This window comes from Roseburia sp. 1XD42-34, assembly GCF_009917385.1.
In the GTDB taxonomy this organism is placed as follows: Bacteria; Bacillota; Bacilli; order Bacillales; family Amphibacillaceae; genus Virgibacillus.
Map to the genome: position 1 here is coordinate 1 of NZ_QWLJ01000026.1, position 57,671 is coordinate 57,671.

General features: G+C 37.8%; 56 protein-coding genes and 1 pseudogene (1 of these 57 running past the window's edge). 55 read left to right on the top strand and 2 right to left on the bottom strand.

The genetic code is table 11. The features are described from left to right. Nucleotides 1-981: 981 nt before the first annotated feature. The 12 genes from D1839_RS13270 to D1839_RS13325 all read left to right on the top strand — a co-directional run bounded on the left by D1839_RS13270 (nt 982) and on the right by D1839_RS13325 (nt 13,892). The gene (locus D1839_RS13270) at nt 982-1,848 is read left to right on the top strand and encodes a superoxide dismutase (protein ID WP_183030241.1); all 867 of its coding nucleotides are present in this window, start codon (nt 982-984) and stop codon (nt 1,846-1,848) included. Nucleotides 1,849-2,103: 255 nt separating this feature from the next. Beyond that, a complete protein-coding gene (locus D1839_RS13275; RefSeq protein WP_120380451.1) occupies nt 2,104-3,213 on the top strand; it encodes a D-alanyl-D-alanine carboxypeptidase family protein in 1,110 nt (369 codons plus the stop codon). Then, nucleotides 3,207-3,794 (top strand): nucleoside recognition domain-containing protein, encoded by a 588-nt coding sequence (locus D1839_RS13280; RefSeq protein ID WP_120380452.1) that lies wholly within the window; start codon nt 3,207-3,209, stop codon nt 3,792-3,794. The genes D1839_RS13275 and D1839_RS13280 overlap by 7 nt, the downstream gene beginning before the upstream one ends. Beyond that, entirely contained in the window at nt 3,795-4,322 is a 528-nt protein-coding gene (locus D1839_RS13285; protein ID WP_120380453.1) for a spore maturation protein, read from the top strand. Nucleotides 4,323-5,088: 766 nt separating this feature from the next. Further along, the gene (locus D1839_RS13290; protein WP_120380454.1) at nt 5,089-5,826 is read left to right on the top strand and encodes a pseudouridine synthase; all 738 of its coding nucleotides are present in this window, start codon (nt 5,089-5,091) and stop codon (nt 5,824-5,826) included. Nucleotides 5,827-5,883: 57 nt separating this feature from the next. Continuing rightward, a complete protein-coding gene (gene resA / locus D1839_RS13295) occupies nt 5,884-6,456 on the top strand; it encodes a thiol-disulfide oxidoreductase ResA (RefSeq protein ID WP_199690163.1) in 573 nt (190 codons plus the stop codon). Nucleotides 6,457-6,489: 33 nt separating this feature from the next. After that, nucleotides 6,490-8,133: a cytochrome c biogenesis protein ResB gene (locus tag D1839_RS13300; protein WP_120380455.1), complete on the top strand. Its 1,644-nt coding sequence runs from the start codon at nt 6,490-6,492 to the stop codon at nt 8,131-8,133. Nucleotides 8,134-8,366: 233 nt separating this feature from the next. Next, nucleotides 8,367-9,557, top strand: a complete 1,191-nt coding sequence (ccsB, locus tag D1839_RS13305; protein WP_120380456.1) for a c-type cytochrome biogenesis protein CcsB — start codon at nt 8,367-8,369, stop codon at nt 9,555-9,557. Between the two features lie 390 nt (nt 9,558-9,947). Then, the gene (locus D1839_RS13310) at nt 9,948-10,664 is read left to right on the top strand and encodes a response regulator transcription factor (protein WP_120380457.1); all 717 of its coding nucleotides are present in this window, start codon (nt 9,948-9,950) and stop codon (nt 10,662-10,664) included. Next, nucleotides 10,664-12,445, top strand: a complete 1,782-nt coding sequence (locus tag D1839_RS13315; protein ID WP_120380458.1) for an ATP-binding protein — start codon at nt 10,664-10,666, stop codon at nt 12,443-12,445. Before D1839_RS13310 ends, D1839_RS13315 begins: the two co-directional genes overlap by 1 nt. Nucleotides 12,446-12,933: 488 nt before the next feature. Continuing rightward, nucleotides 12,934-13,368 (top strand): DUF4430 domain-containing protein, encoded by a 435-nt coding sequence (locus D1839_RS13320; RefSeq protein ID WP_120380459.1) that lies wholly within the window; start codon nt 12,934-12,936, stop codon nt 13,366-13,368. 8 nt (nt 13,369-13,376) lie between these two features. After that, on the top strand, nt 13,377-13,892 hold the full coding sequence (locus D1839_RS13325; RefSeq protein WP_120380460.1) for an ECF transporter S component: 516 nt from the start codon (nt 13,377-13,379) through the stop codon (nt 13,890-13,892). 568 nt (nt 13,893-14,460) lie between these two features. On the opposite strand, the gene D1839_RS13330 is transcribed toward D1839_RS13325, so the two are convergent. Next, nucleotides 14,461-14,706: a ferredoxin gene (locus tag D1839_RS13330; protein ID WP_120380461.1), complete on the bottom strand. Its 246-nt coding sequence runs from the start codon at nt 14,704-14,706 to the stop codon at nt 14,461-14,463. 316 nt (nt 14,707-15,022) lie between these two features. On the opposite strand from D1839_RS13330, the gene D1839_RS13335 reads away from it, so the two are divergent. From D1839_RS13335 to rpsA, 15 genes are all read left to right on the top strand, one after another. Further along, a complete protein-coding gene (locus tag D1839_RS13335; RefSeq protein ID WP_120380462.1) occupies nt 15,023-16,087 on the top strand; it encodes a helix-turn-helix domain-containing protein in 1,065 nt (354 codons plus the stop codon). A 1-nt stretch (nt 16,088) separates the two neighbouring features. Further along, on the top strand, nt 16,089-17,639 hold the full coding sequence (locus D1839_RS13340; RefSeq protein ID WP_120380463.1) for a RecQ family ATP-dependent DNA helicase: 1,551 nt from the start codon (nt 16,089-16,091) through the stop codon (nt 17,637-17,639). Next, nucleotides 17,626-18,210, top strand: a complete 585-nt coding sequence (locus D1839_RS13345; protein ID WP_120380464.1) for a CPBP family intramembrane glutamic endopeptidase — start codon at nt 17,626-17,628, stop codon at nt 18,208-18,210. The genes D1839_RS13340 and D1839_RS13345 overlap by 14 nt, the downstream gene beginning before the upstream one ends. Next, nucleotides 18,207-18,509, top strand: coding sequence for a hypothetical protein (locus D1839_RS13350; protein ID WP_120380465.1), 303 nt, complete (start codon nt 18,207-18,209; stop codon nt 18,507-18,509). The genes D1839_RS13345 and D1839_RS13350 overlap by 4 nt, the downstream gene beginning before the upstream one ends. A gap of 573 nt (nt 18,510-19,082) precedes the next feature. After that, the gene (locus D1839_RS13355) at nt 19,083-19,664 is read left to right on the top strand and encodes a genetic competence negative regulator (protein WP_120380466.1); all 582 of its coding nucleotides are present in this window, start codon (nt 19,083-19,085) and stop codon (nt 19,662-19,664) included. Between the two features lie 438 nt (nt 19,665-20,102). Further along, the gene (locus tag D1839_RS13360; protein ID WP_120380467.1) at nt 20,103-21,383 is read left to right on the top strand and encodes a Glu/Leu/Phe/Val family dehydrogenase; all 1,281 of its coding nucleotides are present in this window, start codon (nt 20,103-20,105) and stop codon (nt 21,381-21,383) included. 309 nt (nt 21,384-21,692) lie between these two features. Then, on the top strand, nt 21,693-22,658 hold the full coding sequence (locus D1839_RS13365) for a YpdA family putative bacillithiol disulfide reductase (RefSeq protein WP_120380468.1): 966 nt from the start codon (nt 21,693-21,695) through the stop codon (nt 22,656-22,658). A gap of 146 nt (nt 22,659-22,804) precedes the next feature. After that, entirely contained in the window at nt 22,805-23,782 is a 978-nt protein-coding gene (locus tag D1839_RS13370) for an asparaginase (protein ID WP_120380469.1), read from the top strand. Nucleotides 23,783-23,981: 199 nt separating this feature from the next. Beyond that, complete coding sequence (gene prsW / locus D1839_RS13375) at nt 23,982-24,683, top strand: glutamic-type intramembrane protease PrsW (protein WP_120380470.1); 702 nt, start codon at nt 23,982-23,984, stop codon at nt 24,681-24,683. Between the two features lie 589 nt (nt 24,684-25,272). Further along, nucleotides 25,273-26,094 (top strand): spore cortex-lytic enzyme, encoded by an 822-nt coding sequence (gene sleB, locus D1839_RS13380; RefSeq protein ID WP_120380471.1) that lies wholly within the window; start codon nt 25,273-25,275, stop codon nt 26,092-26,094. Between the two features lie 15 nt (nt 26,095-26,109). Further along, on the top strand, nt 26,110-27,453 hold the full coding sequence (gene ypeB, locus D1839_RS13385; protein ID WP_120380472.1) for a germination protein YpeB: 1,344 nt from the start codon (nt 26,110-26,112) through the stop codon (nt 27,451-27,453). Between the two features lie 76 nt (nt 27,454-27,529). Then, nucleotides 27,530-28,198 carry a flagellar brake protein gene (locus D1839_RS13390; RefSeq protein ID WP_120380473.1) on the top strand — a complete coding sequence of 223 codons (669 nt, stop codon included), beginning with the start codon at nt 27,530-27,532 and terminating at the stop codon, nt 28,196-28,198. A 299-nt stretch (nt 28,199-28,497) separates the two neighbouring features. Further along, nucleotides 28,498-29,169, top strand: a complete 672-nt coding sequence (gene cmk / locus D1839_RS13395; RefSeq protein ID WP_120380474.1) for a (d)CMP kinase — start codon at nt 28,498-28,500, stop codon at nt 29,167-29,169. Nucleotides 29,170-29,181: 12 nt separating this feature from the next. Continuing rightward, nucleotides 29,182-29,763, top strand: a complete 582-nt coding sequence (locus D1839_RS13400) for a lysophospholipid acyltransferase family protein (RefSeq protein ID WP_120380475.1) — start codon at nt 29,182-29,184, stop codon at nt 29,761-29,763. 161 nt (nt 29,764-29,924) lie between these two features. Next, entirely contained in the window at nt 29,925-31,061 is a 1,137-nt protein-coding gene (gene rpsA / locus D1839_RS13405; protein WP_120380476.1) for a 30S ribosomal protein S1, read from the top strand. A gap of 108 nt (nt 31,062-31,169) precedes the next feature. On the opposite strand, the pseudogene D1839_RS21345 reads toward rpsA, so the two are convergent. After that, nucleotides 31,170-31,235: pseudogene (locus D1839_RS21345) on the bottom strand (zinc finger domain-containing protein); the annotation flags it as partial. Between the two features lie 507 nt (nt 31,236-31,742). Between D1839_RS21345 and D1839_RS13410 the strand changes: the two are divergent. The 28 genes from D1839_RS13410 to D1839_RS13545 form a co-directional block, all read left to right on the top strand. Next, on the top strand, nt 31,743-32,636 hold the full coding sequence (locus tag D1839_RS13410) for a YIEGIA family protein (RefSeq protein WP_120380477.1): 894 nt from the start codon (nt 31,743-31,745) through the stop codon (nt 32,634-32,636). Continuing rightward, complete coding sequence (locus D1839_RS13415) at nt 32,636-32,821, top strand: capping complex subunit for YIEGIA (protein WP_077299658.1); 186 nt, start codon at nt 32,636-32,638, stop codon at nt 32,819-32,821. Before D1839_RS13410 ends, D1839_RS13415 begins: the two co-directional genes overlap by 1 nt. 525 nt (nt 32,822-33,346) lie before the next feature. Next, nucleotides 33,347-34,657, top strand: coding sequence for a ribosome biogenesis GTPase Der (gene der, locus D1839_RS13420; RefSeq protein WP_120380478.1), 1,311 nt, complete (start codon nt 33,347-33,349; stop codon nt 34,655-34,657). A gap of 12 nt (nt 34,658-34,669) precedes the next feature. Beyond that, nucleotides 34,670-35,707 (top strand): NAD(P)H-dependent glycerol-3-phosphate dehydrogenase, encoded by a 1,038-nt coding sequence (locus tag D1839_RS13425; RefSeq protein ID WP_120380479.1) that lies wholly within the window; start codon nt 34,670-34,672, stop codon nt 35,705-35,707. 59 nt (nt 35,708-35,766) lie between these two features. Continuing rightward, a complete protein-coding gene (locus tag D1839_RS13430) occupies nt 35,767-36,027 on the top strand; it encodes a stage VI sporulation protein F (RefSeq protein WP_120380480.1) in 261 nt (86 codons plus the stop codon). A gap of 231 nt (nt 36,028-36,258) precedes the next feature. Continuing rightward, nucleotides 36,259-36,456 carry a DUF2768 domain-containing protein gene (locus D1839_RS13435; protein WP_120380481.1) on the top strand — a complete coding sequence of 66 codons (198 nt, stop codon included), beginning with the start codon at nt 36,259-36,261 and terminating at the stop codon, nt 36,454-36,456. A 17-nt stretch (nt 36,457-36,473) separates the two neighbouring features. Beyond that, nucleotides 36,474-37,205: a hypothetical protein gene (locus D1839_RS13440; protein WP_120380482.1), complete on the top strand. Its 732-nt coding sequence runs from the start codon at nt 36,474-36,476 to the stop codon at nt 37,203-37,205. Nucleotides 37,206-37,908: 703 nt separating this feature from the next. Beyond that, a complete protein-coding gene (gene spoIVA / locus D1839_RS13445; RefSeq protein ID WP_330585519.1) occupies nt 37,909-39,378 on the top strand; it encodes a stage IV sporulation protein A in 1,470 nt (489 codons plus the stop codon). Between the two features lie 964 nt (nt 39,379-40,342). After that, a complete protein-coding gene (locus D1839_RS13450) occupies nt 40,343-40,615 on the top strand; it encodes an HU family DNA-binding protein (protein ID WP_120380484.1) in 273 nt (90 codons plus the stop codon). A 453-nt stretch (nt 40,616-41,068) separates the two neighbouring features. Further along, nucleotides 41,069-41,293 carry a trp RNA-binding attenuation protein MtrB gene (mtrB, locus tag D1839_RS13455; RefSeq protein WP_120380485.1) on the top strand — a complete coding sequence of 75 codons (225 nt, stop codon included), beginning with the start codon at nt 41,069-41,071 and terminating at the stop codon, nt 41,291-41,293. 191 nt (nt 41,294-41,484) lie between these two features. Continuing rightward, nucleotides 41,485-42,261, top strand: a complete 777-nt coding sequence (locus D1839_RS13460) for a heptaprenyl diphosphate synthase component 1 (RefSeq protein ID WP_120380486.1) — start codon at nt 41,485-41,487, stop codon at nt 42,259-42,261. 3 nt (nt 42,262-42,264) lie between these two features. Then, nucleotides 42,265-42,996 carry a demethylmenaquinone methyltransferase gene (locus D1839_RS13465; RefSeq protein ID WP_120380487.1) on the top strand — a complete coding sequence of 244 codons (732 nt, stop codon included), beginning with the start codon at nt 42,265-42,267 and terminating at the stop codon, nt 42,994-42,996. 11 nt (nt 42,997-43,007) lie between these two features. Next, on the top strand, nt 43,008-43,979 hold the full coding sequence (gene hepT / locus D1839_RS13470) for a heptaprenyl diphosphate synthase component II (protein ID WP_120380488.1): 972 nt from the start codon (nt 43,008-43,010) through the stop codon (nt 43,977-43,979). Nucleotides 43,980-44,051: 72 nt separating this feature from the next. Further along, complete coding sequence (gene ndk / locus D1839_RS13475) at nt 44,052-44,498, top strand: nucleoside-diphosphate kinase (RefSeq protein WP_120380489.1); 447 nt, start codon at nt 44,052-44,054, stop codon at nt 44,496-44,498. Between the two features lie 88 nt (nt 44,499-44,586). After that, entirely contained in the window at nt 44,587-45,357 is a 771-nt protein-coding gene (locus D1839_RS13480) for a CheR family methyltransferase (protein ID WP_120380490.1), read from the top strand. 682 nt (nt 45,358-46,039) lie between these two features. Beyond that, entirely contained in the window at nt 46,040-47,209 is a 1,170-nt protein-coding gene (gene aroC, locus D1839_RS13485) for a chorismate synthase (protein WP_120380491.1), read from the top strand. A 1-nt stretch (nt 47,210) separates the two neighbouring features. After that, nucleotides 47,211-48,290 carry a 3-dehydroquinate synthase gene (gene aroB / locus D1839_RS13490; RefSeq protein ID WP_120380492.1) on the top strand — a complete coding sequence of 360 codons (1,080 nt, stop codon included), beginning with the start codon at nt 47,211-47,213 and terminating at the stop codon, nt 48,288-48,290. After that, the gene (gene aroH / locus D1839_RS13495; protein ID WP_120380493.1) at nt 48,287-48,667 is read left to right on the top strand and encodes a chorismate mutase; all 381 of its coding nucleotides are present in this window, start codon (nt 48,287-48,289) and stop codon (nt 48,665-48,667) included. Before aroB ends, aroH begins: the two co-directional genes overlap by 4 nt. Then, a complete protein-coding gene (gene hisC, locus D1839_RS13500; RefSeq protein ID WP_120380494.1) occupies nt 48,664-49,755 on the top strand; it encodes a histidinol-phosphate transaminase in 1,092 nt (363 codons plus the stop codon). The genes aroH and hisC overlap by 4 nt, the downstream gene beginning before the upstream one ends. 12 nt (nt 49,756-49,767) lie before the next feature. Then, complete coding sequence (locus D1839_RS13505; protein ID WP_120380495.1) at nt 49,768-50,868, top strand: prephenate dehydrogenase; 1,101 nt, start codon at nt 49,768-49,770, stop codon at nt 50,866-50,868. Between the two features lie 24 nt (nt 50,869-50,892). Then, a complete protein-coding gene (gene aroA, locus D1839_RS13510; RefSeq protein WP_120380496.1) occupies nt 50,893-52,182 on the top strand; it encodes a 3-phosphoshikimate 1-carboxyvinyltransferase in 1,290 nt (429 codons plus the stop codon). 99 nt (nt 52,183-52,281) lie between these two features. Beyond that, complete coding sequence (locus D1839_RS13515; RefSeq protein WP_199690164.1) at nt 52,282-53,646, top strand: tetratricopeptide repeat protein; 1,365 nt, start codon at nt 52,282-52,284, stop codon at nt 53,644-53,646. 108 nt (nt 53,647-53,754) lie between these two features. Further along, on the top strand, nt 53,755-54,333 hold the full coding sequence (locus D1839_RS13520) for a ReoY family proteolytic degradation factor (RefSeq protein ID WP_199690166.1): 579 nt from the start codon (nt 53,755-53,757) through the stop codon (nt 54,331-54,333). Nucleotides 54,334-54,419: 86 nt separating this feature from the next. Further along, nucleotides 54,420-54,878 (top strand): DUF2487 family protein, encoded by a 459-nt coding sequence (locus D1839_RS13525; protein WP_120380497.1) that lies wholly within the window; start codon nt 54,420-54,422, stop codon nt 54,876-54,878. Between the two features lie 340 nt (nt 54,879-55,218). Then, nucleotides 55,219-55,731, top strand: a complete 513-nt coding sequence (locus tag D1839_RS13530) for a QcrA and Rieske domain-containing protein (protein ID WP_050352935.1) — start codon at nt 55,219-55,221, stop codon at nt 55,729-55,731. A 6-nt stretch (nt 55,732-55,737) separates the two neighbouring features. Beyond that, on the top strand, nt 55,738-56,412 hold the full coding sequence (gene qcrB / locus D1839_RS13535; protein ID WP_050352934.1) for a menaquinol-cytochrome c reductase cytochrome b subunit: 675 nt from the start codon (nt 55,738-55,740) through the stop codon (nt 56,410-56,412). Nucleotides 56,413-56,427: 15 nt separating this feature from the next. Next, nucleotides 56,428-57,210, top strand: a complete 783-nt coding sequence (locus D1839_RS13540; RefSeq protein ID WP_120380498.1) for a menaquinol-cytochrome c reductase cytochrome b/c subunit — start codon at nt 56,428-56,430, stop codon at nt 57,208-57,210. Nucleotides 57,211-57,626: 416 nt separating this feature from the next. Then, nucleotides 57,627-57,671: the 5' portion of a DUF1405 domain-containing protein gene (locus D1839_RS13545; protein ID WP_120380499.1), read on the top strand. Its footprint extends 531 nt past the window's final position; only the first 45 of its 576 coding nucleotides appear in the window; the start codon lies at nt 57,627-57,629; its stop codon lies beyond the right edge, outside the window.

The window sequence follows — 57,671 nt, forward strand, 5'->3', positions numbered from 1 at the left end:
ATTGTCCATGATAACTCCTTATAATTTGGGATTTGGACAGGACTACCATTCCCTTATTATAAGGTTTTTTTATGGATATTTGTAGTGAAAACTCCCATTATTCCTAATTTTGGAACAATATATTTTCGCTTGACTTTGAAATATAAAGTTTATGCAACGCTAGTGAGGAAATTATAAAATTTTGCAGCTGTGGATAAACTTACGAAGTTATTTAGCCACGTCCGGCTCCAGCACCCAGCAACTAGGCGACTTCACGAATCGCCCTACGATAAGTCATCATTGGTTCGAGGTTAAGAGGAAGGCCGACTAAAAACGGGCTTGCCGCTCAGGCGTCGGCATACTCCTGTTGCAGGAGCATGATTCCTAAAACTTTAGTTGCTTCGATCCAGTCGCTACGTTGCTAAACGGGCGCTCTGCGCCTTTGTTCTGGTATAGGACACTATAAAATAGGTGATTAAGGATAACGAAAAAACCGAATAGTCACGTCCGGCACATGAGACCAGCGACGATGCGACTTTACGAAATCTCCTACGATAAGGCCTCATCGGTTCGCCTGTAAGAGGAAAGCCGACTAAAAACGAGCTTGCCGCCCAGACGTCGTCATACCCTTGTTTTTAGTGGCATGATTGCTTTATTTCGTAAAAAGGCATTACAGACTCTCATGGTCTAAGAATGAGATGTGAGCGGAACAAGTCCAAGTGGGAGCTAACAGCACCTAAATCCCCGATTCGTTCAAAGGCCTTTAGGTCATACCTTTGTAATACTAACCATCAGCGGGGATGAAGAAAACCCCGCTGATGGGAAGTGTTCCCTTTATCTTTCGTTGATTCGTTCCATTCGCTACGGTGTTAATCGGGCGCCCCCGACCCTTTGTTCTTGTCTTCAAATTCATGGAATGAAATGTGGCCATATAAGTAGCGCAGTAAATTTATCTCAATCACATACTGGGTACGTGGGCATATGCTACAAAGAGGTGATAACATGAGTCATTATGAAAATGGATATGTCCAACAATTAATCCACTGGGGAGATGAGGTTAGAAATAAGCTGGTGGAAGAGAGAGGAGTAAACCAAGAACAAGTAATCGAGCAACTGGAAAATTGGCAGCATAGGTTGAGAAATATACTTCATTCTAATCAACCTATTGCATATGAACAGCTGATGGAACTGCGAAATCAAGGCGAACAGTTCTTAGATGAATGGAGTCAAAATCGTAGCTCAAAGCAACCAATCGCTTACGGTAAGCGAAAGCTACCGCCCTTACCTTATGCGTATAATGCTTTAGAGCCTTATATAAGTGAAGAAATTATGCGTTTACATCATAACAAGCACCATCAATCATACGTAGATGGATTAAACAAAGCGGAGAAAGCATTATACGGTAAGAATACAGATGATAAATATGTAAAGTATTGGTTACGTGAACAAGCTTTCCATGGATCGGGTCATCAGTTACACACTATTTTTTGGTTTAATATGACACCCCGTTCAAGTAAACAGCCTCACGGAGAATTACGAACTAAAATGGAGCATGACTTTGGATCGTGGCAACGCTTTAAGACATTATTTACCAATACCGCTAATTCAGTTGAAGGGGATGGTTGGGCTGTCCTCTATTGGAATCCAAGAAGCGGTATGTTGGGTGTTCAGTCTTTTGAAAAACACCAGCTATTTCAAATAGCAGATATTACCCCATTACTTGTACTGGACGTGTGGGAGCACGCTTATTATTTGCAGTATAAAACAGATAAAAAAGCCTATATCGATAATTGGTGGAATGTAGTTAATTGGAAAGATATAAATGATCGCTACAAGCGTGCATCTCAGCTGCGATGGGACGGATATTAACGAACATGAAAACAGAAGGATTTCTCTAGGGGAAGGACAGCTGCAACGATTCTGTCCTATTTTCCTATGCCTTTCTAAATTGAATTCAGATGAAGAAATAAACCGAAAAAACGGGAACCAACTTCGTTTTTTGATAGCACGTAGGTAAGGCTATGCCTCATAAGCGTTCATGTTATGTGTGCAAATTGTTTTTAGCATAACTTTTTAGGACATGCATAGATTGTAAAGAGACCACGATTGGGAGGAACCAGGGTTATGCGATCTGTATTAGTTGCCATTTGTACAACAATCCTGTTAATGATTTTTTTTCCGATTAAAGGACAAGCCGCTCCTCAAGTATCTGCTAATAATGCAGTTCTCATTGAACAAACAACAGGACGTGTGCTATTTGAAAAGCAGGCTTATTCGAAAGCTAACATTGCCAGTATTACTAAAATAATGACTGCTATTATTGCGATTGAATCCGGCAAAATGGCGGAAAAAGCCAAGGCGAGTCGCAAAGCAATCTATACAGAGGGATCATCCATTTATTTAGAAGAAGGGGAGAAAATGAAGTTAGAAGATCTAGTATATGGTTTAATGTTGCGATCAGGAAATGATGCAGCTGTAGCAATAAGTGAACATGTGGGAGGAAGTGAATCAGGATTTGTTTACTTGATGAATGAAAAGGCAAGGTGGCTCGGGATGAACGATACGCACTTTGCTAATCCACACGGACTTGATGAAGCGGATCATTATTCAACCGCATATGACATGGCTCTCCTCATGCGTTACGCTATGGATAATCCTACTTTTCGAGAAATAACTGGTGCTACATCTTATTTAGCAGAGAATCGTACATATTCATGGCAAAATAAAAACAAGCTGTTAACTAAATATTATAACCATAGTACTGGAGGAAAGACGGGCTACACTAAAAAAACAGGGAGGACGTTAGTCTCCACAGCCGCAAAAGATAATCTGGAATTAATCGCGGTTACGTTAGATGCTCCTGATGATTGGAGAGATCATATTGCCATGTTTGAATGGGGTTTTGAGCAGTATGAATTAGAAACATTGACGAAGCAAAAAACCATTTCTTATCGACAAGAAGAAAGTAATGAAGTGTATTCAGGATACTTAGAGAAAGAGGTAAAATATCCATTAAGCCAACAGGAAAAGGATGATGTATCCAGCCAATTATTGATTAAAAAGAATTCTACTAAAGAAAAAAGGATTGGAAAAAATGTATTTTATTTAAATGGGAAACCCATTGCGGAAACAAATGTATTAAAAGAACAAAAAAAGTCGGATGATAATAAACCTTTCATGGAGAAAGTTTATCAATTATTTCAGCATATTTCCGGAGTTGATGTTTTATGGTAAATATCATTTGGGTATCGATGGCAGCAATTGGTATCATTTATGCAATGCTCAATGGAACAATGGATCAGGTTAATGAAGCTATTTTCTCTAGTGCAAGTGAGGCAGTTACTTTGTCGATTGGATTGATTAGTGTACTCGTATTTTGGTTGGGCATTATGAAAGTGGCGGAAAAAGCAGGTATTTTAGCTGTTTTAGCAAAACTATTTCGTCCACTTATTGTAAAGCTGTTTCCGGAAATTCCCAAGGATCATCCAGCTATTGGGTATATTCTTTCTAATGTAACGGCAAATATATTTGGTTTGGGAAACGCAGCAACTCCAATGGGGATTAAAGCAATGGAGCAGATGAAACAGTTGAGTGGAAGTGAAACAGCGTCTAGGTCGATGATCACATTTTTAGCTTTAAATACATCGAGCTTAACGATCATCCCTACGACAGTAATCGCAATCCGTATGCAATATCAATCCGCATCACCTACTGAAATCGTTGGTGCAACCATAATGGCGACGCTTATATCAACAATTAGCGCAATTATTATTGATCGGATGTTTTATCATCGAAGTAAATGGGGGGCGTCATAAATGGAACTGGTAACTATAATTAGTGCTTGGCTGGTTCCTTGTTTTATTTTAATTGTGTTAGTCACGGCAACGATAAAAAAAGTCCCGGCATATGAAGTATTTGTAGAAGGAGGTAAAGAGGGAGTGAAAATGGCCTTTTCTTTACTTCCTTTTTTAGTCGGCATGATTGTAGCAATCACGATATTGCGCAGTTCTGGAGCGTTAGAGGCCTTTATTGACTTATTAGGTCCTATTTTGACAACGATTGGGGTTCCGCCTGATATTATCCCGCTTGCTTTAGTAAGACCAATATCCGGTACAGCAGCATTAGGAATGACAACGGAGTTAATCCATACATATGGTCCGGATTCCTTCATCGGAAGGCTTGCGTCTGTCATGCAAGGTAGTACTGACACTACGCTCTATATTTTAACGATATATTTTGGAGCTATTGGAATTAAGAAAATGCGATATGCACTAAAAGTCGGCTTGCTAGCAGATCTAATGGGGATTATTGCTTCAATTGTAATTGTTTCGATTCTATTTTAATAATCCTTTTGACTTTATGAACGTGCAGAAAGTAGTTTCCTCGGATAAGTCCTACACGAAATGTAGGGCGTTTTTTATTGTATAGAAAACTATAAAATGAAGTGCTTTTGGATAACGAAATAACGAATAGCCACGTCCGGCGCACGAGCCCAGCAAGATGCGACTTTAGAAATGCGTCCTCCGATAAGGCATCATCGGTCTGTCACTAAGAGGAAGGCCGACTAAAAACGGGCTTGCCGCTCAGGCGTCGACATACCCCTGTTTTTAGTGGCATGATTCCTAAAACTTTTGTTGATTCGTTCCATTCACTACGTTGCTAAATGAGCGCTCTGCGCCTTTGTTCCTTATAAATCTCTCGTGACTGAACTCACCAGCCTACCGAATCATGCATTGAGTGTCGTTTTCACCCATATAGAATTTTAGTATCGCTCTTCATTCTTGAGGTAGGTTTTTAACGGTACTTTTCATGCGGGATAAATTATAACGCATGTGGGTAATTGATAGTTATCTGTGAAAGTACTAGTTGTTCAACATGTTTATACTTGATAAGATGGGTGGTGATCGTTGGTTAAAAAGGGGAAAGATAAGCATGCGTATACAGAATAAATGCGTAAGATTTGTTATCTATGTCATTTATCCGTATAGTATAATTGATATTCCAATGCAAAACAACAAAGCAAAGTGGCGGTTACATTCTTGTTTTCTGGCTACCGCTTGGGATAGAAGCTTTGCAATATTTTGAACGTATAAAGGTAGTGGTGATAAAATGACAAACACGCATGAGAGACTACAAAAAGTAATTGCCCAAAGTGGCGTGACATCAAGGAGAAAAGCAGAGCAACTCATTTTAGATGGGAAAGTGAAAGTAAACCATAAAGTTGTTACAACCCTAGGCACCAAAGTCAAACCTAATGATACTATTGAAGTAGACGGCGTTCCGCTGGAAAAAGAAGTACCTGTTTACTATTTGTTGTACAAGCCACGTGGTGTTATTACTAGCTTAAAAGATGATAAAGGAAGAAAAGTAATTACTGATCTGCTCGGCGAAATAGAAGAACGCGTCTTCCCAGTTGGAAGATTGGACTATGATACATCAGGTATAGTCGTTGTAACCAATGATGGAGAATTTGCTAATTTACTTATGCACCCACGTTACCAGGTAGATAAAGAGTATGTTGCTAAAATAAAAGGAATTCCGGAAAAAACAGAGTTAGCACAACTTCGAAAAGGGGTTCGTTCAGAACAGGATATTTTAAAAGCAGTCCATTATCGCATTCTAGAAACGGATAAAAAGAGGAATTATACCATTTTGCAATTAACTTTAAGAGAGGGAAAGAACAGACATGTACGTCGAATGATGGAGACTCTTGGCTACCCGGTTTTGAAATTAAAGCGTGAGAAATACGGCTTACTGACATTAGATGGCTTAAGACCGGGAGAATACCGCCCATTAACTCCAAAGGAAGTAAAACAAATGCGGCATTTAGCAGAGCAAAATTGTTGAATAATAGTCAAAATTTCCATTCTTCCAAAATGATATAATGGCTCTGGGAGTTGATTCATGATGAGTTTAGAGGAAATGAAAAAGAAAAAAAAGAATAAAAAAAGAAATCGCTTTATATTTCGGTCATTCATTTTACTTGTATTGGTTGGGGCAGTTGTATTTGCAGTCGTACAAAACCTACAGGATGATAAAATCATCTATGATGTTGGAGACGATGCTCCTGATTTTCAACTGGAGCAAATCAATAAATACAATGATCGGGAAACGGTTCGTTTAAGTGATTTAGAAGGAAAAGGGGTAATGCTTAATTTCTGGGGCACTTGGTGCAAACCATGTGAAGAAGAAATGCCTTATATGCAAAAATTGTATCCTGAATATAAAGAAAAAGGGGTAGAAATAGTTGCAGTTAGTCTAGACTCTACAGAATTAGTTGTAGACCGTTTCATTGATAAGTATGACTTGACTTTCCCGATCCCTCATGATAAAGATAGCCAGGTAAGAGATTTGTATAAAGTTGGCCCTATTCCAAGTACAGTATTTATCGACCCGCAAGGTAAAATTGTGGAGGTAGTAAATGGGGCATTAAGCCTAGAACGATTAGATGGTTATCTGCAAGAGATAACCCCATAGTAAATGTCTTTTTGTAATGGGAAGGGGTATGAAATGAAAAAAATTAAATGTGAATGCGGTCATGTGAATCCAGAGGGTACCGTACTTTGTGAATCGTGTGGGAAACCAATTGAAGAAAACCAGCATATTGATGGCAATGATAAGAAGAAGCTTTTAAATATGCGATATGACGGTACTGCACGGCGCTCACAAACGTATAATAAGTCGATTGTCGATAAAATTTGGAGCTTTTTCTCCTCTGTTAAAGTAGGTGTCTGGCTCATCGTCATTGCTCTTATAGCTTCTGCTGTTGGATCAATTTTCCCACAGGAACAATACATACCGGCAGATGCAGTTTCCAGAGATCCAGCTATTTTTTATGAAGAGCGTTACGGAATACCAGGGCAAATATTCTATCAATTAGGTTTTCATAACTTATATAGTTCTTGGTGGTATATGATTTTAATTGCTTTAATTGGTATATCACTAGTAATTTGCAGTCTGGATCGCTTCGTTCCCTTATTTCGCGCGTTACGCAAGCAAAAAGCAAAACGACATGCAACCTTTTTGCAAAGACAAAGATTGTTTAGTCAAACAGACCATGTTAGTGAAGAAGATATGGAAACTGTGAAACAAAGATTAAAGAAGCAACGATATAATATAACTGAAGAAGATGGGCATATCCTTGCTGAGAAGGGCAGATTTTCAAGGTGGGGACCATATGTCAATCATATTGGATTAATTATTATTTTGCTTGCAGCCCTTTTAAGACAAACCTCTGTTTTTTACATGGAGGAGTACGTCTGGGTACGTGAAGGAGAAAAACAGGTTATCCCTGGAACGGATCAGCAGTATTACATCGAGAATAAAGATTTTATTTTGGAAAATTATGATCCTGAAGATGAAAAGTTTAAAGACGCTTTAGCGAAGGAAGGGGCGCCGGTAGCTAGCAATTATCAAACAAATGCCGTTATTTATAAAGCAATGGAACCTGAAGTGACTGGTGCCGAACCTGAGTTGAAAAAGGTGGAGGAAGGGAGTATTCGGTTAAACGAACCAATCAAATTTGACAAGTATGTAGTTTACCAGCGGGGTTATCAGCAAAATGAATTTTCCAGTATGTCATTTAAAATTCATGAAACCGATGATGCAGATGAACAATCACTGGGGGAATTTACAGTTGATTTTACTTCACCTAAATCCGAATATGAGTTAGAAAGTGGATTTAAAGTAGAAATTAATAACTATTATCCTGATTATTACTTGGATGATAAGGGGGAACCAGCTTCAGAGACGGACTATCCAAGAAATCCAGCATTTGTGATGATGGTTTACCCACCTGATGGAAGTGAACCAGAAATTAGCTTTTTAGGGATTGGTAAGAATATCGACGCAACTGGCGAAAATAATTATAAAGTTGGGATTACAAACTTTGAGATGCGTGATGTTAGTGGATTGAGTGTGCGTCGGGATTATTCACTGCCATACTTTATTGTCGGCGCTATCATCTTTATGATTGGTGTTATTCAGGGGATGTACTGGCACCATCGCAGAATTTGGATCCGCCCTCAAGATGGTGGGATTTTGTTAGCTGCTCATACGAATAAAAACTGGCATGGTGTTAAACGTGACATTGAAAAAATGATTGATGGAACAAATATTCAGATGGTAACGGATCAACAAGAATTAGATAAATAGATAGTCGTACCATTAATTCTATATCAGGTACAGTAGAACGGCTTCCATTTGCAGGCGTCTGCCAGAAACCAAAAAGGGCGAAGTAGGAGAGAACGGCATCTCCATGCCCATTTTGGGTCTGTAAGTTGTCAGTCGTAAGAGGCGTGGTAACGTGACGTCTTCGATTTTAGCTTAACCAGTGTGGGAGAAAGCACCACCACTGATTGGAGTTTCAGTTCATTAGGAGGGGTTTCATGAATAACTTAATTGAATTAAGTAGTATGTTTTTATATGCTGCATTTTTACTTTACTTAGTTGCAACTTTATTTTTTTCGTTTACAATTGGAAGTAGAAGAAAATCTGATGGAAAAGCTGCTAAAATAGGAATTACGTTAACTATCCTTGGTTTTATTACTCAATTAGGATACTTTTTTACTAGATGGATGGGGAGCGGTCATGCCCCTGTTAGTAATATGTTTGAATATATGGCTTTCCTTGGAATGGCAACGGTGCTAGGATTTATTATCTTGTATTTTATTTATAAGGTGACGATATTAGGCCTTTTTGCATTACCGATTGCCTTAATTATTATTGCGTATGCCAGTATGTTTCCAACGGAGGTAGCTCCTTTAGTTCCATCACTGCAGAGTCACTGGTTATACATCCATGTTACTACCGTATCATTATCACAAGGAATTTTAACTATTAGCTTTGTGGCAGGATTAATTTATTTGATTCGTCAAATTGATCAAACAAAAACGACCAAACGAACTACTTGGTTGGAGATCACATTGTATGCATTAATTCTCTTTGTCGGATTTATTTTGGCAACAACACTATTTAATGTGATGAATTATCAAGCCGTGTTTGAGTATCCTAATAATACCGGAAATGGAACCGTAGAAACAAAATATCATATGCCGCCAATTGCTGCACCAACGGACGGTACGTTATTAACAGATGATGTTATGCAACCATGGTTTGAAATACCTGAATGGATGCATGGTACAGATGCAGGGCGAAAATTTAATACATTACTATGGTCGATCATTTTTGGAACAGGTCTTTATCTTCTATTAAGACTAGTATTTCGAAAAAGACTTGGTGCTACGATTCAACCATTGCTTCAGAAAACAAGGCCAGATTTGCTGGATGAAATTATGTATCGCTCTGTAGCGATCGGTTTTCCTTTATTTACGTTAGGTGGGCTCATTTTTGCCTCTATTTGGGCAGAAGAAGCTTGGGGAAGATTTTGGGGCTGGGACCCGAAAGAAGTATGGGCTTTGATTACATGGTTTTTCTATGCAGCCTTTTTGCATTTACGCCTTTCGAGAGGGTGGCACGGAGAAAAATCTGCTTGGCTTGCTACAATCGGTTTTGCGATAATCATGTTTAATTTAATTGTGGTAAACCTTGTATTGGCAGGTTTACACTCATATGCTTAGTCTTTGGAAAATCGCAAGGCATCATTATTGTTTATAGTGGTGTCTTTTATTTTATCCCGTATACAAAGGTGCTATAAGCCCCCCGCTTCAAGAGTTGGATAATCTTTACAGCAGCAAGTCTAAGTGGGAAATGCCAGCACCTAAATGCCTTATTTCGTATGTGGCCTTTAGGTCATATCATTACGTTACGAATATCCGAGGGGAATGAATGCCCCACTAATTGAAAATTCAATTTATGCGGGTAAAAGAAAGTTTTTTAACGGAGTGTGACGTCTATGCTAGACAAATCGTAAATGGTCTATCCTTTCAATATCCAAGTTTTCTTTATACATTTTATACAACTTAGTTTATACTCTTAATAGGCAGGATAGGTTACAAGGGGGAACGAATATGGACAAAGAGTCAAAAGTATTAGTAGTGGACGATGAAGAAAGAATTCGCAGACTAATACGTATGTATATGGAACGAGATGGTTTTCTCGTTGAAGAAGCTGAAAATGGAAGAGAAGCATTAACACTTGCTTTGGAAAATCACTACGATGTGATTCTACTGGACATCATGATGCCGGAGATGGACGGTGTGGAGGTATGCCAAGAACTACGAAAAGAAAAAGATACGCCAGTTATTATGCTAACAGCGAAAGGCGAAGAAGCTAACCGTGTACAAGGCTTTGAAATCGGAGCCGATGATTATATTGTGAAGCCTTTTAGCCCTCGAGAGGTTGTTTTGCGTGTAAAGGCTTTACTTCGTCGCGTATCCAGTGCTACATTTCAGGAAACAGATACGACGGCGAAAAATGTGTTGGTTTTTCCTCACTTAACCATTGATCATGACGCACATCGTGTAACTGCTGATGGGGCAGAAGTGAGCTTAACACCAAAAGAATATGAGTTATTATGCTTTTTAGCTAAGTCTCCGGATAAAGTTTTTAATCGTGAGCATTTATTAAAAGAAGTATGGCAATACGAATTTTTTGGAGATTTACGGACAGTTGACACCCATGTTAAAAGACTTCGTGAAAAATTGAACCAAGTATCTCAGGAAGCAGCACAAATGATTGTGACAGTATGGGGTGTTGGTTATAAGTTTGAGGTGGATGAAGACTGATGTTTTGGCGAAGTGTAGTAGGTAAACTAGCAATAACCATTCTATTGCTAGTTTCTTTCGTATTATTTATTTTAACTATTTTGCTTTTACAGTTTTTTGAAGATTTCCATATTCAGGAAGCAGAGCAAGATATGTTACAAACTGCTGAAAAAGTATCGATGCTCGTTAATACACATGCTGATGCACATGACGAAAAAAAACTAATCGAAGAAACAACGGAGAGCGTAAAAGATCCATCTAGTCGAGTAGCGATTGTTTCTGGCAATGGCGACGTATGGGTTTCTGACAGTGAAGATGAGCAATTATCTAAGTTGAAAATAGATTGGTTGGAGCAAGAGGGGCTTTCATCTGTGCTCACTAATAATGTTCAAGTTCAAAAACAAATGAGGTTACCAGACAGTGAACGAGAAGCGATGATTGTTGGAGTGCCAATGAAGCACCAAGATGGAGCTATTTATGTCTACCAATCATTAAATGTTATTGATAAAACGAAAGCAGAAACAACTAAAATTATTTTTCTAGCAGCTGGAATTGCGATTGTGTTAACAACTATTTTTGCTTTTTTCTTGTCCACGAGGATTACCTCTCCGCTTATTAAAATGAGAGAGGCTGCTTTCGATTTGGCCAGAGGTGAATTTAACACAAAAGTTCCTATTTTAACGCATGATGAAATAGGAGAGTTAGCGCTAGCCTTTAATCGTATGGGCAGACAGTTAAAGTTCCATTTAAATGCACTAAGGCAAGAAAAGGAACAGCTATCCAGTATTGTCAGTTCTATGGCGGATGGGGTTATTACATTAAACCGTTCAGGTGATATGATTGTAACGAATGCTCCAGCAGATCGCTTTATTGAAGACTGGTATTATGAAAATAATCTTCCTTATCGTGCAGAGGAAAGACAATTGCCATATGAATTAAAAACAATTTTACAAGAAGTCATCGATGGGGAAACAGAAGCCATGCACGAACTTAGTTTACAAGGAAGAAATTGGGTTATGGTTATGACTCCTTTATACGACCAATCCTACGTTCGAGGTGCTGTCGCTGTAATAAGAGATATGACCGAAGAAAGACGAATGGACAAGTTACGGGAAGATTTTATTGCCAATGTTTCTCATGAGTTGCGCACGCCGATTTCCATGCTTCAAGGTTATAGTGAAGCAATTGTCGATGATATTGCAGAATCAAAAGCAGAAAAAAATGAATTAGCACAAATCATTCATGACGAATCACTGCGAATGGGTCGATTAGTTAATGAACTGTTGGACTTAGCACGGATGGAAGCTGGTCATATTCATTTGCGTAGAGAACAAGTCAAGGTTGGACCTTATGTGGAAAGAATTCATAAGAAATTTCAAGGGCTTGTCAACGATAATAATATCTCTTTACATCTAGATAAAACCATTTTAGAACCTACAGCGAGATTCGACCCAGACCGCATCGAGCAAGTCTTTACGAATTTGATCGATAATGCGATTCGACACACGAGTAAAGATGGTTATGTAAATATTAAAGTAACGAATGATAACGAAGCATTTTATGTAGAAATTCAAGATAGCGGAAGTGGTATTCCAGAAGAAGACCTACCATTTGTATTTGAGCGTTTTTATAAAGCTGATAAATCAAGAACGAGAGATAAGCAGAAAAAAGGGACTGGTTTGGGTTTGGCTATCGCCAAGAATATTATTGATGCCCACCAAGGGACGATCAATGTCAATAGTAAGCTCAATCAGGGGACAGCCTTTTACTTTCGCATACCGAAACAATGGGAAGAAAAGTAGGAGGCAATTGTAATTTAATCTTTAGTTTTTTCAATAAGTTAAGAAAGTATAAAATTAGTGGGTGATGTATAACAAAATAACCGAATAAGCCACTTCCGGCTTATGATCCCAGCAACGATGCGACTTCACGAATCGCCCTCCGATAAGTCATCATTGGTTGTAGCTAAGAGGAAGGCCGACTACATACGGGATTGCCACTCAGGCGTCGGCATCCCCCTGTTTTTAGTGGCATGATTTCTAAAACTTTAGTTGCTTCGTTCCATTCGCTACGTTGCTAACCGGGCGTCCCGATCCTTTGTTCATATTTGAGAACAGCAGGGATCGTAAAATCCCCCCTTAAATGTGTTTTGTTTTTATGATATGATAAAGTGAAATCGCTTGAGGGAATTTTCAACTTACTCAGATACTATTTAAGGCATTTGAAGTATTACAGGATATTACCCAAGAGATAGAAAACGTAATAAATGAAATCAGAAAGGATGGATAATATGAAACAATGGTTATTTCGCTTCGGGGCATTTTTCATTGCCATTGCGCTATTAACAGGCTGCGGAAACGATGAGGCTGGCAATCCGGATACAAAAACCAATCAATCTTCTGAAAAGCGAGAAGTACAAAAAGAACAAGCCGAAGAAACAGTATTGATCACAATATCGAAGGACGATGGTGCCGAATATTTACATGAAAAGGAAATCCCAATTGAAGAAGGCGCTATTTTAATGAATGTAATGGAAGAAAATTTTTACATTGAAACAGAACAAAATGGGGAATTTATTACTTCTATCGAACGCTTATCTGCAAAAGATGGAGAGAAAAAAGGCTGGATTTATACGGTGAATGGCGAGATGCCAAATGTTGGTGCTGCCGAATATAAATTAAAGCCGGGTGACAAAGTAGTTTTTGATTTCCAGGCTTGGGAATGACATTGTGAATGCATACGTATAAACTGACACTAATTGCGATACTAGCTACACTTGCCGTTATAGGAAGATATTGGTTTGCATTTCTTCCTAATGTGCAGCCAGTTACAGCAATCATCATTATTGCTGGTGTGATATTAGGTCCAGTTAGTGCATTATTATTAACGGTAATTGTCGTTCTTGTTTCTAATTTGTTGCTTGGAATGGGGATTTGGACTATATGGCAGATGATTTCATGGGGAGCCATTGGAGTAATTAGTGGTTGGATAGGGAAATTCTTTCCACGTACGCCATTTCTGTTTTTGGTTATATTTTCTATTTTTACGGGTTATTTTTATGGGTTTATCATTTCATTAACGACTTACCAAATAACCGGTTCCTTTTGGCCTTATTACTTAAGCGGTTTACCATTTGATACGTATCATGCGACCGGTAATGCAGTGTTTATGCTTATGTTTTACCCGCTAATTACATATTTAATAAAGAAATATGCTTCATACCGTTTTCCTATTAATAATAACGACTGATAAACTTACAGCTTGCAGAGATTCCTAGCGATTTTCTACAAGCTTTTTTTGTTAGCTACAGCCCATTAAGGTCATTCAGCAAGGAATATGCTGCATTGAAGCGAGCAACATTTAAGTAAAGCTAGCCAATTAACTAAATAGCTTGTTTGCATCTATGTAAAAAGCTCCAAAGATTTTGCAATTATGTTTCACTGATGGTCAATTAAACACGTGAAAAATACACTACTTCAATCAATACGTTTTTCCGAACTAGTGCAATGGAGAAATACATTCCAAGTGATTTTATTTCTAGAATTGATTTTTAATGGCAACTAAAAGTTATGAATACCAGGCTGTACGCATCCAAAATACAGGAGTGGAGGAGATAGGGCGGTATGATTTTAGCAAATCCGCTGGTTGTGTCAAAGGGCTGTCAAACCTGTAGCAGTCGAATAAATTAATCTTTTGTTTGAACTCTAACTTTTAAATAAAGCCTCTAAGGAATTCTGAGGAAATTATTTATCGTTTTAGGTCAAATCAGCTTTTAATATACCTTTAATCCTGTTTCTAGATGCATTTAGCATGGAGTTTATTTAACATTCTTTGACTGATGAAACGGGAGTTTGGAAATTTGGACAGAACCGGTTGGACATTCTTCATAAGCAGCTAGCATTGCATCGACGGATGCATCTTTAATGGGTGTAATGCCTTGATTATGATCTTTAACAAAAAAAGCAATACATTCATCGTCATAATCATATAGGTCCGGGGCTGCAATACCACAAGCTCCACAAGCAATACATGTCTCTCTATCAATTTTTGTATAATAACACATTTACAGAACTCCTTTGTAGTATGCGGCTGTAGTTATTTCATCAAGCAATGTGCGGATATCAGTCGATTTAGTAACGTATCTACTGACAGTTGTACATCTTTTAGTTTATACTTGAGAAAATGAAAATTCAATGCTGTAATAGTTGGTAAATGCTATAATATAGTAAACTTTATTTTTATAGAGGTTTTTGGCATGCCTGTTGGAAACAATATTTCCTGAGAGATTTTTCGTATATGCTACGAATCGCGAAGTAAAACGCTTCGATATTTTTTAATAGGCAGACAGTATGATTTGCAGTGAATGGGGATGAGAGGGATTGATTTTAGAAGGAGTTATCTTAAGCTGTATTCATAGGTTACAAGGCGAAAGGTCGATTTCAGCTACCTATCATGTTATATCAGGTAGGAAATCGATTCAAACGGTACAGGATATCCATATGTATAACTTAAAACAATTTTATTCTATTTGTCCCAAGCTTTCAAAACCTTATTTTCATCAAGTAAGTAATGCCTTAAAAAAAGACCAATTGATCCAAGTAGCAGATTCTAAAGAAGAATCTTACCTGATAACACCTGATGGCATGAAGTGGTTAGACGACTACAAGACAGAATTACCTCTTTCCTATTTCTTTGGTTTACAATATGGGAATAGCAGTATTGTGTTTTGGGAGCGATTAAAATTACTTATCCAAACAGTTACAAATGTACATAGGAATAAATTCCAATTCATTCCCGTAGTTGAAAATCAAGCAATCGAAAATTGGGTAAAGAAAGCTTACCAGCGAATAAAAAGGGATACCTCCGATTTTTTAATTCAATTGCATGCTGAATTACAACGATTATTACAAACGTTTCCTGCTCTAATGGCAGAAATTTTTGTCGATCGCTTAACAAGCTATGACAATTATGGGAATAGTATCCATCAATTGGCAAATAGTTATTTTCTTTCAATGATTGATGTTGAGCTAACGATAACGGCTTGCTTGCACAGCATGATCGATATAATAAATCATAATAAGCATACCTACCCGATTTTAAATGCAATAATACCAGAAGCCGAAATCCCCTATGTAACTGCATCTGCATTAACAACGTACCAATTGTTGCGTGACGGCTTTACTATAGAAGCAATTGCTGACTATAGAAAGCTAAGAATGAATACAATTTACGACCATTTGGTTGAAATTGCATTGTATGATTCACAATTTCCAATTGATGCATATGTGCCCCGGTCAGATCAAAAGATTATTATCCATGCTTTTAACGAAGTGAATACTTATAAGCTCAAGCTAATAAAAGAAATAGTACCAGAGCATATTTCCTATTTTCATATTCGCCTAGTTTTAACGATGTTAACAAATACGCAGAAAGTAGGCGGTTAATATGCAACAACATGTTGACTATTTAAAACAGAAATTAACTGATTACTTTGGTTATGACTCTTTTCGTCAAGGGCAACTAGAAATCATTGATGATATTTTAACAGGGAAAAATGTCTTAGGTGTACTGCCAACTGGATCTGGGAAGTCTGTGTGCTATCAATTACCAGCGATGTTACTAGATGGAATAACCATTGTTGTATCACCGCTTATTTCTTTAATGATAGATCAAGTGAAGCAATTAAAAGCAAAGCGTTGGAAGCGAGTAGCAGCAATTAACAGTTTTATGGATCGAAAAGAACGGGAACAGGTGCTGCAATCGTTACATACATATCAATTAATATATGTTTCTCCTGAATTAATGCAACAGGAAATGTTTCAAATTAGGCTGAAAACACTGCATGTACGCTTATTTGTTATTGATGAAGCGCACTGTATTTCTCAATGGGGTCATGAATTCAGACCTGACTATATGCGTCTAAAGCAAATTATTGCCCATTGTAATTATCCGCCAATATTAGCTCTTAGTGCCACAGCGACCCCTAAAGTACAAACGGATATTATTGATTCATTAGGAGGATTACCGTTTACAAAACATATTTATCCAATTGATCGGACAAATATGGCGTTTTGTATTCAAAAAGTAGAAGTAGAACAAGAAAAAGTAACCATCTTAACGGAGATTTTACAAAAATATCGTGTTCCATCATTAATTTATTTTTCCAGTCGTCAAAAGGCGGAGGAAGTTGCTGTAACTTTAGCTAGTAAACTGAATCGGCGGATTGCAGTGTATCATGGTGGCATGGAGCAGCATGATCGCATTTCCATTCAGCAGCAATTTATGAGCGATCAAATAGATGTTGTTTGTTGTACAAGTGCTTTCGGTATGGGAATCAACAAACCAGATATTCGATTGATTATTCATTATCATTTAACCACGCAAATGGAAAGTTATATTCAGGAAGTTGGCAGAGCCGGGAGGGATGGAGCAGCAAGCGTCAGTCTTTTGCTATACTGTAATAAAGATATACAATTGCCAAAATTTATAATTAGTCGTGAACTTCCAGAAAAACATGAACTAGTTACGATATTCCAGCAGCTGAAGTTATGGTATGACCAAAAGAAACGTTTGCCTTTACAAGAAGAGGAAATGACCCAGCAGTTAAACATTTCTGAGATTCAATGGCGCTTTATCCGGTATCATTTAGAAAAGCATGGTATCATCAAGCAAAATCAGATTTATTATCATTCTAAGAAGTGGAAAAAAGTGTATCAGCAGATTGATTCTTATGTTGTAAAAAGAAACAAAATCAAAGAGGCTAAATTGACTCATGTGCTAAACTGGGTCCATCAAACAGATTGTTTAAGGAAACATTTATATAAAGAGTTTCAGCTTTCGTATCATCCTGCTACATTTCAATGCTGCAGTAACTGTGGATTTTCATGGGAAAACTGGAATCCACCGCAAAAACAAACGCCAGATAGTATGAACTATTCTTGGCAGGAAAAGCTAAAACAGAAATTACTTATTGGGGCTATTTATGAAACAGAGTGATTATATTAAAAGAATGGATATGCAAGAGTTACGGAAGCAAATGTTTATTTCTCAGTTTTTTCTCATGGTTCTAACCTTTGTTGGGAGCTTCTTGTTGTTTGATTCCTTTCTTGATCAGTGGCAGCAATTGTTTCATTGGAATTCCCAGGACATCATTTTTTATGGGATATTGCCAGGGCTTATTATTGTTACTATTAATTTGCTTCTAACCTACACTTTACCAGCTACATATTATGACGATGATGGAATAAATGAAAAGTTGTTTTCTAACCAGCCCATTTGGTTTATCATTTCCATTTCGTTTTTAGTTGCTGTAGCTGAGGAAATGTTGTTTCGGGGCGTTATTCAATCTACTTTCGGATATTGGGTGGCGAGTATACTATTTGCACTTATTCACTTTCGCTATTTAAAAAAGCCGCTATTACTTGTTTCCATATTGTTGGTTAGTTTTTACTTAGGTTACCTTTTTCATATAACCAATAATTTAGCTGTAACTATTACTGCACATTTTGTCGTCGATGCTTTATTAGGTTTTTTCATCCGCTTTAAAAGAGAGGTGTGGGTACGATGAATAAGGATAATCAGTTAAACGATCAAGCAACACAGTTGCGACAAATGGTACAGGGAGTAAGTGAAACTGAAACCAGTATCGATGAACAAGAGCGTGACGATAAAGAATTGGAGACAGATACGGATATTTTAAATTTACCACCACGAAAAGAAGTTCATCGTCGCAAAAAGCAATCGACTCGATTAAAAATAGGTCATCCTTTGCAGAGATTACTGTTTATCATACTCCTTCTCGTGGTAATCATCGTCGGAGCTTATTTTTTCATTGGCGAGGAGTTGCTATCAGGCACCTTATTTTAGTTTTATCTATACAGAAAACGTTCTGTTAAATATCCGTAAAAAACTAAAACTCCTGCGGCGTCTGCCTAGCAGCGCTAAAATAGAGGAGAATTTGCAGATTACAGATAAACCGCTAGGGCGGAGTAATCTTTTTCTGAGAAAAGGCTAGATTGGTTTGGAGTTTGTATGGACTCCTCCACCTTCTTTACTTATCTGTTGGAACGAATTATCGTTACATCCTTGCCTTAAGTTGCAAGCCTTATTTAAGTAGGAAATCTAGGCGCTTTAGATGCGGATAAATGTAGATGAAACATGTTCAACAATAACTTCTGCAGCATATAGTATAAAAAGAGTAGAAAAAAGCTTGTAGATAAAGTTTGGGCTTCTGCTTATCCGAAATTAAGACGCCGTAAACTCCCTATTTCAAGAATCAAGGGAGCTCTACTAAAAGCTTAAGTGGGGGATGCGGTCTAAATTCCTGATTCTTTCAGGGGGCTTTAGGTCATATCCGTGTGATACTAATAATCAATGGGGGTTGGAAAATACTCCACTTATTGAAGGGTCACTTTATGCATGTTAAAGGAGGTTACAGTGATGCGAATTGAAAGAGTGTCTAACAACCAGTTTACGATTTTTTTGACATTTGATGACTTAATTGAACGAGGTTTTACAAAGGATGACTTATGGTATGATGGGTCAGGTGTCCGAAAACTATTTAGTGATATGATGTATGAAGCTAGTTCGGAATTGGGCTTTGAGCTGGAAGGGGCACTGCTTGTACAAGTTCATTTGATGCAAGCCCAAGGGATGCATATTATTGTAACGCAGAAGTGTGAAGATGTAGATTTTGATGATGATTTTGTTGAAATGAAGGTCACACTGGACGAAAATAAAAAGTTGCTATTTTCTTTTTATGATGTTGAAGCAATTATTGGTGTGGCACCATATTTAGATTCCATGAATATTACGGGTGGGAAAATATATTATATGGACCCTTATTATTATATGTTATTAAGTGATACGGAGTTGAATGGTGCCAATCGGGAGGATATTATCGCAATTTTGTCTGAGTATGCTAACCCAAGCATTGTTACTACTTACCGTTTACAAGAGTATGGAAAGTTGCTTTTCTCTTCAGATGCAGTAAAACAAATTCAAGCGTTATTTCACACCTAGTAATCGAATAAAGATACAATTTCACCTTTTTAATCACGGCGTACTTACTAACAAGTGCAAGATTTTATGTCTTAAAGAGCATATTGACTAGCACCATATAACATAAAATGTTACGATAACTATTGGAACAAATCGCTGTTTTCAGACAAATGCTTATACCTTTTCAATCATTACTATTCTAACAAGTAGAAAATACGAGTAATTTTATTGCATATTTACAGTGAAAGTGTATACTAATGTCTGAGTACAGCTATTAGCGTATGTTCAATAAAGTGGAAAAAGAACCCAATACCTATATAGTAAGGGTTATGATAAAAACGCAGATGGTAGAAAAGACGTATCAAATCCGTCATTTCTAGAAATGGCCATCGCCTTTTTCCTAAGCTTTGAACATCCTCTGTCCATAAATTATTTATAGATATTCTAGGAGGTAAATTCATGGTAGCCGATAACGCAGCAGATTCTACCAAAGAAGTAAATGAAAAAATGGATGTATTAAGTTCAACACGAGCTGTTGTTAAAACTGCATTGGAGAAACTGGGTTACCCTGAGGAAGTCTTTGAATTATTCAAAGATCCAGTTCGAATGATGACAGTTCGTATTCCAGTTCGGATGGACGATGGTTCCATTAAAGTATTTACTGGATATCGTGCCCAGCATAATGATGCAGTTGGACCAACTAAAGGTGGCGTAAGGTTTCATCCAGACGTCACTGAAAAAGAAGTGAAAGCATTATCTATTTGGATGAGCTTGAAAGCAGGCATTGTTAACTTGCCATATGGCGGCGGAAAAGGTGGTATTATATGTGATCCTCGTGAAATGTCGTTCCGTGAGCTAGAAGGGCTTAGTAGAGGATATGTACGAGCGATCAGCCAAATTGTTGGGCCGACAAAAGACATACCAGCACCAGATGTGTTTACAAATTCGCAAATTATGGCTTGGATGATGGACGAATATAGTCGTATTGATGAATTTAATAGTCCTGGCTTCATCACTGGAAAACCAATTGTACTTGGTGGATCACATGGAAGGGAATCTGCAACTGCGAAAGGTGTCACAATTTGTATTAATGAGGCTGCGAAAAAGAGAGGTCTTGATGTAAAAGGAGCAAAAGTCATCGTCCAAGGGTTTGGGAATGCCGGAAGCTTCCTGTCTAAATTTTTGCACGATGCAGGTGCTAAAGTAGTGGGTATATCAGATGCTTACGGTGCGCTTTACGATTCAGATGGACTAGATATTGATTATTTATTAGATCGTAGGGACAGCTTTGGAACCGTAACCAAACTGTTCAACAACACCATTACAAACCAAGAGTTATTGGAAATGGACTGTGATATTCTCGTGCCAGCAGCTGTTGAAAATCAAATTACGGAAGAGAATGCGCATAATATTAAAGCAACCATTGTAGTTGAAGCTGCAAACGGACCAACAACGATGGAAGGTACAAAGATTTTAACCGAACGTGGTATATTATTAGTTCCAGACGTCTTAGCTTCTGCCGGGGGCGTTACTGTATCCTATTTTGAATGGGTACAAAATAATCAAGGTTATTATTGGTCGGAAGAGGAAATAGATGAGAAACTCCATGAAACGATGATTAAAGCCTTTAACTCGATTTATAATACAGCTGAAACAAGACGTGTTGATATGCGTTTGGCTGCTTATATGATCGGTGTTCGTAAAATGGCTGAAGCTTCCAGATTCCGTGGCTGGGTTTAAAGCGAGATTACAAGCGTGATAAATGACGAAAAAACTCTTATCTTGTATAGTTAGATAAGAGTTTTTTCTCTATACGTTGTGGAGACGAGCAAAAAATGTTTGCTTCAAAGTGGGCAGAGTGCTTCAAAAATCAGTAACCATTCTCATCTCGTTTCCAATCCATTTCTAACATTGAAATGAAAGAAGAGAAGAATACATACACATGGTTTAATTATGTATTAGCTGAAGATGCATTCGCTTTGACCTAAATTATTTATCAACAGGAGAAAATTGATGAAGAACTTTTGAGTAGAAAGAAGGGTAATATGTATGCAACAAGAAAAAGTAATTGTCGTTGGTGGAGGACCTTGTGGAATGTCTGCTGCTATCGAATTGCAAAATGTAGGGATACAACCGTTAATTATTGAAAAAGGGAATATCGTAGATGCGATTTATCATTATCCAACCCACCAAACTTTTTTTAGTTCCAGTGAAAAGTTAGAAATTGGAGATGTCGCTTTTATTACAGAAAAACATAAACCAGTACGGAATCAGGCGCTTTCCTATTACCGTGCTGTAGCTGAACGTAAGCAATTGCGAATTCGTACATTTGAACAAGTGATAAAGGTGGAAAAAATGGGTGATGAATTTCGTGTCGTTACGACGAAACAAGAATACGTTGCACAACAAGTCGTAATAGCTACAGGATATTATGGCCATCCAAATATGATGGATATACCTGGTGAAGAGCTGGAGAAAGTATCGCATTACTTTAAGGAAGGTCATCCATATTTTCGTACAAATGTCGCAGTTATTGGCGGAAAAAATTCAGCTGTGGATGCAGCAATGGAACTACACAAAGCTGGTGCTAACGTTACAGTGCTTTACCGAGGTAGTAAGTATTCTGAAAGTATTAAGCCATGGATATTACCAGAATTTGATTCACTTGTACGAAAAGAAAAAGTTAAAATGATCTTTCATGCTGATGTGTGTGAAATTACAAATGATGCATTAATTTATAAAATTGGTCAGAAAAAACACAAGTTACCAAATGACTATGTATTTGCAATGACGGGTTACCATCCTGATTTTTCATTGTTAACATCTATTGGAATAAAAGTGAATCCAGCAACAGGAGAACCTAATTACGATGAAACAACGTATGAAACGAATATAGCCGGTATATATATAGCTGGAGTTGTTGCAGCTGGTTTTAATAATAATAAAATTTTTATCGAAAATGGTCGATTTCATGGGGAAGCCATCGCCCGTTCCATTGCAGCAAAAATAAACTAGCATTTGGAAAAACAAAACTTTAGCAATCCATTTCCACGCAAAAAATAATGAGGTGTTTTCTTGTAAGAAACATCTTTAAAATGATACTATTAGACTATTATTGAGGTTAAAAACAGCAAAAATACAAAGATTGTAGGTGGTGCCTTATGAAGAATGAAAAAGTGGTCTTAATTGCTACTGGTGGCACAATCGCAAGTAAAAAAAAGGCAGATACAGGACTATTGGAATCCGGTGTCATTTCTGGGGAGGAAATTGTAAATTATTGTGATATTCCTGCACATATTGACGTGCAGGTCGAATCCATGCTCCAAAAAGCCAGCATGCATCTTACGTTTGATGATTTATTAGCGTTAAAAGAGCGAATCGATTCATATTTAATGGATGACCAAGTTTCTGGAGTTGTCGTTACCCAAGGCACGGATACGTTAGAAGAATCCTCTTATTTTATGAATCTTATTACCAATCATGAAAAACCAATTGTGTTTACTGGCTCACAGCGTTCACCTGGTGAAGTTGGGACAGATGCTTTTGTTAACATTAAGCATGCGGTTTTAGCTGCATGCTGTAAAGATTTATACCATGTCGGAGTGGTAGTGGTCTTTAATGAACGAATATTCCATTCACGTTATGTAAAAAAAGAGCATGCTTCTAATGTGCAAGGATTTAATTCGTTCGGTTTCGGTTATTTAGGAATTATTGATAATGAAGCTGTGCATATATTTCAAAAACCATTAGAAAATGAATATTATGAATTAACAGCACTATTACCTGAGGTCGATATTATCAAATGTTATATGAATGCAGACGATAAATATATAAGGGCGGCAAGGGAAGCAAATGTGGACGGCATTATTTTAGAAGGTGTTGGCAGAGGTCAAGTCACGCCAGGAATGATGTCTGAAATTAGACGCTGCGTCGAATCTGGGATTACCGTCGTTATTACAACATCTGCAGTTGAAGGCGAAGTGTACACAACATATGATTATAAGGGAAGTACTTTTGATTTAAAACAGGCTGGTGTTATTTTAGGCAGAGATTACGACAGTAAAAAGGCACGTATAAAATTAATCGTTGGTTTAGCGAGCGAACATAAAGATATAGCCGCATTATTTAACCCGAACTAGGCAAATGTCCATCCAACTTTAGATTTTACATGAAATTTATACCTCACCATTTTATTTAGCAATAGTAAATCATGGGGCATTGTTGGTTGTTTTTCCATTCGTCCTCTTAGCTATTATTTTGCCAGTGCAAGAGATATTATCGTCTAGGTAAACTGTTTATTTGACTTGCAACGTTCATCATGGGAAAGGATAGGGAGCTATGTTTTCTATATTATCAGCTGGTGTTGCGCCAGCTTTGGCATTAATGTCATTCTTTTATCTAAAAGATCGTTTTACTGAACCATTAACCTTAATTGCTCGCAACTTTATTTTAGGAATGTTATTAGTTTTCCCTATCATGTTTATTCAGTATGTTTTTCAAGCTGAAAGTATTGTGAATAGTCCTATGATGGAATCATTTTTGCTTGTAGGTTTATTGGAAGAATTTTTTAAATGGTTTATTTTTATGTACGCTATTTATCACCATTCTGAATTTGATGCACATTACGATGGAATTGTATATGCAGTCGCTATTAGTCTTGGCTTTGCCACATTGGAAAATGTATTATATTTATTTACTAATGGAATCAACTATGCTTTTATACGTGCTTTCTTCCCCGTATCTTCTCATGCTTTATTTGGAGTTATAATGGGCTATTATTTTGGGAAAGCAAAAATCACTTCTGCTCACAAACGCCGAAACATCTTCTTTGCTTTCTTAATCCCATATTTGTTACATGGGACGTATCATTATATTCTAACCGTTGTCTCCAGTAATTGGATCATTGTTTTAGTACCATTTATGATTGGTTTATGGCTTGTCGCACTGCATAGGATGAAGGTAGCTAATATGACACATTCATCCTTGCAAAATCTAAATGAAAATAAGCAAGAAACTCAAGCAATGAAGCGTCTACCGTAAACACTTATCCAAAAACATGCTAAAAAATATATTTGTTATTAAACGACTAATTCAATCAAGAAGAGGCTGGACATAAGCAAATACTATATAGCAAAAGCCGAATAATTGTTCGGCTTATTTGCCTTTTAAAAATTTCTCTCACCGCTATGTCAAAATACTTCGCTTTCCGCAAGTCTCCTTATCTTCCTCGAAAAGCAAAAACCGCTTTTGCAGGTCTCCTCAGCTCGCGTTGTTCTAGCAGTAGTCTACTTATCTTGACTACGTTAAAACTAGCGTTTACACCGTTGGCGATTTATTGTTCGTTTTTTAATCCCCATGTTTTCCTCTCCTTTCTTATTGATTTGAAAGATCTTTACTTATCCATGTTTTCCAATATAATTTATCAAAACAGAATGCTCACTTTTTATTACACTTGTTTAAAGATGTTCGCATTTAAAATCTACCGCCTCCATAGACCGATTATCTATCAGCTTGTAAGTATACTGACTACATAATTTGTATTCACTTTTTGATAAAGTAGTACATGAATAAAAATAACTTTATAACAAAAACTAACCTAACAAAACCTTGAAGAGCAGGAGGAAGTTGTATGACGAATAAAAAACTACCGATTACATTGTGCCTCATAAGTTTTTTATTTCTCGGGATGTACTTTATGCAACCAGAAAAAACATCACATGCATTTAGCTCACAAGTGATTCAACATGGTGCGGTCGGTGAGGATGTTATAGAATTACAAGCAAGATTACAATATTTGGGTTTTTATAATGGGAAAATAGACGGTGTATTTGGTTGGGGGACATATTGGGCATTACGAAATTTTCAATATGAGTTTGGTTTGGAAATAGATGGATTAGCTGGAGCAACAACAAAGCAAAAGCTTGCTAAGGCTAGTAAATACGATGAAGCATACGTAAAACAACAAATCAATCAAGGGAAAAAATTCACTCATTATGGGGGTGAGCAAAGAAATAAACAACCGACTGGGCAAGGGGGAAATAATCAAAACCAGGGGGATCAAGGAAGTAATGTTGCTGTCAATGTTCCACAAGGGTATTCCCAAAATGATATACAGTTAATGGCAAATGCTGTTTATGGGGAAGCAAGAGGAGAACCATATGTGGGGCAGGTTGCCGTTGCAGCTGTGATCCTAAATCGTGTAGAAAGCGCTACATTCCCGAATACTGTCTCAGGCGTTATTTTTGAACCCCGAGCATTTACCGCGGTTGCAGATGGACAAATTTGGCTGACTCCAAATGAGACAGCAAAAGAAGCTGTATTAGATGCTATTAATGGTTGGGATCCATCGGGAAGCGCAATATACTATTTCAATCCCGATACAGCTACTTCAGGGTGGATTTGGACAAGACCACAAATAAAAAAAATCGGAAAACATATTTTTGCAAAATAGAAAGGTGTGAAGCATATGATTCGCTGGATACTAATAGCTGTTCTTACTATAGGAATAGTAGGAACAGGATTTTGGGGATACCAGGAACATCAGGAAAAAAATGCGGTTCTCATCCAAGCTGAAAACACGTATCAGCGAGCATTTCATGAATTGACCTATCGGGTTGATGTGTTAAATGACAAAATTGGTTCGGCACTTGCTATGAATTCGAAGCAACGGTTATCTCCACAGCTAGTTGAAATTTGGCGTATTACTTCAGAAGCATTATCTGATGTCGGTCAATTACCTTTAGGATTATTACCGTTTAATAAAACAGAAGAATTTCTTGCTAATATCGGTGATTTTACCTACCGTACCGCAGTTCGAGATTTAGAAAAAGAACCTTTATCGGATAAAGAAGCAAGATCATTAGAACAATTATACAAACAATCGGGTGAAATCAAAGATGAACTAAGAAAAGTACAACATACAGCACTTGAAAACAATTTACGTTGGATGGATGTGCAACTTGCTTTAGCCAATGAAGATGAGCAGATGGATAATACGATTATTGATGGTTTTAAAACAGTGGAGAAGAAAGTGGAAGGTTTTGCTGAAGGTAACGGTGATGCTTCAACGTCCAATAAAACCGTAAGAGACCATGAATTTAAATTCTTAACAGGAGAACCAATGTCTTCAAAAAAAGCACTTGCCAAAGCGACAAAACTCTTACGTGTAAACAATATAGATAAATTAAATATTACGGAAAGTGGAAAAGGGGCAGAAGTTCCTTTATACAGTATATCCTACCGAAACGGTAAGGAAAGTGGTTATTTGGATTTATCACAAACCGGTGGCCACCCATTAACCTTATTGATTAACAGACCAGTAAAGCAAAAAAAAATCAGCTTAAATGAAGGAATGAAAAAAGCAGAGGATTACTTGAAAAAAAATCAATTTGAAGATATGGAGGTATTTCAAAGTGCACAATATGATAATATCGGGGCTTTTTCCTTTTTATACAGTAAAGATGGTGTCCGTTATTATTCAGATGCGCTTGAAGTCAAAGTAGCGTTGGACAATGGAGAAATTCTTGGTTTAACCGCTATTGACTATTTTATGAATCATAACAATGATAGAAAATTGGCTGAACCGGAAATAAGCGAAAATGAAGCAAAAGAAATGGTTAATCCTAACGTAGATATTCAAGAAAAATATTTAGCTGTGATTGATAATGACCTTGGAGAAGAAGTGCTGACGTATGAATTTCTGGGAACTATGGGAAATGAAACATATCGTATCTTTATTAATGCGAATGATGGGCGCGAAGAACGAGTAGAAAAATTAAGTGGATCAGAAGTTAATTATGCTAGAGGTTGACAGTTATGTCTTCCTCTTTTTTTGCTTTTCTGTAATAATAGGTATAAAGGACTATTAATTGCAGGAGGTGTTGAAAATGAAAATAGGAACGGTTCTTCAATTAGAGGTCGTAAAATCGGGAAAGGGTCGTAATCATACTGCCAAAAAATACCGATGCAAAGTAGTAGATAAAAATGAGCAGAATCTATATATTGATTTTCCGGTAGACATAAAGTCAAAGAAAACAGCTTTTTTTGCAAAGGGAACGATATTTGATGTTACGTTTATAGGCCCAGATGAAGTAATTTACCAATTCCGTTCTAAACTAGTAGCTAAAGTAAAAGGGAAAATTCCTGCATTAGCTATCCAACCACCAGGGAGTGATATACGCCGAATACAACGAAGAAATTTTGCCCGCGTGGAAACAGTTGTTGATGTTGCTGTCCATTCTGAACAAAACCTGTTTCCACCCTTTACTACGGTAACTAACGATATTAGCGGAGGAGGGCTGTCCATTATTGTTCCTAAAAACCAACTATTAAAAGGAGAATTAGCTCATCTATGGATGGTTTTAGCAATGGCAAATGGACAATTTGTGTACCCGCATGTACGAGCAAAGCTTGTTCATGAACAAAAGCGGAATAATGGTATTTTAATCGCTTCTTTCCAATTTTTAGCATTGGATGTTAAAACAGAGCAGTGGATCATACGTTTCTGCTTTGAAAAGCAGCGAGAGGCAAGAAGAAAACAACTATTTCATCGTTAACAAGCGTGATAAAGGATGGGGATAGACCATTAGGAAATGAATATGTTATTATTTAATAGAGCCTGTTCAAAAATGTGATATAAATATGATCGTGGCGAAAACCATAGGCATTTTTTTATGACCAGAGCATTCATAACTTTTAAAGTAATTACGTGTGATTATAACTAAGCCAATGTGTACATTCGTTCGTTCTATTTTTTATTTGTTTTTTGAACATCCCTTATATGATAATTTTACATATACTTGGCATTGCCAAGTTTTTTCAGGATGAAACGTATAGAGAGGAATGGATACCATTCATGAAGAAGTCAATCACGATTGCCATTGATGGTCCTGCAGCTGCAGGAAAAAGTACCGTAGCTAAAATAGTAGCAAAAAGGCTATCCTGTATTTATATTGATACTGGAGCAATGTATCGAGCACTTACTTGGAAAGCGCTAAAAAATTCTGTTAATGTAAATGAGGAGGGAGAGCTAGTTACATTATTACAAGATACAAATATAAAGTTGGAACAAAGTGATCGTGGCCAGCTCGTTTTTGTTGATGGACAAGACGTTACAGATGTCATCCGATCTAATGAAGTAACCAATCATGTTTCTTATGTTGCACAACATCCAAAAATCAGAAAAGAAATGGTAAGGCGTCAGCAATTGTTGGCAAAACATCGTGGAGTAGTAATGGACGGGCGAGATATAGGAACGCACGTGCTTCCAGAAGCAGATGTAAAAATATTTTTAATTGCTTCTGTAGAAGAGAGAGCAAAAAGAAGGTATGAAGAAAATATAAGAAAAGGAATTCATGCTAACCTAGAAGATTTAAAAATAGAGATAGAACAGCGTGATGAAATTGATTCAAAGCGGGAGGCATCCCCCTTATTAAAGGCAAAAGATGCGATTGAAATTGATACAACGTCCTTATCTATTCAGGAAGTAGCTGATAAAATTCTTCAAGTAGTGAATAACCATCAGTAAGAGGAGAGCAATATGAATTTATATCGTATAGCAAAATGGGTTGTTTCTATTATTTTTTATCCGCTGTTTCGGATTCACGTAATCGGCAAGGAAAATGTTCCTGAATCAGGACCTGTTATTATATGTTCTAATCATATTTCTAATTTTGATCCGCCCGTTGTTGGGATTACATCTCCGAGGAATATTTATTTTATGGCGAAGGGTGAGTTGTTTGAACATCCTTTGTTGGGGAAATTACTAACTAGTATTCAAGCTTTTCCAGTTAAACGAGGGATGCGGGATCGAAATGCCTTAAGAAAAGGTCTGCAAGTTTTAGAAGCAGGACACACATTAGGGCTTTTTCCAGAAGGGACAAGAAGCAAGACAGGAGAGTTACGAAAGCCGCTTGCTGGAGCTGGTTTTTTTGCATTGCGTTCAGCCGCTGCTATTGTACCTTGCGCAATTATCGGTTCTTATAAACCGTTTAGACGGTTAAAAGTGGTGTATGGTGAACCGATCCCCATGGAGACGATAAGGGAATCCAAAACTTCTGCACAAGATACAGCTGATATCATTATGGAAGAGATTCAAAAATTATTGGATCTCCATAAATAAAACTACATTACTTGACAAATAATTATAATTGTTAGAAGTTATAAAAAAGGATTATTTTTTATTGCAATCATTTCTATCGTTTTTAAGTTAGTAGAAAGCTTAAGTAGCTTATTACATAAAGTTATTTGGGATTTCGATATGATTTTAGGAGGGCTATGGATATGAATGAAGAAGCAAACAACGAACAAATCAATGTAACTGTAGGAGATACTGTAACCGGAACAGCAGTAAAGGTGGAAGAAAAGCAGGTGCTGGTTGATTTCGGATACAAAACGGAAGGAATTTTACCAATAGGTGAACTTTCCAATCTTCATATTGATACTGCCGGTGATGTTGTAAGTGAAGGAGACACTTTAACATTAAAGGTGAAAAAAATGGAAGATGATGATATTATCCTCTCCAAAAAGGCCGTAGATGCAGAGCAAGCTTGGGAAGATCTGCAGCAAAAGTTTGAAAATGATGAAGTATTTGAGACAGAAGTAAAAGAGGTCGTTAATGGTGGGTTAGTTGTTGATGTAGGATTACGCGGTTTTATTCCTGCTTCCTTAGTGGAGACATATTATGTAGAGGATTTCAGTGATTACAAGGGTAAAACACTAACCGTTAAAGTAGTTGATCTAGTACGAGATCAGAACAGGGTCATTTTATCTCACCGAGCTGTAGAAGAAGAAGCGTTACAAGAAAAGAAACAATCCCTGTTGCAGTCACTCGAAGTAGGTCAAGTTATCCAAGGTACAGTTCAACGAATAACTGATTTCGGTGTATTTGTTGATATCGGTGGTGTGGATGGTTTAGTACACATCTCACAATTGGCACATGAGCATGTAAAGCATCCTTCTGATGTAGTAAAAGAAGGAGATAGTATAGAAGTAGAAGTTTTATCTGTTGACCCAGATAGTGAGCGAATTTCTCTATCAAGAAAGAATGCGTTGCCTGGTCCATGGTCAGGTATTGAGAAGCGTATTTCTCGAGGAGATGTACTAGATGGAACGGTAAAACGGCTCGTTAACTTTGGTGCATTTGTGGAAATTGAACCAGGTGTTGAAGGATTAGTTCATATATCTCAAATTGCTACCCGTCATATTGGAACACCTCAGGAAGTACTTGAAGCAGGGCAGCAGGTAAAAGTTAAAGTGCTTGATGTCAATGAAAAAGAAGAACGTATCTCTTTAAGTATTAAAGAATTAGAGCAAGAGAAGGAAACAAATGAATATAAACACTATGAAAAAGACGATGATCAATCAGGCTTTCATATTAGCGATTTTATCGGTGACAAATTAGATAAATATAAACAATAATGTTTTCACACATATAATTCCTTCATTTTATGTGTAGGGATAAGGCGTTTTTCCTTTGGAAAGACGCCTTTTTTTGTGTGTGAAGATAAGAAAGCAAAGAATGAGTGCTTAGGGATAACAAAATAACCGAAAGCCCACGTCCTGCGCATGAGCCCAGCAACGATGGCACTTTAGAAATGCGAAATCGCTCTACGTTAAGGTCTCATCGGTTCGATCGCTGAGAGGAAATCTCTTGCATGTTGGATTTACTTTTCTTATAAGTCTTTTAGCTCGTTCATTTATCCACGCTTCTGCTTGTTTCCATTTGTTATAACTTATAGTAAAAGATTAAATTTGAGACATACTAAAATTGTCACATGATAATTGTGTTCGCACTTCACTTCCCCAGTTTATCCTGTATGTTCCAAAGTTGTAGGTAATTAAAACAGGCTCCAGTGGGGATAACGGAACATAAACGTTTGGTTCGTTCAAGGGTCTTTAGCTCATAACCTCATGATAACAATCGGTGGGAATGTGATTAAGGTTCACCTTATAACAACATCTTCACCCGCTTAAATTTCGCGATTTGTTAAAGTACTATGGATGTAGAAATAATTAGATATAAACATTAGAAAGCTACACTTTATATATGGCAGGTCTTTTACAGAACCTCTAAAGTCCAGTAATCATGGAGGGAATTAAATGAATGAGTATACGATGCCAATTTTATTTGGAGTCATCATTGGAACTTTAGGAAGAATTCTAATGTTAAGAACGGATTATAGACAATACCCTACTTATTTACATGGAAAAGTAATCCATGTATCTTTAGGTTTTATTGCAGCCTCACTGGGTTCTGTTGCTATCCCAGCTATTATGGAATTGGAATTTACAGCTGTTACATTTTTAACAGTTGCAGCAACTCAATTTAGAGAAGTACGAAACATGGAAAGAAATACACTTACGGAAGTCGATAGTTTTGAATTAGTACCTCGTGGAAAAACATATATTGAGGGAATTGCTATTTCATTTGAAAGCCGAAATTACTTAGTTATTTTCACTTCATTTATCTCAACACTAACTTTTATTGTATTTGATGTATATATTGCATTAATTGCTGCTATTGGCTGTTTAGGTATTTCGATGGTTTTAATGAGTGGTAAAAGAATCAAAAATATTGTGCAAATTGAGCATTGCCCACTCCATTTTAAAGGTGCTGGACTATATGTTGACAATATTTATATCATGAATATCGGTTTACCAGAAAGACAGGATGAAATATTAAAATATGGATTGGGTTTTGTATTGACACCCAAAAATATCAATACGATTACGACGATTGCTAATTTAGGCCAGCGTCAAGCGATTTTGCACGATGTATCGGTAACCTTAGGAGTATTCAGAGATTCTGGAACACCAGCGCTAACTCCGTTAATTAAACGAGATTTAGATGATGGTCGGATTGGGATATTCATTCTTCCTCAAATTCGCAATGTGAACAAAGCAAAAAAGGTAATCGGAGCTGTTCCAGTGCTGGAAAGCGCTATACGTATGCCGTCTGAATCGTCTTTTTTTAGATGGAGGGGAGATGAATAATGAAAATAGAAAAGGCTATTTTAGCAGTTATTACGACAAATCGTTCTATCGTTGAAGGAGGCGCACCTATTTTTGTTTGTGAAACCCGAAAAGAGGCAGAAGATATCTCAGCTAATTTAGAAGCCATTACGGATGGAATAGCCCATGAATTAAGCGAAGAACTATTTATCATTGTAAAACATTAAATCCCATTTATCTCCCATATAAGATGCCATGAAACTTCAACTTAAGAGGTGAAAAAGCAACAAAGAAGTCGAAGTAGGAGATATTGACATCCAAATTCCCAATTCTCTTGGATCACAAGATATCGGTTGTAGGAGACATGACATGATAGGTAGAAAAACGTTCATTTTTTACAAGGACAAGAAAAATTTCAAAAGCAACATTGAAAACGTCTTCTTCAACAGAACTTAAGCTTTTAATCTTTGTTCTCCTCCTAGTAGGAAAATCATACTAAATGCAGTTTCACTTTATAATTGTGCGTCCGCCTTACTTTTGCTATGATAGAGGTTGTTCAAGCTGGTTAGTAATAAAATACAATGGGTTTGTAAAAGTAAATAAGCTAAATAATTGGATTTACTCCAAGAGAATGGATAATAGCTGTTTTATTATATTCGTTATATTACGAATCGAGGATCTGCTTAACAAATAACTCATTGGATACAAACAAAACACGTTAAAATAAGACGTAAAGAAAGGATGTTCCTTTCATGAGGAAAGCAACAGTAGCAATTGTAGGAAGACCAAATGTTGGGAAATCAACTATTTTTAATAGATTAGTTGGAGAACGTATATCCATAGTAGAAGATATCCCTGGTGTTACGCGGGACCGAATCTACGCTGAGGCAGAATGGTTAAATACGACTTTTAATCTCATTGATACAGGTGGAATTGAAGTAGGAGACGAACCACTATTAGTAAAAATGCGCCAGCAGGCTGAAATAGCCATTGATGAAGCCGATGTCATTATCTTTTTAGTTAATGGACGTGAAGGGATTACTGCTGCTGATGACGAGGTAGCTAAGCTGTTATATAAATCCAACAAACCTGTCGTATTAGGTGTTAATAAAATGGACAACCCGGAAATGCGCGAAAGCATTTATGAATACTACGCTCTTGGATTTGGCGAACCATACCCAATATCAGGATCTCACGGGCTAGGCTTAGGAGATTTATTAGATGAAGTTGTCCGTCATTTCCCTAAGTTGGAAATGGACGAGAAGGATGATGATACGATCTACTTTAGTTTAATTGGACGACCAAATGTCGGAAAGTCATCATTAGTGAATGCATTGCTTAATGAAGAACGGGTTATCGTAAGTGATATAGAAGGAACAACCCGCGATGCTGTTGATACAAAGCTTCATAAGGATAACCAAGATTATGTCATTATTGATACGGCAGGGATGCGAAAGCGCGGGAAAGTATATGAGTCCACTGAAAAATATAGTGTATTACGCGCTTTAAAAGCAATTGAGCGCTCCGATGTTGTCTTAGTTTTATTAGACGCAGAAACTGGGATACGAGAACAGGATAAACGAATTGCTGGTTATGCTCATGAAGCTGGAAGAGCAGTGGTTATGGTCGTTAATAAATGGGATACGATTACTAGAACTGAAAAAGCAATGAAAGAATTTGAAGCGGAAGTACGGGCTCATTTTCAATACTTGGATTACGCCCCACTCGTCTTTTTATCTGCAAAAACAAAGAAACGGTTGCATACATTACTTCCTTCCATACAATTGGCAAGTGAAAATCACGCAAAGCGGGTGCCAACAAATGTATTAAATGATGTGGTTATGGATGCCATTGCGCTGAATCCTACGCCAACTATAAAGGGAAAACGGTTGAAGGTTTTATACGCCACACAGGTGAGTGTAAAGCCACCACGCTTTGTTATCTTTGTAAATGAACCAGAATTGGTGCATTTTTCTTATGCGCGGTTTCTAGAAAATAAAATCAGGGAAGCGTTTGGGTTTGTAGGTACCCCAATAAAAATAGTTGCAAGAAAGAGGCAATAAGGAGGAGATAATATGGCGAAGGTAGCAGTATTAGGGGCAGGGAGCTGGGGCACAGCCTTGAGCATTGTACTTGCTGATAATCAGCATGAGGTGCGGTTATGGACACATCGTGCGGAACAAGCAAAAAAAATAAATCAAACGAGAAAAAATGATCAATATTTAGATGCAGTTATACCAGAAACTATCACAGCTTATTCCGATCTAAAACAGGCGATAGCAGATGTTACTGCCGTTGTATTCGTTGTACCAACTAAAGCTATCCGTGAGGTAGCTAAGCAATTAGATCCTCTTATTTCCCCTGAGATGACCATCATTCATGCTTCGAAAGGGATTGAACCTGTTACATTAAAACGTGTTTCACAAATGATCGGGGAAGAATTAACCGATTTTAAGGAAGAAGAGATTGTTGTTCTTTCTGGTCCTAGTCATGCTGAAGAAGTGGCCTTACGACAGCCTACAACTGTTACGGTCTCGTCTGTTGATCAAGATCGTGCGAAATTAACACAAGATTTGTTTATTAATGAGTCATTTCGCGTTTATACGAGCTCGGATGTGTTAGGGATTGAGCTTGGTGGTGCTCTGAAGAATATTATTGCTTTAGGTGCTGGAATCTCAGATGGTTTAGGATACGGGGATAATGCTAAGGCAGCTTTAATGACAAGAGGGCTTGCAGAAATAGCCAGATTAGGGACATCATTAGGAGCCAATCCATTAAGTTTTCTAGGCTTACCTGGTGTTGGCGATTTAATTGTTACATGTACAAGTGTGCACAGCAGAAATTGGCGAGCCGGAAATTTGTTAGGAAAAGGAAACAAATTAGATGATGTCCTTGAACAGATGGGGATGGTTGTGGAAGGAGTAAGGACCGTTAAAGCAGCTTATCAATTTGCGAAAGAACAGCAGGTAGAAATGCCGATAACAGAAGGAATTTATCAAGTATTATTTGAAGGAAAACAACCAAAGAACGTTGTTGGTCAATTAATGAACCGTACCAAACGGGAAGAAATGGATGACCTTGCTCAATTGTTGATGGAAAGGTATTCGCAATAACACGAAGTCGTCTTCTTGCATATACTGTGTTTGAGTTCACTTAGCAGGGAGGCGAATACGTGAATAATTTTCAAAAAGGCCTTTTTGACAAAATTCAACAAAAGGCAAATATTAATCCAGATGATGTATTTAAAGTGGCAGATTCTGTGAAGCATGCCGATTTTTCCGATGAGAAAACTGTACGTAAGCTGGTTCGTCACTTGAGCAAACTAGCAAATAAACCCATCTCCAAGGAAAAAGAAGATAAAATTGTTCAGTCAATTGTCAAAAATGATATGCCCATGGATATGAATTCGTTAAGTAAGATGTTTAAAAAATAAACGTACTTGGGCAAGTGAGGATGCAATCTTCCATATTCTCGCATATAATAAATCGCACAAGCATTCATAGATAGAGTTGCAGTGGATAATTATTTAGTCATGCCGGGATGGAGACAGCCCCCTTCATCTCGGATTTTTAATGTTTTACAGGTAGTCTTTTTCCACGTAACTACGCTGTTTATGTTATAATACGTGGTGCAATAAAGAATTGATTTTAGGGGTGGAGAAATCATGTCACAATCTATGCTGAACATGTATATATCATTTGCCGGTATGGCTTTTTTACTCGTTGCAATCGGTCTTATTTTCCTGGCAAGATATAAATTGACTGGCTGGTTAGCTGGAATTATTTCATTCTTCGCATACATAGCTTTAATTTTGGGGAGTCTTATCATTCTTTATATTGTATTTAGTGGTCCAACAGGTTAGGACAAGGGGGTACTATAATGACGTATAAGACATATGGAAAAATCACAATAGTTATTCTGATTACGATCCTGTTAAGTGGTTGTTTATACCCAGATGAGCAATTATCCAAAAACCAAGTTCCTAATCAAGACCAATTGGAGGCAGTTCAATCTGCAGTGGAACAATATCGGGAGCAAAATGGCGGGCTTGTGCCGATTCGTACAAAAGATAACGACACACCAATTTTCCAGAAATATTTACTTGATTTTTCCAAATTAAAAGAGGCGAATTTGTTAACAGAGATACCTGGTAACGCATATGAAAATGGAGGCGTTTACCAATATACATTAATTACGCCTGAAGACAACCCGCGTGTAAAACTAATTGATTTACGTATTTCTGAGGCAATCCGTAGTGTAAACGTAAAATTAGACATCTATCGTGATGAACATCTTTACCCACCATTTAAAGAAGAAATAGTGGATGGAATTTATACAATTGATTATGAGAAACTTGGGTTAGATGCTGCACCAACTGTAGTTAGTCCATATTCCAAGGAAAATTTGCCTATTGTCATGGATACGGATGGGAAACTCTATGTAGACTATCGAATCGACTTAAACCAAGCGCTACAGGAAGAAGACCACAATTATGGGCCAGGTGACGATATTCGATATGTGTTGGCTGATAACACACCGTTTGTACCAGTCTATTCCCTTCCCTATACAATTGAGAAAGGTGAACCAGTGTTTTTACAAGAAAATAAATAAAAGTATCATATTTGAACCCTTGAAACAATATATTGTTTCAAGGGTTTTTTTGACAACATAAGAAAGTATAAAAATTTATTGCTTTGGGATAAGGGAATAACAGAATAGCCACGTCCGGTGCAAGCGCCCAGCAACTAGGCAATTTCACGAATCGCTCTACGATAAGTTACCATCGGTTGTAGATAAGAGGAAGGCCGACTAAATACGGGCTTGCCGCTCAGGCGTCAGCATACCCCTTGTTTTAGTGGCATGGTTCCTAAAACTTTAGTTGCTTCGTTCCAGTTGCTACGTTGCTAAACGGGAGCTTACACCTTCATAAGGGCCTCTTTCCATGCTGCGTGATGATTGAAGGTAATAAATGCTTATCTAACCATAAGTGGGGGATAAATGAAGACACCCAACTGATTAAAGGACTTTATTCAACATAGCGTAAACTAATTTTGCAAGCACTCCAAATCAAACATTAATACTAATTCGCTATATAAGGTTGTTTTAGCTGGAGAGAAAAGCTATGAAGAATAGAATTATATAAGGCAGCTAGGCACTTACATGATTTAGGGACTTAGCGCTGCCCAGTTTTATTTAACTTTTACACATATTCAGGCATATTTTGATAGGACAACATCATAGACTTGTAATGTCAATTATTCATAGTTTGTGCGTAAAAAAGTAATGGAGATCGGGAGGGGATCTTTTGGAAAGAGTGGATATTTTTAATGATATTTCAAAACGGACAAATGGAGATATTTACTTAGGTATCGTCGGAGCGGTTCGTACAGGAAAATCAACGTTTATTAAAAAATTTATGGAGCAAGTTGTATTACCGAATATGGACGACGAAAGTGAACGATCACGAGCACATGATGAATTACCACAAAGTGCTGCTGGCAAAACAATTATGACTACAGAACCAAAATTTGTACCTAATCAAGCAGTTTCAGTTCATGTGGATGAAGGGCTAGATGTAAATATTCGTCTCGTGGATTGTGTAGGATATGCAGTTGAAGGTGCAAAAGGGTTTGAAGATGAAAATGGTCCGAGAATGATTCATACGCCGTGGTATGAGGAACCGATCCCTTTTCATGATGCAGCTGAAATTGGAACTAGAAAAGTAATTCAAGAACACTCTACGATTGGAGTCATTGTCACTGCAGATGGTTCGTTTGGAGAAATTGCCAGAAATGATTATGTGGACGCTGAAGCGAGAGTAGTTGAGGAATTAAAAGAGGTAGGAAAACCATTTATTATGGTTCTTAATTCACAGCGTCCAACCAGCCAAGAAACAGAACTATTACGACAAGAGTTAGTTGACAAATATGATATTCCAGTGTTGGCAATGAGCATTGAATCCATGACAGAGCACGATGTTACTAACGTTTTGCGGGAGGCATTGTACGAATTTCCGGTGTTAGAAGTAAATGTGAATTTGCCAAGCTGGGTGATGGTATTAAACGAAGATCATTGGCTAAGAAGAGGGTATCAGGAAGCTATACAAGATACGGTGAAAAACATTAAACGTTTACGAGATGTGGACCAGATTGTTGGAGAATTTTCAGCTTATGATCATATTGACCAAGCGAGATTGGCAGACATGGAAATGGGTGAAGGGATAGCTGAAATTGATTTACAAGCCCCAGACCACTTATACGACGAAGTATTAAAAGAAATTGTAGGCGAAGAGATTAGAGGCAAAGACCATTTACTACAACTTATGCAAGATTTTGCACATGCTAAAAGAGAGTATGATCAAGTATCCGGTGCATTGCAAATGGTCAAGCAAACTGGTTATGGAATTGCTGCTCCCGCTTTGGAAGATATGATTTTGGATGAGCCTGAGATTATTCGCCAAGGGTCTCGATTTGGGGTTCGTTTAAAAGCTGTCGCTCCATCGATTCACATGATCAAAGTGGAAGTTGAATCCGAGTTTTCGCCAATTATCGGAACGGAAAAACAGAGCGAAGAGCTAGTTCGCTATTTAATGCAAGACTTTGAAGAAGATCCACTATCGATTTGGGAATCAGATATTTTCGGGCGTTCACTAAGTTCCATTGTTAGGGAAGGCATACAGGCAAAAATTGCCCTCATGCCAGAAAATGCGCGCTACAAACTAAAAGATACCTTGGAACGAATTATTAACGAAGGATCTGGTGGCTTAATAGCTATTATACTATAGCAGCTGTATGTAGCTGCTTTTTATTTTTTCCAAAAATAGTTTACTGGTCTCATTTAATTTCATCATCATATCAGCAACCAGCTTAGGTAGATTTAAAAACAAAGTGATATAAATAGTAGCCCTCAAAAAAAATCAATGATGAAGGGCTTAGCTTCGTATTGCCTTTAGCCAAGGGTATTTTCATACAAAAGTATACGGATATAACGGAATAGCTACGTCTGGCTTAAGCACCCAGCAACTAGGCGACTTCACGAATCACCCTACGATAAGTCATCATCGGTTCGTGGTTAAGAGGAAGGCCGACTAAAAACGGGCTTGCCGCCCTACGTCGGCATACTCCTGTTGCAGGAGCATGATTCCTAACTTTAGTTGATTCGCTCCAGTCGCTACGTTGCTAACCGGGCGCCTTGCGCCTTTGTTCAAAGAGAAGGAGGGAAACGGCGGTCATGGTTTCTTTTTACTCCTAATTTATGCAGTGAATAGATGACTAATGACAAAATTTGCATCGATAAACATTTATATACCGTACACGTAGTTTTGGGCTTGTGATCGATCATCTTTATCGTATAAATATTCCAACATTCCCCTTTTATTGCTACTCTGTTCTGAGGTGAACATACTTTTTAAAAAAATTTAATAGAAAACGGCAGGATATTTACTAGTTGTGTCGTATACCTATTAATATAGCCGAGTATTGTCTCTAAACATGATTCTAACAAGGTTTCTGTGATAAATGGGATTATCTGCCAATTTTATTATAAAAATTCATGAAAACTGAAAGAAATAAGAAAAAATTGGGGGGAAACTGTTGAATTTTGTTGCAAACTCGGTTAAGATAAGCCATGTCACAGTTGAATTATGTGACATGAAGTATAAAAACTGGCAAAATGGTGAACAAATGATGATAGCTTCTTTTTAATTTGTTCCAATGTCGATTGATGATAAATGGGAGGAGGTGAATGTCATGAATAAAACAGACTTAATTAATGCTGTAGCTGAAAAAAGCGAACTTTCTAAGAAAGATGCAACGAAAGCAGTTGATGCAGTATTCGAATCTGTCATGGATTCACTTAAAAAAGGTGAAAAAGTACAGTTAATCGGATTCGGTAACTTTGAAGTGCGTGAGCGTTCTGCTCGTAAAGGTCGTAATCCTCAAACAGGAGAAGAGATCGAAATCCCAGCAAGCAAAGTTCCTGCATTTAAACCAGGTAAAGCCCTAAAAGACATTGTAAAATAACTATTTTACATAGGGCCTAAGAAAGGATACGCGTTTTGCGTATCCTTTTTTAATAAGATAATGAGGTGCTTGTAGATAACGAAATAACCGAATAGCCATCGTCCAGCAACATGCGACTTTAGAAATGCCCCCTCCAATAAGGCCTCATCGGTTCGTGGCTAAGAGGAGGACCGACTAAAAACGGGCTTGCCTCCCAGACGTCGATATACCCCTGTTTTAGTGGCATGATTCCTAAAACTTAAGTTGGTTCGTTCCAGTTGCTACGTTGTTAACCGGGCGCTCCGCTCTTTGTTCCGTAGATGGCATTTCTACAGTATGACGCACATGTAGCGGCATCTTGAACCAGCGTTAAAAATGACAAAACTAACAAGATGTTAGGTCCTGTTTAACGAGAGCTAGTATAATTTTTGATTAAAAAACTATTTTGAACATACGAAAGGAATGCTACTAATCATGGATAAACCAAGTGTTTCATCTGACTTTTTCGTCATCAAAGCATTAGAAGATGGCGTACAAGTAATTGGATTGACGAGAGGAAACGATACCCGTTTTCATCATTCGGAGAAACTGGATCAAGGAGAAATTATGATTGCCCAGTTTACAGAACATACATCCGCCGTTAAAGTACGAGGCAAAGCCTTCATTCAAACGAGCCACGGCGAAGTTGAAAATAAGTAAGCCATCCATTTGGAAGTTTTTATACTCCAAGTACCTACATATGGGAGAACTAGTAGTTTCATCCACTGCTATTCGAAATGATCTAAGCTTCATTTTACTTTTTATCCAGATTGTTTGATTATTGATTAGCCATAAATTATGCTATAATAGCTAAAGCGAATAGATTGGATGAAGGGTTCAGGTGATTTTTCTTGAATACGTCAACAATGGACATACATTACCTAAAGACAGAAATAGAAACGAAAATAAAGCACTCTTATTTGGAAAAATATATGGACAAGCCCAACATCGATGAAGGAAAGATGCGTTTATTGATTGAAATAATCAACCATTGTTCCTTACCTGAATCCCGTAAGCAAAGATATATCTTAACAACAATGCTTGTTCAAATGGCTTTGGACACACATGACAAAGTTCCAAGTTTGACATCTGAAGAAGAGGAAGAGGATGTCAAATTGCAAAAACAGTTACATGTACTTGCTGGTGACTATTATAGTGGACTCTATTATTTAGTGTTAGCTGAAATAAACGATTTTGATTTTATTCGGTTGCTTGCATCAGCTATTAAAGAAATTAACGAGTATAAAATGACACTCTATTATAATGAGATAGATTCCTTAAAGCACTACATGCATGTACGGAATGTTATCGATACACGTTTAATCGTTCAAATTGCCTCGTTTTTTAGTGTCCCAAGCTTGGGGGGAATTGCAGAAAAATGGTTATATATCATCAAGCTAACGAACGATATGGACCAAATTAAAGCAAATGAAATAAAGTTAAATCCTTGGATAGAAAGTATTACAAATGGGGATGCATTGATCAAACAGCTTACAGAATTATTGTATCGGGTGGAAAATGAAATAAGTCAATTACCGGCGATTTATCACAGTTTTTCACATTACTTATTAACGGAGCTCGCTTCTGTAAGAAAAACATATTTATCTAGTATGGGGGAAGAAGGTTAAGCTATGGCACAATCATCAAAAGAAGAACGTGTCCATCACGTGTTTGAAAAAATATATTCCAAATACGATTCCATGAATTCTATTATTTCATTCCAACGCCATAAAGCATGGAGAAAAGACGTTATGAAACGAATGAATGTACAGCCTGGAACAAACGCTTTAGATGTATGCTGTGGAACAGGAGACTGGGCATTGGTAATGGCAGAGCAAACTGGAAATACTGGAAAGGTTACCGGCCTAGATTTTAGTGAAAATATGCTTTCCGTTGCGAAAAAAAAACAACAAGAACTAAAAATAGAGCAGGTACATTTTATGCAAGGAAACGCAATGGAACTTCCTTTTGCAGATAATAGCTTTGACTATGTAACTATTGGCTTTGGTTTACGGAATGTAGCAGACTATATGACCGTACTAAAAGAAATGTATCGTGTCGTAAAGCCTGGGGGGAAAGCGGTTTGCCTGGAAACATCGCAGCCTACCATACCTGTTTATCGGCAATTATACTATTTTTACTTTCAATATATTATGCCTTTGCTCGGAAAAATAATCGCCAAAAGTCAACAGGAATACGCATGGTTAAATGAGTCTGCCCAAGATTTTCCTGATAAAAAACGACTGAAGCAGATGTTTATCGAGGCAGGGTTTACCAATGTTCAAGTGAAAAGTTATACTGGCGGTGTAGCAGCAATGCATATGGGCGTAAAAGAACCGAATAATGAATTAAGTAAATATTAAAGGTGACATTCATGAAATTAGCTAGAGCTTATGGATATTTAAAAAAAGACTTAAATGAAATCGAACAGACGATTAATGATGTGGTACAAGCAAAGCATCCTGTGCTACGCCAAGCTTCTACACAATTACTGCGAGCAGGCGGGAAACGAATTCGCCCTGTATTTGTGTTATTGGCAGGTCAGATGGGGGGGTATGACTTGGAGCGTCTAAAAACCGTTGCTGTGTCATTGGAACTCATTCATACTGCAACATTAGTGCATGACGATGTGATCGATGATGCTGATATACGAAGAGGAAAGCCCACTATACGAAAAACCTACGGGAATCGGGTAGCCATGTACGCTGGTGACTATATATTGGCTCGGGCGTTAGAGGAAATTACCCTATTACAAGATCCGAAAATACATCGTTTATTATCTAAAACAATTGTAGAAGTGTGTAAAGGCGAAATCGAACAAATTAAGGATAAGTTTGATGGAAGTCAGGGGCTTCGCAATTACTTGCGACGAATTAAACGTAAAACAGCTTTACTTATAGCAACAAGTTGTAAGTTAGGTGCTATTGCTTCTGGACTTACAGAACAAGAAGCGCATAAATTATATCGATATGGCTACAATATTGGCATGTCTTACCAAATCATTGATGACATTCTAGATTTTACAGGATCTGAAAAAGAATTAGGAAAGCCTGCAGGGAATGACTTATTACAAGGAAATCTAACCCTTCCTGTGTTTTTAGCAATGAAGGATCCCGTTCTTGAAAGGAAGATTACAGAAAGTTTACAAGCTGACCCTTCCACTCGCGAAGCACGCTTGAATGAGGTTGTGGAAAACATAAAAGAAACAGATGCAATCAGCGAATCGTATTGTTTAAGTGATTGGTTTTTAGAAAAAGCGCTAAAGCAATTGGAAGGATTTCCTGATAGTCGTCCAAAACAAACATTATTACAAATTGGTAAATATATCGGCAAACGTCGAGCTTAATTTGTTTTTTTTACATAGGTTTGATAAAATTTTATCGGCTAGATAAATACATAAGGTGAGGGGTTTTGTAACATGGAAAAAACATTCTTGATGGTTAAACCAGATGGTGTTCAACGTAACCTAATCGGAGATATCGTTAGTCGATTTGAAGCAAAAGGTTTTAAATTAGCTGGAGCAAAGCTGATGGCCATTTCAACCGAATTAGCTGAAAAACACTATGCAGAACATAAAGAACGCCCTTTTTTTGGAGAACTGGTGGAATTTATTACGTCTGGACCTGTATTTGCCATGGCTTGGGAAGGTGAAAATGTAATCGCAACCGCAAGAGATATGATGGGCAAAACTAATCCAACAGAAGCATTACCTGGAACGATTCGCGGAGACTATGGAATGACTGTTGGAAAGAATATTATTCACGGCTCTGATTCTGCTGAAAGTGCTGAACGAGAACTTGCTTTATTTTTCAAAGCTGAAGAGCTAATTGGTTATACGAAACAAGATGCTACTTGGATTTACTAACATGAAAGCTTTTGAAATTGCCGTGAGTGTATAATCCTCACGGCAGCTTCATGTTTGCACAGATGTTATATTGAAAGAGGGGGAAGCATTGGACAAAGATTATACCCAGTTTATTGCTAAAGTTAAGACGAAACTAGGCATTGATTTACATTTGTACAAAGAAACACAAATGAAACGGAGGCTAACATCACTACGAAATAAACGGGGCTATAAAGACTTTGCGAGCTATTATCGCGCATTGGGCCAAGATAGAAGGTTGCTAAACGAATTTGTTGATCGTTTAACGATTAATGTATCCGAGTTTTACCGTAATCCGATACGATGGGAAGTCTTACAAACATCCGTTCTTCCAAAGCTAGTAGAGCAGGCACCGTTTACAATTTGGAGTGCGGCATGCTCGACAGGTGAAGAACCATATAGTGTTGCAATGATGCTGGCAGAACATTTTCCAAACGCCTCCTATCGAATCATCGCTACAGATATCGATGAAGCTGCGTTAGACAAGGCAAAGCAAGGGATTTATCAGAAGCAAGCGCTAAAGGATTTACCAGACAAATTGATTAACAAGTATTTTACTGATCAACAAGGACTTTATTATTTATCCCCTAGTATTAAACAGCGAGTCACATTTCGTAAACATAATTTGCTTGCCGATATATATCCGAACAACATGGACTTAATTATATGCCGGAATGTCTTAATTTATTTTACAGATGAAGCAAAAGAAGAAATTTACCAACGTTTTAGCCAAGCTTTGAATAAAAATGGTGTATTATTTGTCGGCAGCACGGAACAAATATTTCATCCGGAAAAATATCAATTACGTTTATTAGATACTTTCTTTTACCAGAAAGTTTAAAGGTCTTATCTTTAAGTTGTATTTATCAAATAGTAATTATTTAGCTTGTAGAAACTCTTTGGTTATCTACAAGTTTTTTAATTGTATAGGAAGGTATACAATGATGTGCTTTTATATAACGAAATAATCGAATAGCCACGTCCGGGCATGAGCCCAGCAACGATGCAACTTTAGAAATGCTTTCTCGCAAAGACCTCATCGGTTCGCCTGTAAGAGGAAGGCCGACTAAAAACGGACTTGCCGCCTAGACGTCGGCATATCCCTGTCGTAGTGACATGATTCTTTATCCCGTAAAAAGGCGTTGTAGACTTCCACGGTCTAAGAATGGAAGATGCGAGCGGAAGAAGTCGAAGCAGGAGAGAACAGCACCAAAACCCCCGATTCGTTCAAGGGCCTTTAGGTCATACCCTTGGGCTACTAACCATCAGCGGGGATGCGGAATGCCCCGGTTACTATATCCTTCGTGGATTCGTTCCATTCGCTACGTTGCTAAACGGGGTTCCCGCTCGTTTGTTCTGTACTACCAATCAGAAAGTACGTTCCTTATTCGTGCTATAAAGGAAGATGATAGCGCTTTACTTGAGTTTTTTGACTAATTCTTTATTTTTTTCAATAATTGTTGCCAAAAACATGTTAAGGTATGGTATAGTAATTAGAAAAATTCATAAAAGGAGAATGTAACGTGCGCTATCTAACAGCGGGGGAGTCACATGGAAAACAATTAACAACCATAATCGAAGGAGTTCCTTCTCAAATGCCATTAGTAAAAGAAGACATTAACCAGTCCCTGTCGCGTAGACAAAAAGGACACGGTCGTGGGAAACGAATGCAAATTGAAAAAGACCTCGTTGATATTACAGGCGGGGTAAGACATGGGATTACGTTAGGCTCGCCCATCTCATTGGTCATACATAATGATGACTTCAAGCATTGGGAAGATATTATGGGAGCAGACCCGATTGATACAGACCAAAAGATTCGTAGAGTAGTAACACGACCAAGGCCAGGTCATGCTGATTTAAACGGTGCACTTAAATATGGGCATCGTGATATTCGTAACATTTTGGAGCGATCTTCAGCTCGCGAAACAGCAGCACGCGTAGCCGCTGGAGCTGTGGCAAAAACGATGCTCAAGCACTTAGGGATTGATGTCGTTGGTTATGTGAAAGAAATTGCAGGTATTATTGCAGAGGATCAAGCAGCGTTTTCCGTTCAGGAGCGTCAGCAATTAGCGGATGACTCACCAGTTCGCGTCTTAGATAAACAAGTTGAGGGGCCGATGATGCAAGCGATTGATGATGCCAAACAAGTAGGAGATTCCATTGGCGGTGTTTGTGAAGTTTATGTCGAGGGGATGCCAGCTGGTGTTGGCTCTTACGTCCATTACGATCGCAAATTGGATAGCAGAATAGCCGGAAGTGTCATAAGCATTAATGCATTTAAAGGGGTAGAATTCGGGATAGGGTTTGAGGCAGCTAAACGAAACGGAAGTCAAGTGCATGATGAAATTGCTTGGAGCGAAGAGTTAGGTTATTATCGGACAACTAATCGCCTTGGTGGTTTTGAAGGTGGCATGACAACAGGAATGCCAATCGTCGTGAAAGGGGTCATGAAACCCATTCCAACATTAATGAAACGTCCACTTACGAGCGTTGATATCGACACAAAAGAACCGTTTAAAGCTACAGTGGAAAGATCTGATGCCTGTGCAGTACCAGCTGCTTCTGTTGTGATGGAACATGTGGTGGCATTTGAATTAGCAAAGGCATTAACAGAACAATTCACTAATGATCAATTTCCAAAGTTAAAAGAAGCTATCGAAGCATATCGAGAAGAAATCAGGTGTTTTTAATATGGAAACAGCAGAAATAAACGTTCAAGCAAGCACACATGCGTACTCCATTGTTATCGGAGAAGGGATTCGCAAGCAAACGAAGCAATATTTAACAAAAGATTACTCTTTAGTTTGGATTATCACAGATGAAAATATCGCCCCACTGTATTTATCCGATGTTCTTGAAGCATGTTCCCCTTTACAGGTACATCATACGGTTATCCCTGCTGGTGAACAAACAAAGAGTATAGATTTTTATTATCAACTACTAACAGAGGCAATTGAACATAATCTTGATCGTAATTCTTTGTTAATTGCTTTAGGTGGAGGGGTTATTGGTGATTTAGCGGGATTTGTAGCAGCCACCTATATGCGAGGAATTGATTATATCCAAATGCCAACAACAATATTAGCTCATGATAGCAGTGTTGGTGGTAAGGTTGCTATTAATCACCAGCTTGGTAAGAATTTAATCGGGAGCTTCTATGCTCCAAAAGCAGTCATATATGATGTCGAAACGCTATTTACATTAAATAAAAAAGAAATTCGCTCTGGGTATGCAGAATTAGTGAAAGAAGCATTAATCTCAGATGAATTAACTTTTAACTCATTTCTTCAAACAGAACTGCGAACTTTATCAAAAACAACTGTTAAAGAGCATATTCTTAAAGGCATCCAAATCAAAGCTCACATAGTAGAAACAGATGAAAAAGAAGCAAATATGCGAAAGTATTTAAATCTAGGACATACACTAGGGCATGCTTTAGAAGCTCAGTTAGGGTATGGAACGCTTACACACGGAGAAGCAGTTGCTATTGGTTTATTATTTGCCTTTCATGTAAGTAAATCAGTTTATAATAACCATTTACCATTTTCTGAATTGAAGCAATGGCTGAAAAGCAATAACTATCCGCTTCAACTTCATTCTGTGGAACCACAAGCAATACTTGCTAAAATGAAAAATGATAAAAAAAATGAGCAACAAAATATTCAGATGGTGTTACTAGAACAAATAGGGAAACCAGCAATAGAGTCTATTACCGATGAAGATATGCTGTATTATTTATCAATTTTTGAAAGAAAGTTGGTGAACGAGTGACAAGGGGAATACGAGGTGCAACGACAGTAGCGGAGAATCGAGCAGACTTGATTGTTGAGAATACTAGACGGTTAGTCGAAGAGATGGTGACTAAAAATAATGTATCACCAGAAGATGTTTCACATGTTTTTATATCTGTAACTAAGGATATTACGGCAGCTTTTCCTGCAAAAGGTTTACGAGAGCTTCCTGGATGGACATATGTTCCAGTTATGTGCATGACAGAAATAGATGTGCCTAAAAGTTTAAAACGGTGCATCCGTGTGATGATGATTGTAAACACAGACAAAAAGCAAACAAGTATGAACCATATCTTCCAAAATGAAGCCATTCATTTACGTCCCGATTTAGCGCGTGAGGAGGATAACACACGATGAGAGCAAAGGCCGCGTTAAAACAAATTGCCCCATACCAACAGGGGAAGCAAATTCAAGACATCAAAGCTCAATACCAAATTGAGCGAATTGTTAAGTTGTCATCTAATGAAAACCCATATGGATATTCGAAGGAAATCAAACAGTTTCTCGCTTCCTTTAAACCTGCTTTTGATATTTATCCAGATGGATATACGGCTCAGCTTAGGAAAGACCTGGCTCATAAATTAAATGTGAGCGAGTCAGAAATCATTTTTGGAAGTGGTTCTGAAGAAATCATTCAAATGATTTGTCGCACGTATTTATTTACAGGAGTAAATACAGTCGTGGCTACACCGACTTTTCCACAATATAAACATAACGCGACGATTGAAGGGGCAACAGTAAAGGAAATTCCTACTGTGGATGGTTTCCATGATTTAGCTGGCATGTTGGATGCGATGGATGCGGATACCAATGTCGTTTGGCTTTGTTCACCTAATAATCCAACTGGTACTTCGATAGCAAAACAGGACTTTATTTCATTTATGGATAACTGCCCAGAACATATTTTAGTTGTCTTGGATGAGGCGTATTATGAGTATTTAGATGAAGAGAAAGACCTGCATGTGATGGAGTGCATGCAAGAATACAGCAATCTAATTGTTTTACGAACTTTTTCAAAAGCGTATGGACTTGCTGGATTACGTATTGGCTATGGGGTCGCAAATGAAACGATTATCAATCAATTGAATGTTGTACGAGGTCCCTTTAATACCACATCGATTGCCCAGCAAGTTGCACAAATCGCACTGACAGACCAAGCATTTATTGAAGAGACGAAACGGAAAAATTTACTCGTTAAACAGGACTTTCAAGGATTCCTAGATAAGCTTGGTTGGCACTACTTTCCTTCGGAGACGAATTTTATGCTTGTAACAACGCCAACTAGCGGTACAGAAATGTTTGATTTTCTAATTCAGTACGGTTTTATCGTCCGTCCGGGTGAATTGTTAGGAATACCAAATACCATTCGTTTTACACTTGGTTTAAAGGATGATATGCAACGAATGCAAGAGTTATTCGCACTCTACCATAAACAAAACAGCTAAGGGGTTGTATAAGTGAAGCGTACAGTAACTATAGCAGGACTCGGTTTAATTGGCGCATCGATAGCAAAAGCATTAAAGCCGATAGCTGAAAATTATATTATCGGCTATGATATTCATTCAGAAACACTTCAATACGCCAAGAACCATGGAATCATTCATGAAGCGAAAGCAGATTATACTGCAGCAGTACTACAGGCTGACTATCTTATCTTAGCTGCTCCTATTTCAGAGTCAATTCGATTGCTTGCAGCTTTGGACGAAATGAAGCTATCTAAAAAATTGATAGTAACAGATGTTTCTTCTGTTAAGCAATCCATGATTACTACTGCCAACCAACTGCAAAATAAAGCAGTGTCTTTTGTCGGGGGACACCCGATGGCAGGGTCTCATAAAAAAGGGGCACAAGCTGCCAAAGCACATTTATTTGAGAATGCGATTTATGTACTAACGCCAACCGAGCGAAGTACAGAGCATGATGTTCAAGCTTTAAAGGCATTGTTGCTCCCAACACATAGTAAGTTTCTCATATTAGAAGCAGATGAACATGATGAAATGACTGGGGTTATTTCACATTTTCCGCATTTAATAGCCTCTTCATTAGTTCACCAGGCAAAACATTGGGAAAAGACACATGCTTACTTACCTAATTTGGCTGCGGGAGGGTTTCGTGATATTACGAGAATCGCATCCAGTAATCCAACCCTTTGGCAGGACATCTTCTACCATAATCGTAAGAAAATGGCACTACTTTTAGAGGAATGGATCACGGAAATGCAACACGTAAAGCTCTTAGTAGAAGAAAACAATAAACAAGACATGATTGCTTATTTAGAAACAGCCAAACAATATCGTGATGGACTTGGCACAAAGGAAAAAGGCGCCATTCCATCTTACTATGATTTATATGTCGATATTCAAGATCAGACCGGTGCGTTGGCTCATGTAACGCAATTATTGGCAGATCACGATATAAGCATTAACAATATTCAAATATTGGAAATAAGAGAAGGGATTATGGGAGCACTGCGGCTAAGTTTTGCTTCAGAAAAGTTGCAAAAAACAAGTGAACAGACACTTAATGAAGCAGGTTATGAAACAATGGTCGAAAAATAACGCTTGATAAAGGATGATAGGAAGTTGAAAGAACGAATATTACAACCGATTAACTGCCCTTTACAGGGAACCATAGAAGTGCCTGGTGATAAATCTATTTCGCACCGATCCATTATGTTCGGCTCTATAGCCCATGGAACAACAACTGTTGGTCATTTTTTAGATAGTGAAGACTGTATGCGGACAATAAATATCTTTCGGGCAATGGGGGTGACTATTGAACAGCAAGGATCAAGTCTAACAATTCACGGAAAGGGCCCCCAATCATTAACAGAACCCATTGAGCCTCTCTATTTTGGGAATTCTGGGACAACTGCAAGATTAATGCTTGGTATATTAGCTGGGTTGCCAATATTTACAACTTTGTATGGTGATATTTCTTTAACGAAACGTCCGATGAATCGTGTTGTCGATCCACTGCGTTTAATGGAAGCAAGTATTGCTGGGAGGTCACAAGGAAATTTTCTTCCTTTAGCAGTAGATGGGAGACGACTAAAATCCATTCACTACCATTTGCCTGTTAAAAGCGCCCAAGTGAAATCTGCCGTTCTATTAGCCGGTTTGTTTGCAGAAGGAACGACAACCGTTACGGAAATATCTCCAACAAGAAACCATACGGAATCGATGCTACAAGCATTTGGTGTGGAATTGAATAAAAATGGCTCTGATATTTCAATTCATGGAAAGCAAGCTTTAACAGCTACGGACATCTACGTACCTGGTGATATTTCTTCTGCTGCATTCTTTCTTGTAGCAGCTGCTATCGTTCCAGCTAGCCAACTTAAACTATTACATGTTGGATTAAATGAAACACGCACTGGAATAATTGATGTTTTATTAGCGATGGGGGCTGATTTACGTATAGAGGAAGAACAAGTAAAAGGTGGCGAACGAATTGGAAATATTGTCATCCGTTATCAGGAATTAACGGCCACAACCATTGAAGGAGAAATGATTCCAAGACTCATTGATGAGATTCCGATCATTGCGTTATTGGCTACACAAGCAGAAGGGACGACAGTGATTAAGGATGCAGCAGAACTTCGTGTGAAAGAAACAGATCGTATTCGTGCTGTAACAGAAACACTTACTAAGTTAGGGGCTAGTGTGGAAGAGACAGAAGACGGGTTAATTATCCATGGAAAGACCCAATTACACGGAAATCAAGTTCTATCTTATCATGATCATAGAATGGCTATGATGGCATCCATTGCTTCACTTGTTGCAACGAGTGAAATCGTAATTGACGACATATCTCCAATTGCAACATCATATCCTCGCTTTTACGACGATTTAAAACAAATTGTGCCATAGTTAAAAAAAGAGACGTGCAAATCAATTTATAGCTGTAGATTTGAACGTCTCTTTATTATCTCTGATAAACAAATTACCTTAAACGGATGTAGTGTGGGAATGAATAGCGGATTAAGCACTTCATGCGTATATTTTGAACATCTGCTTGTTTTCCGTTATGATAAAGACCATGATGAACGTGAAGAAAGGGAGTTCAATGTGGAAACAATCATGGAAGCTGTTCGTTTAATGGAAGCCCAGAAAACAGAAGAAGCAATCGCCTTCCTAGAGAACTATCTACCGACTGCAGATGAAGAAGAACGCTATACAATCGCAGAGCTATATTTGCAATGGGGCTACCTGCATGAAGCGAAAGCAATTTTTGAAGAACTAATCCAACAATTTCCTGCTGAAGGGGAATTAAAAGTTATGCTTGCTGACATTTATACAGAATTGGAAGATGATGAAGCTGCTATTGAGCTTCTTAATGATATGGATGAAGAAGATCCGGCTTATTTGCAGACATTAATTCAATTAGCTGATCTTTATCAAGCACAGGGGCTATTTGAAGTATCGGAACAAAAATTATTAATGGCTAAGCGCTATGACCCTAATGAAGCCATTATTGACTTTGCTTTAGGAGAGTTGTATTTTTCAACCGGAGATTATCTTAAAGCTGCCACCTATTATGAAAATATTTTGCCTAAAATGAAGGAAGTAGTAAATGTTTCCATTACTGACCGCCTAGCTGAGGCATATGCTGAAGCAGGGGAGTTTGAGTTAGCATTAACATATTATCAGGATGAAGATAGCGAAAACCCTGACTCCTTGTTTAAATATGGTTTTACGGCTTATCAAGCGGGTAGGTCAGACATTGCTAGAAAAGCATGGGAACGGGTTGTAGAGCTAGATACGTATTATCATACCGTTTATTACCAGCTTGCTTCACTTTATGAAGAGGAAGGGTTGCATGATAAAGCATATGACATATGTGAAAAAGGGCTGCAAACAGACGCATTTAATAAAGACCTTTATTTACTTGCTGGTAAGCTTGCGCATCAACTAGGGAAGGAAAAAGCAAGTGAGAGCCACGTTCGAGAAGCTGTGGCAATGGACCCTGACTATAAAGAAGCTGTACTATTTTTAATTGAACTATTAAAAAATAAGGATGATTTTAAAGGAATTGTTGACCTGCTTATCGAAATAAGAAATACAGGTGCTGAAGATCCTTTGTATGAGTGGGAACTGGCCAAAGCTTATAATGAATTGGAAGCATATAATAATGCATTAAACCATTATAATGCTGCATATAATAACCTCAAAGATGATAGTGATTTTCTGAAAGAATATGGCTATTTTTTAACAGAGGAAGGGAGGATCCAAGAGGCGATACCCATTTTTACTGCATATCTCACACAACAGCCGACAGATGATGAAATAAGTGAGTTTTTGTTCCGTTTAAAGCAATCAGATGTTGAGGAATAAATAAGAAACTATGGTATGATCGAACAACTTCTTATCTGTTGCTAATGGGACTCGCATTTTAACCGATCCAGATTATCTATGAGGAGAGGTTGTAAAGGAGAGTGAAAAATGGTGCATACTCCAGTATCTGTTGAAGATAAAAAAAGCTTTATCCAATGGTTTTTAAATCATTACCAGTTGAAAAAACGAGAAAGTGTATGGATTTTAAATTATTTAATGAATCATGAAGAATTGCTTAGTCAGCTTCATTTTGTTAGAGAAGCTAAATTTTGCCCACGGGGCATCATTATGACAAGTCAATGTTCAAGTGAAACAGCTTTTCGTTTTTATAAAAATCAACTCGTAACAACAGATGCAGAGAAGTCGTTTCATGATATTCGATTGAATAAAACAGAAGCCCTTTATCTTCAACTTAATTTCAAAAAATCATACCAAAACGCATTATACATTGCTGTATTAGAAGAAAACCCGTTTATTCCAGATGAATATTTTATAACAGCTCAGGATAAAGAAATAGCACATCAATTGCTTGAGCAATCACGTTATGAATTCCAAAAGCAGGCTCTAAATAAGCAAATCGATCAAGCTTTAGATAATATGGATGAAGAAGCTTTTCTAAAACTAGCGAAAGATCTTCAATTGTTGGAAGAGGCATTTTCGAATCAACCAAAATTGCTGAAGCAATAGGTTGATTTTTTTTGCGAGGATAGATAAGATTTAGATAAATCCATTAAAAATAGGCAAAGTGAAAAGAGAAAGGCTGGGCAGAGCAGATGAGATGGAAAAAATCAGATATGACACAATATATAGAAGCAAAAGAATACATCGATACGGTTATAATTCCCTTGATTCCTTTTCAGATGCAAAATGATAGCAGCTTAGAAGTAAATGCTTTTCAAAAGGAATGGACAACAGCTCTTGTTAATGAATTGGAGAAAGAGCTAACGGGTCGGATGATGTTACTACCACCTTATTGTTATGTAAAAACCACAGATAAGAAAGCTGAGCTTTTGCGGGTTAGTGCTTGGGTCGAAGAAGCACAACATCAGCCGTTTAGGCATGTGTTTTTTCTTACACTAGATGCCGCGTGGAAAAAACATGAGCAGGCTCTTCCTGGAACACTGTTATGGCTCCCTGGAATGAAGTCAGGTGACCTTCATTCTGCTGATATGCACAGGTTCATTCGTGATCAAGTAGAGCAGATGACTGAATTAATTCGATCCTATTGGTAATAATGTGCAAAAAGTTTATCTTGAACAAAGGTACCATCGCCCGGTTAGCAACGTAGCGACTGGAGCGAATCCACTAAAGTTTTAGCAATCATGATGAGGCACGAGCCAATGATGACTTATCGCAGGGCGATTCGTGAAGCCGCCTAGTTGCTGGGCTCATGAGTCTGAGGTGGCTTATTCGGTTATTTCGTTATGCCAAAGTAATAAATTTTTTACTTTCTTATCTTCAAAAAAGGAATAATGATTGACCGGACAAATAGTTTACGCTATCATGGTTATGTCCTAGTAATCTGAAATAATTGTATTGTCCGTGATTATTGTAAAAGAGGGGGGGAAAATCATGAGCGATAAAAAGCAGCAAGTATCCCGTAGACAGTTCTTGAACTATACGCTTACTGGGGTTGGTGGTTTTATGGCAGCAGGAATGCTGGCACCAATGTTGCGAATGGCAGTTGATCCAGTGTTAAAGGAATCGGGGCAGGGAGACATGGCAAATGTCGGTTTATCCGTTGATGATATCACTAATGAGCCTCAAAAGATTGATTGGAAGATTGATCAGGTTGATGGCTGGTATGAGTCACAAGTAAATCGATCTGCTTGGGTCTTCAAGGATGAGAACGGTGATATACAAGCCTTTTCTCCAATTTGTAAACACTTGGGCTGTGTCGTATCCTGGGGAGGAAGTGATGAATATCCTGATCAATTTTTTTGCCCATGTCATGATGGACGATACTACAAGGATGGAACAAACGTACCAGGAACTCCACCTTTGCAGCCATTGGATGTTTATGAATCAGAAGTAAGAGATGGTATTTTATTTTTAGGTGATGCAGTACCGAGAAAGGGGGCGTAATAGTTTATGCTACAGAAAATTTATGATTGGATTGATGAGCGTGCAGATATTACGCCAATCTGGCGGGATATTGCAGATCATGAAGTACCAGAGCATGTGAATCCAGCGCATCATTTTTCTGCCTTTGTTTATTGCTTTGGTGGATTAACATTTTTTGTGGTGGTAATTCAAATTCTATCTGGTATGTTCTTAACCATGTATTATGTACCAGACATCGAAAATGCTTGGAAATCCGTTTATTACTTGCAAACTGAAGTGGCACATGGACAAATTGTTCGTGGTATGCACCATTGGGGCGCTAGTGTTGTTATTGTCATGCTATTATTACATACACTACGAGTGTTTTTCCAAGGAGCTTATAAAAAACCACGTGAACTAAATTGGATTGTTGGTGTATTGATTTTCTTTATTATGCTCGGTCTTGGGTTTACCGGTTATTTATTACCGTGGGACAACAAAGCATTTTTTGCTACACAGGTTGGATTGGAAATCGCACAGCAAGTTCCGTTTATTGGTGAAGAGTTGAAAACGCTGTTAGCTGGAGATCCAAACATCGTTGGTGCTCAAACGCTTACACGCTTCTTCGCTATTCATGTGTTCTTTTTACCAGGAGCACTCTTTGCATTATTGGCAATACACTTTATTCTAATTCGTAGACAAGGTATTTCTGGACCATTATAAAAAGGAGGGGAAAGCATGCATAAGGGAAAAGGGATGAAATTTGTTGGTGACTCACGTATTGCTACCGAGAGAAAACCAAATGTACCTAAGGATTATTCCGAATATCCTGGAAGAACAGAAGCTTTCTGGCCCAACTTTTTATTAAAAGAATGGTTAGTTGGTGCGGTGTTTTTAGTTGGATTTTTATGTTTAACATTAGCTCATCCTTCACCGTTAGAAGGAATGGCTGATCCAACGAACGCATCTTATATTCCATTACCAGACTGGTACTTCTTGTTCTTGTACGAACTGTTAAAATATGAATTTGCAAGTCAAAACTATATTCTTATGGGTATCCTAGTATTGCCTGGAATAGCCTTTGGCGCATTATTATTGGCCCCATTTTTAGACAATGGACCGGGGAGGAGACCACATCAACGCCCGATCTCTGTTGGGATGATGCTTCTAGCCTTAGCTTCTGTTATCTGGTTAACGTATGAATCTGCAGCAAATGTAGATTGGGAATCTAGAGCAGAAGCTAATAAACCGATTCCTCCTGGTGAAGAGGCAGAGATCGATACAGAGCACGCGGGATACGCCGTTTATGAAAACAGCTGCTTATCATGTCATGGTGATAATTTGCAAGGTGGTGGGGCTGGACCTTCATTAATCGGTATTGATAAATCTGCCGAAGAAATTGCAACGATTGCAAAAGAAGGAATTGGGTCCATGCCACCTGATCAGTTTACTGGTACAGATGAAGAACTTGAACAATTAGTTGATTTTATCGTATCTGTAAACGAGCAATCGGAAGAATAAACGAAGAAGAGAAGCACTTTTGCCACACGATGCTGGTAAAGGTGCTTCTTTAACTGATAGAGCTTTGTAGTTGTTGGAAAAACATGGAATGAACCAGAGACTTTGGTTTTGAAAGTTTTAGAATACGTATAACTGGAACGAATGAGATGAAAAAGTAAATGTGTACGCATGGCTAACATCTGAAGCTCCGTTATTTTACATTGTAGCTCATAGTAATTTATAGTAAAACTAACTCCTCTCCTACTATGAGGGACAACCTAAGAAGACCCAAACAAAGAGTCAATAGCGGTTCTGTTCAGAACCCATTAGGTCATGCCTTTAAGGTTTTTTGGTGATGGAGTGAAAATTTAATTGACCTCTAATGTTCTGCAATTTGTACTATTGTGTTAAAGCTGTGTTAGAAAAGGGGTAACATTTTGATTAAATACATATTGTTAGATAAACGTTTCCTATTTTTATTA

Excerpts from the sequence above, each read along its gene's own strand:
- ndk (WP_120380489.1), top strand. The coding sequence starts at position 44,052 with ATGGAAAAAACATTCTTGATGGTTAAACCAGATGGTGTTCAACGTAAC.
- hisC (WP_120380494.1), top strand. The coding sequence starts at position 48,664 with ATGAGAGCAAAGGCCGCGTTAAAACAAATTGCCCCATACCAACAGGGG.
- ypeB (WP_120380472.1), top strand. The coding sequence starts at position 26,110 with ATGATTCGCTGGATACTAATAGCTGTTCTTACTATAGGAATAGTAGGA.
- sleB (WP_120380471.1), top strand. The coding sequence starts at position 25,273 with ATGACGAATAAAAAACTACCGATTACATTGTGCCTCATAAGTTTTTTA.
- D1839_RS13270 (WP_183030241.1), top strand. The coding sequence starts at position 982 with ATGAGTCATTATGAAAATGGATATGTCCAACAATTAATCCACTGGGGA.
- D1839_RS13435 (WP_120380481.1), top strand. The coding sequence starts at position 36,259 with ATGTCACAATCTATGCTGAACATGTATATATCATTTGCCGGTATGGCT.
- qcrB (WP_050352934.1), top strand. The coding sequence starts at position 55,738 with ATGCTACAGAAAATTTATGATTGGATTGATGAGCGTGCAGATATTACG.
- D1839_RS13540 (WP_120380498.1), top strand. The coding sequence starts at position 56,428 with ATGCATAAGGGAAAAGGGATGAAATTTGTTGGTGACTCACGTATTGCT.
- D1839_RS13465 (WP_120380487.1), top strand. The coding sequence starts at position 42,265 with ATGGCACAATCATCAAAAGAAGAACGTGTCCATCACGTGTTTGAAAAA.
- D1839_RS13340 (WP_120380463.1), top strand. The coding sequence starts at position 16,089 with ATGCAACAACATGTTGACTATTTAAAACAGAAATTAACTGATTACTTT.
- ccsB (WP_120380456.1), top strand. The coding sequence starts at position 8,367 with ATGAATAACTTAATTGAATTAAGTAGTATGTTTTTATATGCTGCATTT.
- D1839_RS13350 (WP_120380465.1), top strand. The coding sequence starts at position 18,207 with ATGAATAAGGATAATCAGTTAAACGATCAAGCAACACAGTTGCGACAA.
- D1839_RS13285 (WP_120380453.1), top strand. The coding sequence starts at position 3,795 with ATGGAACTGGTAACTATAATTAGTGCTTGGCTGGTTCCTTGTTTTATT.
- D1839_RS13525 (WP_120380497.1), top strand. The coding sequence starts at position 54,420 with ATGAGATGGAAAAAATCAGATATGACACAATATATAGAAGCAAAAGAA.
- D1839_RS13320 (WP_120380459.1), top strand. The coding sequence starts at position 12,934 with ATGAAACAATGGTTATTTCGCTTCGGGGCATTTTTCATTGCCATTGCG.
- D1839_RS13390 (WP_120380473.1), top strand. The coding sequence starts at position 27,530 with ATGAAAATAGGAACGGTTCTTCAATTAGAGGTCGTAAAATCGGGAAAG.
- D1839_RS13440 (WP_120380482.1), top strand. The coding sequence starts at position 36,474 with ATGACGTATAAGACATATGGAAAAATCACAATAGTTATTCTGATTACG.
- D1839_RS13520 (WP_199690166.1), top strand. The coding sequence starts at position 53,755 with ATGGTGCATACTCCAGTATCTGTTGAAGATAAAAAAAGCTTTATCCAA.
- D1839_RS13515 (WP_199690164.1), top strand. The coding sequence starts at position 52,282 with ATGAATAGCGGATTAAGCACTTCATGCGTATATTTTGAACATCTGCTT.
- D1839_RS13370 (WP_120380469.1), top strand. The coding sequence starts at position 22,805 with ATGAAGAATGAAAAAGTGGTCTTAATTGCTACTGGTGGCACAATCGCA.
- D1839_RS13365 (WP_120380468.1), top strand. The coding sequence starts at position 21,693 with ATGCAACAAGAAAAAGTAATTGTCGTTGGTGGAGGACCTTGTGGAATG.
- D1839_RS13415 (WP_077299658.1), top strand. The coding sequence starts at position 32,636 with ATGAAAATAGAAAAGGCTATTTTAGCAGTTATTACGACAAATCGTTCT.
- mtrB (WP_120380485.1), top strand. The coding sequence starts at position 41,069 with ATGGATAAACCAAGTGTTTCATCTGACTTTTTCGTCATCAAAGCATTA.
- rpsA (WP_120380476.1), top strand. The coding sequence starts at position 29,925 with ATGAATGAAGAAGCAAACAACGAACAAATCAATGTAACTGTAGGAGAT.
- prsW (WP_120380470.1), top strand. The coding sequence starts at position 23,982 with ATGTTTTCTATATTATCAGCTGGTGTTGCGCCAGCTTTGGCATTAATG.
- D1839_RS13450 (WP_120380484.1), top strand. The coding sequence starts at position 40,343 with ATGAATAAAACAGACTTAATTAATGCTGTAGCTGAAAAAAGCGAACTT.
- D1839_RS13530 (WP_050352935.1), top strand. The coding sequence starts at position 55,219 with ATGAGCGATAAAAAGCAGCAAGTATCCCGTAGACAGTTCTTGAACTAT.
- cmk (WP_120380474.1), top strand. The coding sequence starts at position 28,498 with ATGAAGAAGTCAATCACGATTGCCATTGATGGTCCTGCAGCTGCAGGA.
- D1839_RS13360 (WP_120380467.1), top strand. The coding sequence starts at position 20,103 with ATGGTAGCCGATAACGCAGCAGATTCTACCAAAGAAGTAAATGAAAAA.
- D1839_RS13400 (WP_120380475.1), top strand. The coding sequence starts at position 29,182 with ATGAATTTATATCGTATAGCAAAATGGGTTGTTTCTATTATTTTTTAT.
- D1839_RS13345 (WP_120380464.1), top strand. The coding sequence starts at position 17,626 with ATGAAACAGAGTGATTATATTAAAAGAATGGATATGCAAGAGTTACGG.
- D1839_RS13410 (WP_120380477.1), top strand. The coding sequence starts at position 31,743 with ATGAATGAGTATACGATGCCAATTTTATTTGGAGTCATCATTGGAACT.
- D1839_RS13325 (WP_120380460.1), top strand. The coding sequence starts at position 13,377 with ATGCATACGTATAAACTGACACTAATTGCGATACTAGCTACACTTGCC.
- D1839_RS13425 (WP_120380479.1), top strand. The coding sequence starts at position 34,670 with ATGGCGAAGGTAGCAGTATTAGGGGCAGGGAGCTGGGGCACAGCCTTG.
- resA (WP_199690163.1), top strand. The coding sequence starts at position 5,884 with ATGATGAGTTTAGAGGAAATGAAAAAGAAAAAAAAGAATAAAAAAAGA.
- D1839_RS13290 (WP_120380454.1), top strand. The coding sequence starts at position 5,089 with ATGACAAACACGCATGAGAGACTACAAAAAGTAATTGCCCAAAGTGGC.
- D1839_RS13275 (WP_120380451.1), top strand. The coding sequence starts at position 2,104 with ATGCGATCTGTATTAGTTGCCATTTGTACAACAATCCTGTTAATGATT.
- D1839_RS13280 (WP_120380452.1), top strand. The coding sequence starts at position 3,207 with ATGGTAAATATCATTTGGGTATCGATGGCAGCAATTGGTATCATTTAT.
- D1839_RS13315 (WP_120380458.1), top strand. The coding sequence starts at position 10,664 with ATGTTTTGGCGAAGTGTAGTAGGTAAACTAGCAATAACCATTCTATTG.
- D1839_RS13355 (WP_120380466.1), top strand. The coding sequence starts at position 19,083 with ATGCGAATTGAAAGAGTGTCTAACAACCAGTTTACGATTTTTTTGACA.
- aroB (WP_120380492.1), top strand. The coding sequence starts at position 47,211 with ATGGAAACAGCAGAAATAAACGTTCAAGCAAGCACACATGCGTACTCC.
- der (WP_120380478.1), top strand. The coding sequence starts at position 33,347 with ATGAGGAAAGCAACAGTAGCAATTGTAGGAAGACCAAATGTTGGGAAA.
- D1839_RS13310 (WP_120380457.1), top strand. The coding sequence starts at position 9,948 with ATGGACAAAGAGTCAAAAGTATTAGTAGTGGACGATGAAGAAAGAATT.
- hepT (WP_120380488.1), top strand. The coding sequence starts at position 43,008 with ATGAAATTAGCTAGAGCTTATGGATATTTAAAAAAAGACTTAAATGAA.
- D1839_RS13330 (WP_120380461.1), bottom strand. The coding sequence starts at position 14,706 with ATGTGTTATTATACAAAAATTGATAGAGAGACATGTATTGCTTGTGGA.
- D1839_RS13300 (WP_120380455.1), top strand. The coding sequence starts at position 6,490 with ATGAAAAAAATTAAATGTGAATGCGGTCATGTGAATCCAGAGGGTACC.